We start from the raw sequence: 54,760 nt of genomic DNA on the forward strand, positions 1-54,760 counted from the left end.
TTCCCCACGTCCTCGAAGGTAGCCGTCCGGCCGAGCATGGTCGGCTCCACCAGCGACTTCACCAGGGCCTCCCGCCCCTCGAAGCTTTCCGGGATGGTCTCGGCCACCCCACCGGTCTTCAGGCCGACGACGCGAACGCCGTACGGTCCCAGCTCGGCGGCAAGTTGCCTGCGCAGTGTGTCGCAGGCGCCGAATGCTACCTGAAACCCGCCGATGAAGTAGTCGCGCAGGGGATCACCGACCCCGCCGAAGGTGAGGATGACGCCGGATCTCTGCCGGATCATGTGCCGGGCCGCCGCCTTCGACGTCAGGAACGTCGTCCGTACGGCGGTGTGGATCGGGCGCTCGAAGTCGTCCAGGGACATCCGCGCGAGCGGCGTGCCCTGGACGTCGCCGACCGAGATCAGGTTGATCGACACGTCGACACTCCCGGAGTTCGTGGCCACCGACTCCGCGTGCTCGGTGACTGCCGCCTCGTCCAGCGCGTCGACCGTCGCCGTGTCGACCGCCCCACCGATCGAGCGGATCGCCTCGGCGATGGCGTCCATGCGTTCGGCGGTGCGACTTGCCAGATGCACCGTCGCACCCTCGCGGGCGAACCCCAGGGCGACCGCTCGTCCGATCGGCCCAGCGCCGTAGACGATCGCGTTTCTCTTCTCCAGCAGCACTTTCGTCATCCTCACTGTTCGAAGGTCGATGACAGGTCGGCGAGCCAGGCCCGCCAGATCGCCTGCTCTCGTCGGGCGACGTCGCCCGGCGTTCGGTACAGCCGGCCCAGGAGGTTCGCCGAGAGCGGCGCACCGTCGGCCATCGGAAAACAGGAGATCGCGTACAACGCCGGACCCGGCTCGACAGCGCGCACCAGCACGTAGCCGGGGCTGCGGTGCTCGATCGTGCCGGCGAGGTCCGGTACGCCCGCCGGCGTACGGAAGGAGTCGCCGGGAGCCAGGCCGGTCAGCCCGAGAGCTTCGAACAGGACGGCGGATGCGCGATCCCGCTCGGCCGCCGGACGACCGAGAGACACGCTTGCGTCGAGGTGCGCCACGGGTTGCCCGCCGAAATGCGTGAGATACGCCCGCAGGACGACCAGCGACATTCGCCAGCCGTCGCCGGCCCCTTCGACGAGTTCCTCCCAGTCCTCGCCGTCGTGGCGGAATCCGCACACCACCCGGACGACGCAGTGGCCGCCGCCCCTTGCCTGCACGAGGAACTCGTTCGTCAGTGGCTTCGCGTCCGGCCCGATCGGCTCCTCGTACTCGAAGCGCTGCGGAGGTGTCCAGGCCGTGACGGTGGCGTCGGCGTCCTCGCCGTAGGGCCGGCGGTGGATCACCATCGCGCCACCCTCCTGCGGTTCGATGTCGGCCGGGAAGACCCAGGCCGCGTGTCCCGGGCCGGTGGCGATCGCCGCCCACACTTCCTCGGGGCTTCCTGGCACCTCGATCTCGTTACGCGTGAGCCGGGCGGAGGGATCAGGGGTGTCGTCGTCGCTCACGAGGCCTCCCCTCCTTCTGTGGCGGCCCCGCCTGCCACGCCGGGGTCCACGCCCTTGGGCACGGGATGGACGGTGACCGTCAGCCGCTGCCAGCGGCCGTCGGGGGTGCGCTCGTCGTGGTACTTCGAGACCAGCCGGTTCACCGCGGTGGTGAGCTCGTGCGCGAACGCCGCCCGGTCGGCCGGCGAGCCGAACCGGATGGCGGTGTCCAGTCCGTAGACCGGCAGCCGCGTGCGCCGGCGTACGGCGTTCCTGGCCATCGCGCCGACCTCCGCGACCACCCGAGCGGCGAGCCCGACAACGTATGCGGCCGACATCCGGTCGGCATCGGTGGCATCGGACCGGGGAGCGCTGGCGGCCGCGCCGAGCGCCTCGGGTGAGACGACATATCCCGCGGCGGTGGCGACCAGGTGGCGTTCCTTCAGCCCACCCCAGGCGCGCTCGCCCGCCGCCTCCACCAGGCCGTGCTGCTCCAGCAGGCGCAGGTGGTAGTTGATCCGCTGCCGGGGCAGGCCGAGCCGGCTGGCCAGGAGGGAAGCCGAGGCGGGCTCCCGCAGTTCGGCCAGCAGCCTGGACCGGAGCGGATCGAGAGCGGTCACCGCAGCAGCGGGGTCCTCGATCACGTCGACGTCGCGCATGGCGTCACCGAACCATTGACAGAAAAATTTGTCAAGAACTGACCCGGCCCCGGAATGGGTGGCGCCGCGGTCCGGGCGGGCCGCAAGCCGGCGTCGCGCGGGTCAACCTCCTGCGGCGAGCTGGGCCGGCAGCGGCCGGGCGTGCAGGACGGTGAGTGCGGACACGGCCCGGGTGAGCGCGACGTACAGCCGGTTCAGGCCGCGTGGCTCGGCGTCCACGATCGCCGCGGGCTCGACCACGACCACGCCGTCGAACTCCAGACCCTTGGCCAGCGAGGCGGGCACGCACACGAGCCGGAAGTGCTCCAGCGCGTTCTCGGTGTCACCGAGCATGGCCGGTGTCAACCCGACCTTGTCGAGGGTCGACCGGGTCGGCGCGGCGGTCAGGTGGTCGAAGACCCGCCTGATCTCGGCGTCGGCGGCGATGACGCCGATCGAGCCGGCGCGGCCGCCCTCCTCGTCGATCCGCAGGCAGGCTTGCAGAACGTCCTCGGCGGCCACCTCGGAAGCGCCGGCCGCGGTGATCTCGAGTCCGCCCGCGGCCCGCCGCAGACTGACGGGCTTGGCCAGGTCGGGCTGCAGGGACGGCAGCAACCTCGCGGCGTACTCGATGATCGCCGCGGGCACCCGGAAGCCGCGGGTGAGCTCGACGATCTCGGCAGACTCACCCGCCCCGAGCTCGGCCAGGACGCTCTGCCAGGAGGCGGAGGCGTACGGCGTGGTGGCCTGGGCCAGGTCGCCGAGCACCGTGGCCGTACGGCAACGCCGGCCGAGCGCGCGCAACTGCATCGCGGACAGGTCCTGCGCCTCGTCGACGACCAGGTGGCCGCGGCGGGGTTCGCGTTCGAGGAGATCGCCCAGCTCGTCGAGGAGGACGAGGTCCGCCTCGGACCAGCGGGCCGACTTCACCGAGCGGTACGGCTTGCGCCACTGCAGCGCCTTCTGCTCCTCTGCGGTGAGGTCGTCGCCGGCCGCCTCGGTCAGGAAGCCGGCATCGGAGAGCAGCCGGTGCAGCACCTGCTCAGGTGAACGCTGCGGCCAGACCTGGTTGAGGATTCGCCGGACCGGGGCCGACCTGGCCAGGGCGTTCTGGGTCCGGTCGTCGGGCGTTCCGCCTCGTTGTTCCATCCGCAGCAGCACCGCGTGGGCGAGCCGCTGCGCGAGCGTCGTGCGGCCGGGCGCGTAGCGGGTGGCGGTCTCGACCACCCCCGCGGCGATCTCGCGTACCTCGTAGTCGGGCACCCGGAAGCGGCTCGCGCCCTTGCTGTAGACGAGCGCCTCCACGTCGTCGCCGACCCCGACACCCGACCACAGGGCCCGCCGCAGCGCCGCCGCCATCCGGGCGTCGCCCTTCACCGTGACCGTGGCGGTCTCCTCCTCGCTCTCGGCCATCGGATGGTCGGGGTAGTAGCGGCGGATCAGGTCCGGGAACGTCAACTGCTGGACGAAAACCTCACCGAGCGCCGGCAGCACGTGCCGGATGTACTGCAGGAACGACCGGTTCGGGCCGATGATCGCGATTCCGCCGTCGCGGGCCAGGCGGGTGCGTTCGGCGTAGAGCAGGTAGGCGACCCGGTGCAGGCCGACCGCGGTCTTGCCGGTGCCCGGCGCTCCCTGCACGCAGATCGTGGTGTCCAGCGGCGCGCGGACCAGCACGTCCTGGTCGGGCTGGATGGTGGCGACGATGTCGCGCATCGGGCCCGACCGCGGCCGCTCGATCTCCGCGGTCACCAGGTCGGAGAAGCCCTGCGCCGCCGTGGTCTGCGCGCCGCTCACCGGCTCGTCCTCGTACGCCGTCACGTCGACGAAGCCGTCGGGCCCGGGCTCTGGGCGAAGCCATGGCGACGGCGTACCAGCACACGTTGGGGATCGGCGGGCCCGGCACGGTAGAACGGCATGGCGACCCGCGCCCGCCAGTCGATCACCAGGGGCGTGCCGTCGGGCTCGCGGATGTGGCGGCGGCCGATGTAGATCCGGTCGACGTCGCCGTCGGGGCCCGGCACGCGCCCGCCGCCGTCGGCGTGGTCGAACACCGCGCCCGGCTCACAGTCCAGGCGCCCGAAGAACAACGGGATCCTCGGCAGGTCCAGCAGTACCTCGGCGCGGTGCTCGCGCGCCCACTCGTAGAACTTGTTGTCCCAGTAGCTGTCGCTGCCGGAGTTGACGATGGCCGGCGTCTCGGTGTCGGTCACCTCGGCATGCATGACTTCCAGCGCGGCCCGGGCGGCTCGCAGGTGCGCGCGTTCGGCGGCCAGTTCCGGATCCACGACGGGCTCGGACGTGGCAGTGAGGTTCGAGGAGTCGGCAACGTTCGGCGAGGCGGAGGGGGTGGATGGGGCAGAGGGCATGAAGGAGCCTCCACGATGGTTGTCAGGCTCTCGTCAGCAGTGGGCGGCGCGGGCCCCCGCTCCAGGGCCGCCTTCGAAGTGGCGGCGCAACCGGCTCGGTTCGGTCCCTGCTCTCCGGCACTACTGTCCGTACGACAAGCCATCGCACGTTACCAGCGGGCACCGAGGAGCGGAACCCGTTTTCCCGGCGCTGCCCGACCGGCCGGGATTCCGGGTTGACCCCGTTCGCCGGTGCGCCCTAATCTGCCCAGTGGCAGCCCGGCACCTGCGAAGGTGCCCCCAGGGTGTGACCCCGCCCGGCGAGATTTGGTGGGCCAGCTCTGCGCCTCGCGCATTGACGCTGCCCGGTCCGAACCATCAGCGAATCTCGAAAGCGGTGCCCCACGTGACATCGGTTCACGGTCATCCCGACGCCCAGCCTCACTTCGACCGACCCGCGGTCATCGCCGCGGCCGGGCTCACCAAGACCTACACCTTCCACGACCAGGGCGCCGGGCTGGCCGGCGCGGTCCGGAGCCTGGTCCGCCGCAGGTACCAGACCCGCCTCGCCGTCGACAGCATCGACTTCACCATCGGCCGCGGCGAGGTCGTCGGCCTGCTCGGGCCGAACGGCGCCGGCAAGACCACGACGCTGAAGATGCTGTCCGGTCTGCTCTACCCCACCTCCGGTGACCTGGAGGTCCTCGGGCACACACCGTCTCGGCGCCGGCCGGACTACCTTCGCCGCATCGCACTGGTCATGGGCCAGAAGACGATGCTCTGGTGGGACGTCCCGGCGATGGAGAGCCTGCTGCTGCACAAGGAGATGTACGACCTGTCGGCCGCCGAGTTCCAGCGCAACGTCGACGAACTCGCCGAGTTGCTGGAAGTACGCGACCTGCTGAACGTCCAGGTACGCAAGGTCTCCCTCGGCGAGCGGATGAAGCTCGAGCTCATGGCAGCGCTCGTGCACGGTCCGGAGATCCTCTTCCTGGACGAGCCGACGATCGGCCTTGACGTGGTGGCCAAGGCCCGCGTCCGCGCGTTCCTCGCCGAGGTGACCCGACGCCACGGCACCACGATCCTCGTCACCAGCCACGACATGGACGACATCGAGGCGCTCTGCTCGCGGGTGATGGTCATCGACCACGGTCGGCTGCAGTACGACGGAAGCCTGAGCGGACTCGTCCACGCCGCGCGACCGCGCAAGCTCGTCCGGGCCACGTATGCGCGGGCCGTCGAGGAAAGCCGGCTGGCCGGCCTCGACGGCGTCGCCGTCGGGAGTGGCGGCTCGGACCAGACCGTCTCCCTCGAGGTCGAGCGGGAACGCACCGGCGAGGTCCTCGAACAGCTGACCAGACTCGGACCGCTGGTCGACCTCGACGTCGCCGACGCCGACGTCGAGGAGATCATGCGGGACCTCTTCCTCCGGCGCGGCGCTGTCGGCGCCGGCGGCGCCGTTGGCCCCGGCGGCGGTCCGGCCGACTCGGCCTCCTCCGCCGAGACGGAGGACGTGCGATGAACTCCGTACTGCGTAACCTCCGGATCCTCCGGCGGATGACGGCGGCCCACATCGCCATGTCGCTGACCTACCGCGGTGAGTGGGTGGTCTTCATGGCGGCCAACATCAGTGTGCCGATCATCTCCCTGCTCATCTGGCGTACGGCGCTCGCGAACGGTGCGCAACTGCCGGTTGACGAGCAGTACCTCACGACCTACTTCGTGCTGTTGAGCATGGTCACGATGGCCACCTCGTCGTGGATGACAGGTTTCCTGTCCCGCGACATCAGGCTCGGCAGACTGTCCAGCTGGATGGTGCGGCCGGCGTCGTTGCTGCTGGACTTCGTGGCCAACAACCTGTCGGAGAAGATCCTCAAGACGTTCGCGCTGGTGCCGATGGTCGGTGTGCTGTGGTGGATCTTCCGTGACTCCATGCGCGTCCCCTCCGGACCGGGTCACCTCGCGGTGTTCGCGGTCAGTGTCGTGCTCGCCGCCGTGCTGGTGTTCACGATCGACATCCTGGTCGCCGCGCTGACCTTCTGGATGGACGACGTGATGGCGCTGCACCAGGCGCGGTTGATCGTCGCGAACGTGCTGTCCGGCGCGATCGTCCCGCTGGCGTTGATGCCGGACTGGTCGCGGGGCTTCATCGACCTGCAGCCGTTCCGCTACACGGTGTCGTTCCCGGTCGAGATCGTCGCCGGCCACCTGTCGGACGCCGAGATCCTCACCGGCATGGGCATCCAGGTCGGGTACGTCGTCGGTTTCGGGGTCCTTGCCCGCCTGGTCTGGGCGGCCGGCATCCGTGGCTACTCGGCGGTGGGCGCATGACGACACCGACACCGACACCGGCACCGGCACCGGCACCGGCACCGGCACCCACTCCGACTCGTACGTACGCCGACCCGCGAGACCCGATCGACCGGACGTGGCTGCGGCGGCAGGTGCGGCACCTGCGCCTGTGGCGAAGGTTTCTGTCACAGGCGGTCGTGCGAGAGACCCACTACCGCGCGCACTTCGTGACGACGCTGGCCGTCGGTGTGGTGCAACTCGGGCTTGCGCTCGTTCCGATTCTCCTGCTGTACGGCTACACCGACGACCTGCGCGGCTGGTCACAGGCACAGGTGCTCACCCTCGTCGGCGTCTACCAGGTGGTGACGGGTGTGCTCGCGGCGTTCGTGGCGCCCAACCTGAACCGGATGACGACCTACATCACCGAGGGCGAACTCGACGTGGTCCTCGTACGCCCGGTGTCCAGCCAGTTCTACCTGACGCTGCGGTGGATCAACGTCGCCGAACTCGGCAACGTGGCCAGCGGCCTGGTGCTGCTGGTGTTCGGCCTGGTCCGCTCGGGTGCGGCTCCGAACCCGTTCGAGGTCGTGCAGGCGCTGGTCCTCGCCGCCTGCGGCACCGTGCTGCTGGCCAGTGTGTGGTGTGCGATGTCGTTCACGGCGTTCTGGATCCAGTCGGTGAACCCGATCGGCATGCTCTACACCAGCCTGGCCGAGTCGGGCCGCTATCCGCTGGTGTTCTTCCCGTTCGCCGTGCGTACGTTCCTCACGTTCGTGTTTCCGGTCGCGTTCGCGTCGACGCTCCCGGCGCAGGCGCTGCACGGCGGAGTCGGCTGGCTGCCGGTGATGGGAGGCGTCGCCCTCACCGTGGTCGTGGTGACGCTCGTGCGCGCGCAGTGGCGGCGCGGCCTGCGCTCCTACGCCAGCGCCAGCAGCTAGTCCGTGCGACGTGGCCGGGTGTCGTCGGAGAGGTCGTCCGGTGACAGTGCGGACAGTTTCTCCAGCGCACGTACGAAGGTGGTGCGTTCCGCCGGAGTCAGCCGGGCGAGCAGGTGTTCCTCCTTCGCCCGGATCTGCGCCCGCACCGCTCGGCGGACCCGGCGGCCCTCGTCGGTGATCGACAGCAGGCGGGCGCGCCGGTCGTTCGGATCGGGCGTACGAGAGATCAGCCCGGCGTCCTGGAGTTCGTCGAGCGTGCCGATGATCCGGGTCTTGTCCGCCCCGATCGCCTCCGCCAACGTGGCCTGGGTGCGGACCGGTCCGTCGTCCAGCGCCGTGAGCACGCTGTAGCTCCACATCGAGACGTCGTGCGCGGCGAGCACCGGGAGTTCGGCCGCCACGAGCAACCGCAGCACGGGATGCACCATCGCGGCGAGGTCGCGGCGGTCACGGTCGCGCCTCTCGCTGTCGCGGCGTCTGCCGGGCCGGTCGGTCACGTGCCCGAAGATAACAGTGGCGCAATGATGTGCGCGAGCATACGATACGCGCATGTCTACTAATCAGGAGAACTCGACCACGCAGACATCCGCCACGCAGACATCCGCCACGCAGCGGGCCGGTGGCACCGTGGAGCTCGTCGCACTCGACGCGCACGCGGTCCGCGCCAGCGTCGACCTCGTGGCCCGGGCGACGGAGGCGGACCTGAGCAGGCCGACGCCATGCGCGGAGTGGACGCTGGCGGATCTGCTGGCGCACATGACCGTCCAGCACAACGGATTCGCCGCGGCGGCGCGGGGCGAGGCGGACCCGAAGGTCTGGGAGCTCGGTTCCCTCGGCGGCGATCCGATCACCGCCTATCGCGACTCTGCCGAACGCGTGCTGGAGGCGTTCGCCGCGGACGGCGTACTGGAGCGGATGTTCCTCATTCCCGAGTTCGGCGATCAGCCGTTGCCGGGGCGGCAGGCGATCAGCGCCCACCTCGTCGACTATGTCGTGCACTCCTGGGACGTCGCGAAGGCCCTGGGTGTACCGGCGGAGCTGGAGCCGGCAGCCGTGGAGCTGGCGTATGACATCGCGCAGGTCGTGCCGACCGGTGACGCCCGGTTGGTGTCCGGTGCACCGTTCGGCCCGGAAGTGCCGTTCAGTGGCGGATCGCGCCTGGACCAGTTGGTCGCCCACCTCGGCCGCTCCCCTAACTGGTCCGCCTGACGCTCTGCTCACAGGTCGAGGTCGACCACGATCGGGGCGTGGTCGGAGGGGCCCTTCCCCTTGCGGGCGTCGCGGTCGACGTAGGCGTCGGTGACCGCCGAGGCCGCGGGCCGGCTCGCGTACACCAGATCGATGCGCATGCCCTGGTTCTTGTGGAACATCCCGGCGCGGTAGTCCCAGTAGGTGTAGGGCGTTCCGTGCTTGAGGGCGCGCGCCCGCACGTCCTCCAACCCGAGTGCTCGAAGCCCGGCCAGCTCCCGGCGTTCTTCCTCGGTGACGTGGGTCGAGCCGACGAAAACCGACGGATCCCAGACGTCATCGTCGGCGGGTGCGACGTTGAAGTCCCCGGCGATGACGAACGGGACGTCGGAGCGAACGTCGGGCTCCACGGCGGCGCGCAGGGCGGCCAGCCACCGCAGCTTGTACGGGAACTGCGGGCTGTCGAGCGTCCGGCCGTTCGGTACGTAGACCGACCACACCCGCAGCGGCCCGCAGGTCGCGGCCATCGCCCGCGCCTCGGGCAGGGGCCGGCCCGGCACCTCGATCAGTGCAGGGTCGCTGTCGGCGGGCGCGGGCGGGAGTGGCTCGCCGGTGAAGCCGCGGGTCACCTGTTCCAGCCCCACCCGGGACAGGATCGCGACGCCGTTCCAGCGTCCCTCGCCGTGAGCCGCCACCTGGTAACCGCGCTCGGTCGCGCCCTGGCTCGGGAAGGCGTCGCCGGCACACTTGGTTTCCTGCAGGCAGAGCACGTCGGGCTGGGCGAGATCGAGCCACTGCTCGAGCCGCGGCAGACGTGCGCCGACCGAGTTGACGTTCCAGGTCGCGAATCTCATAGGTACGCGTTATACCCCTTCCGGGTGGCCGATCCGTATCCGTCCCGAGCCTGGTCGCCAGACTGTTATTGACTAACTATTGTTAGCCGATAACACTTGTCCGGTGACCTCCGATGTGAACGTCCTGATCGTCGGTGCCGGCCCGACGGGACTGGCCGTCGCCTGCGGGTTGCTTGCCGGCGGTGTGTCCGTCCGCGTACTGGACAAGGCGCAGGGCCCCGCGACCACGTCCCGCGCCCTCGGCCTGCAGCCACGCGGCACGGAGGTGCTCGAACACCTCGGCGCCCTTGGCGACCTGGCGGAGCGCTCGGTGCCCATTGAGCGAATCGCCATCCACGTGGGCGGTTCCTCTGCAGCAACCCTCGAGGTCGGGCGGCGGACGCCGCTGGTGACCCGACCGGGGCTCCTGGTCTCCCAGGCCGAGGTGGAGGCCGCATTACGAGTACGCCTCGGTCAACTCGGCGGGACGGTGGAGTGGGGTAGGGAGGTGGCGGACATCACCCAGGACTCGGAGGGGGTGGCCGTCACGACAGCCTTGCCAGGTGCCGTCGGCGCGCCTCGGGAGAAGCTTCGGGCGTCCTGGGCGGTTGGTTGCGACGGGGCGCACAGCCGGGTTCGCAAGCTGGCAGGCATCGGGTTTCCCGGGGTCGCGCTGATCGAGCACTTTCTACTGGCAGACGTCCATGCAGACCTTCCGATCCCTCGAAACGAGGTGGCGGTGTGGCTCCGCGCCGATCGGATGCTGGGTGCGTTTCCGTTGCCGGGCGACGACCTGTGGCGGCTGATGGCACCGGCCGAACGGCTCCAGGGCGCCACGACGGGCGAGGAGGTGGTGTCGGCATTGCTCGCTGCGTGGTGTGAGCACACCGGCCTCGCCGCTCCTGCCGTGCGGCAGGTGGCGTGGACATCGACTTTCCGCGTCCACCGGCGACTCGCCGACAGCTACCGGCAGGGGCGGATCCTGCTCGCCGGAGACGCCGCGCACATTCACAGCCCACTCGGCGGGCAGGGGATGAACACCGGTCTCGGTGACGCGGAGAACCTCGCCTGGAAGCTCGCCCTGGTCGCCCGCGGGCGTGCCGACGTCGCGCTGTTGGACACCTACCAGGACGAACGCCGGCCGGTCGCCTCCGAGGTGCTCGGCTCGACCAGTGCTATGACCAGGGTCGTGCTCGGGGACAGCGCACCTGCTCGCCTGATCCGGGACGGGGTGTTCGTGCCACTGCTGAGACGCTCTCTCGTCCAGCGGCTGATCTGGGAGCAGGCCTCACAACTGAAGGTCGGCTACCGACGCGGCCTGCTTGCTCGCAGCACACACCGCCGGAGGTATGCGGTCGCTCGCCGCCTCCGGGCTGGTGACCGGGTGCCCGACCTCCCCTGTCGGCGCGACGACGGAACCCCCACCCGGCTCCACGCCGAGTTGGATGGGCGATGGGTTCTGCTGGGACGTCGTACGGTCACCGGGCCAGCGGCGGACGCAGCGGCGTCTCGGTTGGGTGCCGACCTGGTGACCGCTCTGGAACCACTCGACCCGCCGCCCGGCGCCATCCTTCTCGTCCGTCCCGACGGGCACCTCGCCCACCACGTCGACGGAGCCGACGCGGCCGACGCGAAAGAGAGGCTGACCACGTGGATCGGCCGCGCGCTGCAGGGAGGTCGCAAGTGAGTACGCCAGGCCGAAAGCGTTCCGCAAACCAGAGCGCGGGGGACGCCGGCAGCGGTCGGGCGCCGGGCCTGCGTGAGCAACGCAAGGCGCGCACCCGCCGCCTTGTCCAGGAGCAGGCACTACGACTGTTCGTCGCCCAGGGGTACGAGTCGACCACCGTCGCCGAGATCGCGGCAGCCGCGGGCGTTTCCCACATGACGTTCTTCCGGTACTTCCCCAGCAAGGAGGCAGTGGTCGAGAACGACGAGTACGACCTGATGCTGGCCGACCTCATTCAGCGAAGACCTGCCGACGAGGGGCCGCTCGTCGCGCTGCGCGAAGCCGTCCGGGAGGGGCTGGGACTCGTCTACACCACCGACCGGGAGGGCCTGCTTGTGCGCAGCCGGCTGGTGCTGAGGACCCCGGCCCTGCGGGCAAGAATGGCCGGCAACCTGGGCGCCACGGAGGAGCTGTTCGCCCGTGCGCTGGCCACTCGTGCACACGCAGACGTCACCCTGGAGACCAGGGTCGTCGCCGCCTCGGCGCTGGCCGCCCTCGCCACAGCGATCGATGCCTGGGTCGAAGGAGACGGGGCCGAGGAACTGCCGGATCTCATCGATCGGGCCTTCGGCGCGCTCCTGCAGGCGAACGTCAGTGCTCGATCGCGGCGGGGTCGATGACGAGGAGTACGACGACCAGGACCGCTACGGCGAGGACCAGGTAGGCGAACCAGCGGCGCAGCCGGCCGGCGTTGAGCCGGGTGGCGGTTCGTCCCGCGACGAGGGAACCGGCGACCGCACTCCCGGCGAACGCGGCGGTGAGGGCGTGGTCGAGGGTGACGTGACCGGCGTAGGCGACGAACCCGGCCGCGGCGTTGACGGCGACGATGACGAGCGAGGTCCCGACCGCGGCCGTCATCGGCAGACCGAGCAGGAGTACGAGCGCGGGGACGATGAGGAAGCCGCCGCCGACTCCGAACAGTCCGGTCAGGAATCCGACGACGGCTCCGGTGGCGACGGCCTTGGGCAGGCAGGTCTGCCAGTGGACACCGCCACCGGGCAGCGCGCACGCGCCGCCTTCCTCGGAGGGTTCACGCAGCATGCGCAGGCCGGCTCCGACCATCAGGACGGCGAAACCCGCGAGTACGAGCCAGGGTGGCAAGATCCGGTTGACAGCCGCGCCCCCGAAGGCGGCCGCCGCGCCGGACAGGCCGAACACCGCGGCGACCCGCCACTGGATCTGCCCCGTCCGCAGACGTGGTACGAGGCCGGTGAGTGCCGAGAAACCCACGACGACCAGGGAAGTCGGGATCGCGGTGCGCAGCGGCATGCCCACGCCGTAGACGAGGGCCGGGACGGCGAGGATGGAACCGCCGCCGCCCAGCAGGCCCAGCAGGACGCCGATGAGCAACCCGAGCAGGACGGCCGCGGTCATCGTGGCGGCACCTGCGGGGTACGCGAACCGGCCGTCATGCCGCCCGATCCGTCGGGAGCCGACCCAGGACCGTCTCGGCGCTGGGCTCGTCGCCCCGGTTGTACGGCAGGCGGGCCAGCAGCCGGCCCATCATGCAGTTGTCGGTGAGCCCGGCGAACGTCAGGCCGGCGCCGACGAACACGGCGAGGGCGAGCATCCACGGCACCACCAGACTGGTCAGCGTTCCGAGGAGGACGAGCAGGCCCGCAACAAGGCGCACCTGTCGCTCGAGCGCCCACCGCCTTCGCCCGTACACGACGTCTCCACCGGCCGCGGCGTAGGCGGGGACACCTCCGTCCAGGACGTGCAGCCCGTCCATGCCGACAGCAGCGAGGCGCTTCCTGGCCTCGTCGGCGCGGATGCCGGACTGGCACACGAGGACGACTCGGTGGCCGAGGCGGTCACGCAACTGGTCGGCGTGCTCGTCGAGCAGACGCAGTGGCACGTTGTAGGAGCCCCTGATGTGGGTGGACTCGAACTCCGCGGGCGTACGGACGTCGACGACGGTCACCACGTCGCCGTGGGCCGCGCCGGCGAGCCAGTCGGCGACGGTCGGTGCGTCGACCTGATGGGTTGCCTGGGTCATTGGGTTCCTCACGGCTTCGTCAGGGGTTCTTGGTGTCAAGCCCGGCTTTGCGGGCCGAATCGTAGCTGTCGTTGATGAGTACGACCTGCCGGCCTGGCCGGTCGAGGACGGAGGCGGCGATGGACGCGCGGTAACCGGAGCCGCAGTACACCCAGACCTCGCCGTCTGGCACCTCGTTCAGGCGGTCGCCCAGTTCGTGCAGCGGGATGTGCTGTGAACCGCCCACGCCGCCGGCCCGGCGCTCGTCGTTGCGGCGGGCGTCCAGCAGGTGGACGTCGCGCTCGGCGCGTACGCGGGCAAGTCCGGCGAAGTCGGAGACGGGGTAGGAGCGCAGTTCCTGTCCGTCGGCGAGGACGGCGATGTCGCCGACCGCCATGCCGGCCAGGGCGTCGACGCCGATGCGGACGAGTTCGCGCCGGGCGTCGGCGATCTGGTCCCGCGACTCCCCGACCAGAGTCAAGGGGGTACCCCAGTGGTAGAGCCAGCCGAGGTAGGTGACGAAGTTTCTGGACAACTCGAACCCGAGCGAGCCGGTCAGGTGTCCCGCGGCGAACGCCCTGCGGTCGCGAAGGTCCACCACCCACTCACCTGCCTCGATCCGGCGGCGGAGCTCCGCCCCGTCGACGCGCTCGGGCAGCGAGAGGTCGACCGGCGCCGGGCCCTGGCGGTTGATCGGTGCCATCCGCGCGTAGTAGGCGGGGAAGGCGTCCAGACCCCCGATCAGGTCGTCGACGAACTCCTGTTCGGCGAGTGTCAAGGCAGGGTTGACATTGCTCTCGTGCTCGATGGTCGACTCCTCGGCCTGGGACTGCGAGGCCGAGCAGAAGCTGCCGAACCCGTGTGTGGGGAAGACCTTCGTCTGCGGTGGGAGTAGCTCGGCCAGCCGCCGGGCGGAAGCGTACTGCGCGTGGGTGAGCTCGGTGGTGAATTCCGGGCCCACCAGGTCCGTGCGCCCGGTCGTGCCGTACAGGAGGGACCCTCCCGTGAACACCGCCTCCGGGCTGCCGTCGGCGTCCTCGAGTACGTAGCTCAGGTGGTGGTGGGTGTGGCCAGGAGTGTGCAGCACCCGCATGCGAAGGCTGCCGGTGGTGAGCACGTCACCGTCACCGACCGGCTGCCGCTCGTAGGCCACGTCGTCGTCTCCGGACAGCACGTAGATGGCGCCGAGCCGGCGGGCGAGCTCCAGTCCGCCGGTCACGTAGTCGTTGTGGACGTGGGTCTCCAGGACGTGGGTGACGTGTACGCCGTGGCGCTCGACCAGAGCGAGCACCCGGTCGATGTCGCGCTGCGGGTCGACCACCACCGCTACCTCACCGTCGGTGGCCAGATAGCTGCGGTCGCCAAGGCTGGATGTCTCGATCGTCTCGATCTGTGTCATGAGTACCACCTCCCGGTGGATCGGCTGAGTCGGTCGGTCGCGTCGGTCCTGCTGGGTGGGTGGCGGACCAGAAGGTCAGGCGAGGGAGAGGAAGAGCCGCTCCAGCTGGGCCTCGTCGACCTTCCGTTGGCCCTCCTCCTCCACCATGCACTGGCGCAGGCCGGTGGCGATGATCTTGAAGCCGGCACGGTCGAGCGCCCGGGCCGCGGCCGCGAGCTGGGTCACCACGTCGGCGCAGTCGCGCCCCTCCTCGATCATCCGGATGACCCCGCCCAACTGGCCCTGCACCCGCTTCAGGCGGTTCACGACGTCCTTGAGCTGGTTTGCCTCGATCTCCATGCCCGCTCCTTCGTCCTGGATACCCCGGGGGGTACAACTGCGACGGTAGCAGGTGCATTCCCCGGGGGGTATCCACGGGCAGAGTCGAAGCCGCCTGTCGGTGGCCGGAGCCGGAGGGCGCTGTTGCAGGTTCTCGCCGAGCACTCACCCGCTCGCACCGGCGACCTCGCGGCTCGCCAGCGGCTGGCGCCGAGCACCGTCAGCACGCTCGTCGGGCAACTGAGGGCGGCCGGGCTGATCACCCGGGAGGTCGACCCCAGGGATCGTCGCGCCTCAGTAGTGACTCCCACTGATGCCGGCAGAGCCGAACTCGCCTCCTGGACCCAGGCGCACGAACGCCGGCTGGACGCAGCCCTGGGTGCGCTGTCGGAGACGGACCGTACGAAGGTACGCGCGGCGCTCCCGGTGTTGTTCCGGCTGGTGGAGCACCTCGGCGAGGCCGCCGAGTAGGCAGCCGTACGGACTCCCGGTCGTTCTCGTTGCCGCCGCGACTCCACAGGGACAAGGATGCGTAGGCAACAAGGATGCAGGGTGAGCTCAAGGAGGAGACAACCGTGCCCCGACAGATCCTGGTCACCGGTGGCACCGGCCTGCTGGGCCGGCAGGTGGTAGGGCGCCTGGTCGACGCGGGCGCGCAGGTGCGGGTGATGAGCCGCCGAGCTCGGCCGGCCGGCGACAGCTCGCCGTACGCATGGGCGACCGCGGACCTGCGGTCAGGTGCGGGCGTGACGGAAGCCGTCGCCGGTGTGGACGCCGTCGTGCACTGTGCGACCGCGTTCGGCCGGCAGGCGGAGGTCCAGCTGGTACGCACGCTGGTCGACGCGGCCGGTCGTGGCGGATCACCGCACCTGCTGTACACCTCCATCGTCGGCGTCGACCGTGTTCCGTTGCCTTACTACAAAGGGAAGTTCGCGGCCGAACAGGTCGTCCAGCAGTCCGGTCTGCCGCACACCGTCCTGCGTGCCACGCAGTTCCACGACCTGTTGCGGGCAGTGTTCGCCGCGGCGGCGAGGGTGCCGGTGATGCCGGTTCCCGGCATTCGTTTCCAGCCCGTCGACGCCGGCGAGGTCGCCGACCGGCTCGCGTCGCTGGCGGTCGGCGAACCGGTTGGCCGTGCGCCCGACATCGGCGGACCGGAGGTACGGGACGCGCGTGAGCTCGCCGGTGCGTACCTTCGGGCGAGCGGCCGTCGGCGGCGCATCCTTCCGATCCGGCTTCCGGGGAAGACGTTCCGTGCCTACCACGCCGGTGCTCATCTGGCCCCGGACCACGCGGCCGGGAAGGTCACGTTCGAGGACTACCTCGCCGGATACTCCGACCTCCGGGGCGGTTCCTACCGTGCGCCGAGGTGACGGCGGCCCCGGTGGTCGGGCGGCGAGGAGCGTCTTTCCGGTCGCGTCGTGGCCATCGGAGCTCTCCTCGGGCTCGACGAAGTTCGAACTTGATCCGAAAATGGCCCCCGAACGAGTTCGCTGCGGCGGTCAGGTGCGACTCGCCGCCTCGCGGCCTGCACCGGTCTCGTGTGGACCGGCGACACATCAAGGAGTTCATGTATGCGTGCGATCCCGGTCGTCGCTCTGTCCGCCGCCCTCTCCGTCGTCGTGGCCGCCGCACCGGCGCTCGCCGTTACGCCACCGCTGATCGCCGCGATCGGCATCCCTGGTGAGGATCTGGGCACGCAGCAGGATGCCGGCGCAGTCGAGGTGCGGTATGCGGACGGCCGCCACCAGATCCTCCATCCCTCCGGCTACCACGCCGGTGACCGTTTCGGTACGGCCGTCGCCGTGCTCGACGTCGACGGGGATTCCGTCTCCGACGTCGTGGTGGGTGCACCGGGTCGCGACGTCGGTACCACCGCGGACGCCGGAGCCGTCTACCTCTACCGCGGTTCGTCGACCGGACTGCATCTGTGGAAGGTTCTGACCCAGGGCAGCGGCGGGGTGCCCGGCCCGGCCCAGGCGGGCGCGGCGTTCGGATCGGCACTGTCGTGGTCCGCCGGGTCGAGTTCGACTCCGCGCAGCCTGACCGTTGGTGCGCCCCGCTGGGACGCGGGCGGCGCCACCGACGCAGGGGCGGTCGCGATCCTCTCCCTCACTCGATCAGCCGACCCGGCCGTCACGGGCACACTGCTCACCGAGAACTCACCCCAGCTCGGCAGCTCCGCACAGCCGGGTGACCGGCTCGGCGCCGCGGTCCAGGGGCCCGGTGCGCTGGCCGCACCGGGCAGGACCGTCAACGGCGCGAAGGGTGCCGGAGCCGTCTACGTACGCGTCGATCCGCAGGTCGACGCGTACACCCGGATCAGCCAGGACACCCCGAACATGCCGGGTACGGCAGAGGCGGGCGACGGCTTCGGTAGCGCGCTCTCCTACGGAGCGCCCAGTGGGCTGTGGATCGGCGTACCCGGCGAGGACGTCGGCAGTCTGACCGACGCCGGGATGGTCAACACGTTCGGAGACACCAACGAGGACGGCATTCCTGCGGAGCCGGGACCGGCGTACACGCAGAACACCTCCGGACCTGGTGGACCGATCGCGGGCTCGGCGGAGGCGGGGGACCGGTTCGGAGCGGCGCTCGCGTCCTACACGGGCGAGCAGTCCGACTCCGACGTCGTTCTCGTCGGGGTGCCGGGGGAGGACCTCGGCTCGGTCCGCGACGCCGGCATGGTGAACGAGATCTGGGGTGGCGGCGCCTCCCTGACGCAGGCGAACACGGCCGGGATCGAGGAGGCCGGTGACCGGTTCGGTTCCAGCCTGGTCGCGGGCAACGGGTTCGGTGGGAACTGGAATCCGCGCATTCTGGTCGGGGCGCCGGGCGAGGACGCCGGTGCCGGAGCCGTCGTGGTCGTCAGCAACGGTGCCGCGATCTGGAAGCAGGTGACCGGTAGCCCCGAGGCCGGCGACGGGTACGGCAGTGCGGAGGCCTCTCGCCTCGGTTGAGCGGCCGCGGCACTCACGGGCGTGCCACACTGATGTGCGGGCTCCCCTCCGGCAGGGACATCGGGTAAGAAGGGTGTCCCGCTTCTCCCGTCGGACAAGGAAAACTGACATGGCGAGACTGATCTACTCCGCGCTGGCGTCGCTGGACGGTTACGTCGAGGACGCCGACGGCGGCTTCGAGTGGGCGGCGCCGGACGAGCAGGTGCACGCGTTCGTCAACGAACTCGAACGCCCGATCGGCACCTACCTCTACGGGCGCCGGATGTACGAGACGATGGTGTACTGGGAGACCGTGGACGTCGGCCGTCAACCTGCGGTTGCGCAGGACTTCACCAAGATCTGGCAGGCGGCCGACAAGATCGTCTACTCACGCACGCTGGAGTCCGTGTCGAGCGCCCGCACCCGGATCGAGCACGACTTCGACGTGTCGGCGATCGAACGGCTCAAGGAGTCCGCGGCTCGGGACATCTCGATCGGTGGTGCCGATCTGGCACGCCAGGCGATCGCGGCGGGCCTGGTGGACGAATGCCATCTCTTCCTCAACCCGGTGATCGTCGGTGGTGGCAAGCCGGCGTTGCCCGGCGGAGTACGCGTCCCGCTCCGGCTTCTGGACGAGCATCGCTTCGGTAGTGGAGTCGTACACCTCCACTACGCACTCGGCTGATCGCCCTGCCGGCCCCGATCCGGCTGGCCGGCTATCGTCTCTCGCGCTGGGACGGGACCGGCACGCCGGCGAACTCCAGCAGGTCGGCGTTCAGTTGGTCCTTGTGCGTGGCCGTGAGTCCGTGCGGGGCACTCGGATAGACCTTGAGCGTGGCGTCCGCGAGGATCTCGGCCGAGTGGCGGCCGGACGCGTCGATCGGAACGATCTGGTCGTCGTCGCCGTGCACGATCAGCGTGGGCACGTCCATGCGGCGCAGGTCGTCGGTGAAGTCCGTTTCGGAGAACGCCTTCACGCAGTCGTAGGCCGCCTTGAGCCCGACGGTCATCCCCATCAGCCAGAACGCGTCCCGTACTCCCTGCGACACCGTGGACCCGGGCCGGTTGGCGCCGTAGAAGGGCGCGCTGAGGTCCTTCCAGTACTGCGAACGGTTTGTGGCCACGCCGGCCCGGATCTCGTCGAACACCTCCATCGGCAGGCCCTTCGGGTTGCCCGGCGTCCTGAGCATCAACGGCGGCACCGCACTGACGAGCACGGCCTTGGCCACTCGGCTCGAGCCGTGACGCCCGATGTAGCGGGCCACCTCGCCGCCGCCGGTCGAGTGGCCGACCAGGACCGCGTCGTTGAGGTCGAGAGCTTCCATGAGCAGGCCGAGGTCGTCGGCGTAGGTGTCCATGTCGTTGCCGTTCCACGGCTGGGACGAACGGCCGTGGCCGCGCCGGTCGTGGGCGATCGCGCGGTAGCCGTGCGAGGCCGTGAACATCAACTGGTCGTCCCACGCGTCGGCGGTCAGCGGCCAGCCGTGACTGAACACCATGGGCGGCCCGGATCCCCAGTCCTTGTAATGGATCCGCGTGCCGTCGGTGGTGGTGATCGTGCCCATGGTTCCTCCCGAGACTGTGGCCGCTTCTGCTGACCACGTTCGCATCCGACGGGCCCGCGGACCGGGGCCGTTCGGCCCGAAGGCGCCAAGGACACCTGCGCCCACCGTTGCGTGACGCTGTGGCGGCACCGACTGGCGCGGCGGGCGGGTGGCGTAGCGCAAGATAGCTTAGGCTAACCTAAGTTGCCTTCATCTCACGCGGGACTGGATCACGACATGTCGAGACGTCGCCTCCTGGCCGGCATCGCCGCCGCGACCACACTGGCTCTGACCGGTTGTACGACCGGTTCCACGACGGACGGTGGGCAGACCCGCGCCGCGGACACTGCCAGCGGGGGCGGGAACACGGCGTTCCCGGTGACCATCAGGCACGCCTTCGGCGAGACCACCATCGCGAAGGAGCCGAAGCGGGTCGCCACCCTGGGGTGGAGCGACCAGGACAACGCCCTCGCGCTCGGGGTCGATCCGGTCGGCGCCACGAAGCTGACCTGGGGAGGCAACAAGGCCGGTTCGTCGGACTGGTTCGACGCCGAGCTGAGGAGCACCGGCATGAAGGCTCCGGTGAGGTACGACGACTCCGACGGCCCGCCCGCCGAGGAGATCGCCAAGCTGCGCCCGGACGTCGTCCTGGCCACGAACTCCGGCCTGACGAGGGCGCAGTACGACAAGCTGAGCAGGATCGCCCCCGTGGTCGCCTATCCCGAGGCCGCCTGGGTCACGCCCTGGCGTACGTCGCTGAAGCTTGTCGGCAAGGCCCTCGGACGCAGTGAGGCCGCCGAGCAGGTGACCGCCAGTACCGAGCAGCGCATCAAGGACGCGCGCGCGAAGTACCCGCAGCTGCGGGGCAAGTCGCTGATCTTCGCCTACCTCGCCACCACCGACCTGTCCCAGGTCGGGATCTACGCCCCGCAGGACCCGCGGGTGTCGTTCATGCACGACCTCGGCCTGGTGGACGCGCCGTCGGTGGCCAGGGCGATCAAGCCGGGCCAGTTCTACGGAACGGTGTCGGCGGAGCGGGCACCGGAGCTCTGGTCCGACGTCCTGCTCACCTGGTCGGAGAACCCCGGTGACCTCGGGACCTTCACCGAACACAAGCTGATCGGCAAGATCCCGGCGATCGCCGACGGGCGCGCCTACGCCGAACCCGACAAGCACGTCAGCCTGGCGGTGACCAACCCGACCCCGCTGTCGATCCCGTACGTCATCGAGCACTTCGTGCCGCACGTCGCGCACGCGGTCGATCGCTCGTGACCTTCGCACAGTCGACCGGCCGGGTCCGCCCGCGGGCGTCGCGCCGGCCCGCCGTGGTCACCGTGGTCGGGGTTCCGGTGGCGGGGGCCGCGGTGTTCGCCGCGTCCGTTCTGGTCGGGTCGAGCGGGCTCTCGTGGGCGGCACTGTTCGACTCCGCCAGTCCGCTGCACGCGGTCTACCAGGCGAGGCTGGAACGCACCCTGATGGCGTTCGCGGTGGGAGCCGCACTCGGGATGGCCGGGGCCTGCATGCAGGGGCTGACCCGCAACCCGCTGGCCGACCCGGGAATCCTCGGCGTCAACGCCGGGGCGAGCTTCGCCATGGTGCTCGCGATCTCCTACCTCGGGGTCTCGCAGGTGCACGAGTACCTCTGGTTCGCGTTCGGTGGTGCGGCAATCGCCGCCGTCGTGGTGCACGTGATCGCGTCCCTCGGCCGTGACGGTGCCGGCCCGCTGAAGCTCGCCGTCGCGGGTGCCGCGGTGACCGCCGCGGTGGGCTGCTGGACGTCCGGCGTACTGCTCGTCGACCGGAGGACGATGGAGTCCTTCCGGCTGTGGCAGGTGGGCACCGTGGGTGGGCGGGGGTTCGACGTCCTGGTCGCCGGTATGCCGTTCCTCGTGGCCGGCCTGGTGTTCGCGATCGCCGGCATCAGGATGCTGGACACGCTGGTACTCGGCAGCGACCTGGCCCGGGGACTCGGCCGGCGTGTCCGGCTGGACAAAGTCGTTCTCGGGCTGGCCATCGCGTTGCTCGCCGGCACCGCCACCGCACTGGCCGGGCCGATCGCCTTCGTGGGCCTGATCGTGCCGCACGCGGTCCGCGCGGTGACCGGGCCCCGGCACGCCCTGGTGGTTCCGCTCAGCGCTGTCGGTGGCGCCCTCCTGGTCGGTCTCGCGGACACCGTGGGCCGGGTCGTACTCCCGCCGACCGAGGTGCAGGTCGGGATCATGACGGCCGTGGTCGGTGTGCCCGTCTTCCTGGTCCTGCTGCGCCGGGGACGGACGGGAGGGCTGTGATGACGCAGATCGACGCGGCTGCCGCGACGGCGACCACCGCCGAGACCGTACGCCGAGCGCGGCGGATCCCGCGGCGCCGGCACCGCATGGTCGTCGGCGGACTGGCCACGGTACTGCTGCTCGCGTTCGCGGCCCGGGTCCTGCTGGGCGACTTCACCATCACGGTCCCGGACTTCTTCCGCATCCTCACCGGCACGGACCTCCCCGGTGCGACGTACATCCTGCTGGAGAGCAAGCTGCCGCGGGCGGTGCTCGCGGTGCTGGTGGGTACGGCGTTCGGGACCGGTGGCGCCATCTTCCAGACCGTCCTGCGTAACCCGCTCGCCAGTCCGGATGTCATCGGTGTCAGTGTCGGAGCCAGCGCGGCCGCCGTGGTCGCGATCGTGATCCTCGGACTCGGCGGCCCTGCCGTCTCGCTGGCCGCGGTCGCCGGTGCCGTCGGCGTCTCGGTCCTCGTCCGGCTGGTGGCAGGAAACGGCGGCGGCTACCGGCTGGTGGTGGTCGGCGTGTGCGTGGCCGCCGCCCTGCAGTCGCTGATCCAGTACGTCTTCACACGTGCCGACGAGTACGACGCACAGGTGGTGCTGCGCTGGCTGACCGGCAGCGTCAGCAGCGCCGCCTGGCCCACCGTCGGCCTGCTGGCGGCGCTGCTCGTGGTGTTGCTGCCGACGCTCGCCTGGCTCGGACGAGGAATGCGGACCCTGGAACTCGGCGAGGACGCCGCCGCTGGACTCGGCGTCCCCGGCAGCCGGGCCGACGCGCTGCTTCTGCTCGCGGTGGTGCTGACCGCGTGCGGGGTGGCGGCGGCCGGGCCGGTGGCGTTCGTCGCGTTCCTCGCCGGCCCCGTCGCACGGGCGCTCGACGCCGGGCGTACGACATTGGTCGGGGCGGCCCTCACCGGCGCGACCATCGTCGTGGCCGCCGACTACGTGGCCGACTATCTCCTCGCCGACATCAACTTCCCGGTCGGCGTCGTCACCGGTGCCCTCGGCGCACCGTTCCTGCTCTGGCTGCTGGCCCGCGGCCGTACCGGAAGGAGAACGCGATGAGCACCGCGGGTTTGCCCGCACGCCTGCGCGCCGAGGACGTGACGCTCGGATACGGCGACCGCATGGTCGTGGAGCGGTTGTCCGTACGGATCCCGGACCACCAGGTCACCGCCGTCGTCGGCCCCAACGCCTGCGGCAAGTCGACGTTGCTGCGCGGCATGGCTCGGCTGCTCAGGCCGACCGAAGGATCGGTGCTCCTCGACGGTGCGGCCATCCACCGCCTGCCGACCAGGGCGGTGGCCCGGACTCTCGGGCTGCTTCCGCAGACGCCGGTGAGCCCGGAGGGCGTGACCGTCGTGGATCTCGTCTCCCGCGGGCGGCACCCCCATCGGGGCATCGTCGGCCGGTGGAGCGCAGCCGACGAGCGCGCGGTCGTGGAGGCGATGACCCTCACCGGCACCGTCGGCCTCGCCGAGCGGGTGGTCGACGAGCTGTCCGGGGGCCAGCGCCAGCGCGCCTGGATCGCGATGGCGCTCGCGCAGAAAACCGATCTGCTGCTGCTGGACGAACCCACGACCTATCTCGACGTCGCCCACCAGGTGGAGATGCTCGACCTGCTCGCCGACCTCAACCACGGTCGGGGCACCACGATCGTGATGGTGCTGCACGACCTGAACCTCGCCTCGCGGTACGCCCACCACCTCGTCGCGCTCCGCGAGGGCCTGGTCGTCGCGGAGGGTGCGCCCGGCCAGGTGGTCACCGAGGACAACGTACGGAAGGTCTTCGGCCTGGACAGCCGGGTCGTCACCGACCCTGTCTCGCACACTCCGCTGGTCGTCCCGATCGGCCGCCACCATCAGGAGATGCGATGACGACAACCACCGGGCGCACCCTGCCGGTGATCCTCAGCGAAGTAGAGGCGGTCGGTGTCGAACGCCTCTCGCCGAGCTTCGTGCGGGTGGAGCTGGCCGGCCCGGAGCTGGCCGACTTCGGGGTACAGGGTGAGCTGTACGACCAGCGCATCAAGCTGATCTTCCCCGGCCCGAGCGGTGTGTTGCCCAGCCTGGCCGGCGAGGAGTCCTGGTACTCCGCCTGGCTGAGCCTCCCGGACGCCGAGCGCGGGCACATGCGCACCTACACCGTTCGGGACGTCCGTGGTGCCGGCCGCGACGCCCGGGTGGTGGTCGACTTCGTGTTGCACGGCGAGTCCGGACCGGGTTCGTGCTGGGCGGCGAAGGCGCGCGTGCATGACCGGTTGCTGTTGGTCGGGCCCAGGCGGGGGGTGCACTTCGGTGGCATCGAGTTCGACCCGTGCGGGTTGCGGGAGGTGCTGCTCGTGGCGGACGAGACCGCGGTGCCGGCGGCGTGCAGCATCCTGTCCGCGCTGGACGCACTGCACGCCGACGTCTGTGGTGCGGCCTTCCTCGAGGTCCCGGAGTCCGGCGACGTGCTGGACATCCCGGCGCCAGCCGGGATCGACGTGGTCTGGCTGCCCCGCGACGGCGCAGCGCACGGCCGGCGCCAGGTCGCCGCGGTACGCCGTCATCTCGGGCTTGCCCCGACACGCGAGCTGGTCGACGACCGTCAGGTGCTGCCCGACCTGTGGGAGACCCCGACGTACTCCTCCTCCGGCGAACCGATCGACGCGCCGACGGCCGACCGGACGGCCGACCCGACGACCGGCGCCGGCAAGTGGGGCGGGCTCTACGCGTGGATCGCAGGGGAGTCGAAGGTGGTCACCACGCTTCGGCGCTGCCTGGTCAAGGAGGCCGGACTCGACCGCCGGCAGGTGGCGTTCATGGGCTACTGGCGGCACGGCGTCGCGATGCGTGGGTGACCGCACATGGACCCGCTTTGGTCATGTGCCTTTTCCTCTACAGGCGTTCGGCTACGCCCGGCTGCGCCCGGCCGGTCGTGGCGGCCCCGCCTCAGATGCGCTCAGTCCTTCGGGCCGTAGAGCGCGGCGACCTCCTGGGAGCTGACCCACCGGCTGTAGGTGGGCGCCTGCGGCCAGCCGTCCGGGGAGTCCTGCCAGTCTTCCTGCCGGCCGTACGGCAGCAGGTCGATGAGCCCGAAGACGTGGCTGAGCTGCTCGGTGCCCCGGCCGTTGGTGTGCCAGGTGCGGTAGACCGTGTCTCCGTCGCGCAAGAACACGTTGACAGCGAACCCGCCGCCGGCCGGCGCGTCGACGTCCGCACCGAACGAGCTGTTCGCGGTGGAGTACCACGTCATCTGGTTGCCGACGCGTCGCTTGTAGGCGAGCGCCTCGTCGATCGGGCCCTGGGTGACGACGACGAACCGGGCGTCGTAGTGGTCCAGGAAGTCCAGCCGGGTGAACTGCGAGGTGAAGCCGGTGCAGCCGGGACACTGCCACTCCTCGCCCGGGAACCACATGTGGTTGTAGACGATCAGCTGCGACTTGCCGTCGAAGACGTCGGCGAGCCTGACCGGCCCCTCCTCGCCCTCGAGGGTGTAGTCGGGCATCCGGACCGCCGGCATGTGGCGGCGCTGCGCGGCGATCGCGTCGAGCTCTCGGGTCGCTGCCTTCTCCCGGGCGCGCAGCTCGTCGAGGTGACGCTGCCAGGTCTCGGCGTCGACGATCTTCGGTAGTGCGGTCGCTGTCATGGGCTCCCCAACGATCTCGTTCGTGTCCACGTCCTGTGGCTCGGGGTGTAGACCTGGTCCGTTTCCCGAACTCATCGGCGCCCGCGGAAATCTCCCGAACCCGGCCGCCGCGGCGGTGATGATCGTGCGGATCTTCTCGCGCCAAGCTGCACGAAACGTACCCAGCAAGTAAGTTTCGTGGCCCTTGGCCGCGCGGGTCGAGAGTCCGCGTCGTCCCTGTGAGTATCTGATTCGCTACTTTTTGTGCCACCTGGTCGTCGGCGTCTGGCTACCGCGTGGCATGATCAGCCGGCATGGTGGCGATCTCGGTGAGTGAACCGATGGTCAGCGCAGCGGCCGACCCCGGGTCGTTGCAGCGTGGCCGGGACTACTACCTGGCCGGCCGGGTTCGAGAGCTGAGGGTCGACGGGTCGGCCGTGTCCGCGATCGTCGACGGCGGGCGCGCCTACCGCGTACGGCTCGACCTGACGCCGCTCGGCCTGGAAGGCCGGTGCAACTGCCCGTACGGCGCCGAGGGCTTCTTCTGCAAACACTGCGTCGCGTCGGCGCTGGCCTGGCTGGACAGCGCAGACGCTCCACTCGAAGCCTCAACCGTGAGCAAGGGAAAGCGCGGTCGGAACAAGAGCGCCGGCAAGGCGGCCGGCAAGGGCGCGAGCGACGCGACGAGCAGGAGCGGACGCGACCGCCGGCTGCGAAACTTCCTGCTTCGCCAGGAGATCCCGTGGCTGGTCGCGGAGTTGCTGCGGGTCGCGGGCGACGACCCGTTGTTGCGTGCGCGGTTGGAGGTGGCCGCCGGCGTCGACGCAGGTGAGGCGTTCGACGACCGGCACCTTCGCAGCCGGCTGGAGCAGGCGTTCGACGTCGGCTACTTCGTCGACTACCGCGAGGCCGGGGCGTACTTCCGGGGCGTCGACGAGGCACTGACCGAGGTGGCCAAGCTGACCGGGGAGGGCTTCCCGGACGCCGCGAGGGAGCTGGCGGCGTACGCACTGGATCTTCTGGAGTCGGTCGCCGACCGGATCGACGACTCCGACGGCGGGCTACGGGGGGCCATCGAGCGGGCTGAGGAGATCCATCTCGACGCCTGCTCGGCGTCCGCGCCTGACCCGGTGCGACTCGCGGAGTTCCTCGCCGAACGCGCTCTTCGCAGCGAGTACGAAGTGTTCCTCACCGCCGTTCCCGACTACGTTTCGGTGCTCGGGCCCGCCGGGATGGCGCGATACCGCGAACTCGTCGAGCATGCGTGGAACGCCCTGCCGGCCAGGCGATCCGGCCACTACGACACCTGCAGATTCACCGCCACCTTTCTGATGGAACGCCTCGCCGAGTGCGAGGGCGGAACCGACGCGCTGGTGGAAGTGCTGTCACGGGACGTCGCCAGTGCGTACGACGTTCTCCGGATCGCCCAACGGCTGCGCGACGACAGCCGGTACGCGGAGGCCCTGGAGTGGCTCGAGCGCGGCCTGTCGGACTTCCAGCCGGATCCCCGGCTGCGCACCCTGGCCGCCGAATGCCACGTACGCACAGGTGATCGGGGCAAGGCGCAGGAACTGCTGTGGGACAACTTCGCGGAGAGTCCCAGCCTGGAGGCGTACATCGCCCTGCGCAAGGTGGCCGGGAAGAAGGCGTTCGCCCGCTGGCGTGACCGTGCGCTGGGCGTACTGCGTGACCAGCCGGCTGCCGGGCAACGCACCGACCTCCCGCCGTTCTCCATCGGCTACGGGCATTCGACGCTCGTGGAAGTGCTGCTGTGGGAGCGCGACGTCGACGGTGCATGGGCCGCGGCGGCTGCCGGCGGTTGCCGGGTCGAACTCTGGCTCCAGCTTGCCCGGGCCCGCGCCGACGCCCATCCCGACGACGCGATCGTGGTCCTGCGGGCTGCCGCGGACCTCGAGATCGAGAAGAAGGACCGGCGTTCGTACCACCAGGCGGCCGGTCTCCTGGCGGAGGCGCGAACTCTGGCGCAGCGCTGCGGTTGCCTGAAGGGGTTCGACGCCCACCTGCTCGACCTGAGAACGACCCACAAGCCCAAGCGCGCGCTTCGCGAGGAACTCGACCGCGCCGGGTTGCCCTGACTTACAAGCTACCTACTTCACTTCCTCTACAGGGTTCTGAGTCGACGTGGGGTGGGTGGCCGCCCAGCTGGCGAGCAGCCTGAGCCGGTCATCGGAGGTGGATCCGGGCTCGGCGGTGTAGATCGTCATGTCGAGCACCTCGTTCTCCGATGCCGACACGGCCATGGAGTGGTAGGTGATCTCGACCAGGCCGACGTCGGAGTGGGCGAACTGCTTGACGCCGCTGTAGTGGATGCGCACGTTGTGGGCCGCCCACCGGGCGCGGAACTCCGCACTGACGGTGGAGAATTCGCCGACGAGCCCGCGCAGTGCCTTGTCGTACGGATGACGGCCGGCTTCGGAGCGCAGCAGGGCGACGGTGATGTTGGCCGCGCGTTCCCAGTCCGGATAGAAGTCGTGGGCCCTCGGGTCCAGGAACTGGAACCGCGCGATGTTGACCTGGCCGCGCTCGTCGGTGGTGTCGCTGTCGAACATCGGTGCGTGCAGCGCCCGGCCGAGCGGGTTGATGGCGAGGATGGCCATCCGTCCGTTGCGGACGAATGCCGCCGAACCCGTCATCGAGTCGAGCATCCACTGGACCGCCGGGCGGACCCGGGCCCTGGTCCGTCGCGGTGGCGTACGGGAGGGCTTCGCGGCCCGGGCCAGGTCGAAGAGGTAGACGCGTTCGGCCTCGTCGAGTTGAAGCGCCCGGGCGACCGCGTCCAGGACGTCCTCGGAGACGCCGCTGATGTGGCCCTTCTCCAGCCGGGTGTACCACTCCGTACTCACTCCCGCGAGGACCGCGACCTCCTCGCGCCGCAGGCCGGGCACCCGGCGGCGTCCGGTTCCGGAGGGCAGCCCGACTCGCTCCGGGCTGAGCCGGGCACGCCGGGTGGCGAGGAAGTCACGGATGTCGGAGCGGTTGTCCACGCCCCCACGGTACGACCGCCACCCTCGGGTTCGCTGTCGCCAAAGGGGTCGAGCTTCTACCCCCGCAAACGCGACCTCCCGCCCGCGCGCCTGCCGCGCTTTCATGGGAGACGGTCGGCCGGGTGAGGAGCCGGGCCGCCGACAGCACCGCATCACCGGTGCCATCGCCCCAACCCCGTGAGGAAGTCCGATATGCGAGGAGCAGTTCTGAACGCCCCTGGCGACGTGAGCGTCGTGGACCGGGACCAGCCCACGATCGTCGAGCCCACCGACGCGATCATTCGGCTGTCCACCGCCTGTGTGTGCGGCTCGGACCTGTGGCCCTACCGCGGGATCGAGACCGTCGACGGCCCAGTCCCGATGGGACACGAGTACGTCGGCGTCGTGCAGGAGGTGGGTGAGCAGGTCACCACGGTCCGGCCGGGGCAGTTCGTCGTCGGCTCGTTCTTCGCCAGCGACAACACGTGCGAGAACTGCCGGGCCGGCTACCAGACCTCCTGCGTCAACCGGGTGCCGATGGGTGCGCTCGGTACGCAGGCGGAGTACCTCCGCGTCCCCCTCGCTGACGGCACCCTGGTCACGACCCCCGATCAGCCCGCCGCCGACCTGATTCCGAGCCTGCTGGCCGCCTCCGACGTGCTCGGCACCGGATGGTTCGGCGCAGTCGCCGCGCAGGCGGGCCCCGGCCGGACGGTCGCGGTCGTGGGTGACGGCGCGGTCGGCCTGCTCGGCGTACTCGCCGCCCGGCAGCTCGGCGCGGAACGGATCATCGCGATGAGCCGCCACAAGTCCCGCCAGAACCTCGCGCGTGAGTTCGGCGCCACCGACATCGTGGCCGAGCGCGGTGACGAGGGTGTCGCCCGGATCAAGGAGTTGACCGGCGGTCTCGGCGCGCATTCGGTGATCGAGGCGGTCGGTACGCAGGAGTCGATGATGCAGGCGATCCGGGCCACCCGTCCGGGCGGGCACGTCGGTTACGTCGGCGTCTCCCACGACGTCGCGTTGCCGGGCGCGGAGCTGTTCTTCTCCCACGTGCACCTGCACGGCGGGCCGGCACCGGTTCGGCAGTACCTTCCCGAGCTGATCGACCTGATCTGGAAGCGGAAGCTCAACCCAGGCAGGGTTTTCGACCTGGAGCTGCCGCTGGAGAAGGCCGCCGAGGCGTATCAGGCGATGGACGAGCGGCGCGCGATCAAGGTGCTGCTCCGCCCATGATGGTCGCCGTTCTGTGCCTGCTCACGGTCTTCGGGCCGATCTCGATGGACCTCTACCTGCCGGTGCTGCCCGCGCTCACCGACGATCTCGCAGCGAGTACGTCGGCCGCGCAGCTCACCGTCACGGCGTGCCTGCTCGGGCTCGCCGCCGGTCAGGTCGTCGCCGGTCCGCTCTCCGACCGGTTCGGGCGGCGACGGCCGCTGCTGGTGGGTCTGCTCGCGTACATCGTCGCCTCGGTCGGGTGCGCGGTGAGCCCGACCATCGAGGCGCTCGTGGCCGCGCGCCTGGTGCAGGGACTGGCCGGGGCGGTCGGCATCGTCATCGCCCAGGCGGCCGGCCGCGACCTGTACTCCGGCGCCCGGCTGCTCAGGTACTACAGCCGGCTCACGGTGCTCGCCGGACTGGCGGCCATCGTCGGTCCGGTCATCGGCGGGCAACTCGCCAAGCTGACCGACTGGCGCGGCGCCTTCGGGTTCCTCGCCGTGGTCGGTGGAGCCATCCTGGTCGCCAGCGCCGGCGTGGTGCGGGAGACGCTCCTGCCGGCCCGGCGACACTCGGGCGGCCTGGCCGAAAGCGGCCGGGTGTTCCGTCGGCTGCTGACGGACCGCGTCTTCCTGGGCGCCGTACTCCTCACCGGGTTCGTCAACGCCGCCCTCTTCGCCTACCTCAGCGGTGCGACGTTCGTGCTTCAGGGCATCTACGGGCTCTCACCGCAGGCTCGCGTTCGGCCTCAATTCGCTGGGGTTCGTCACCTTCGGCTTCCTCGCCGGACGGATCTCGGCGCGATGGTCGGTTCGCGGCACCCTCGTCGTCGGCCAGGGGATGGTCGTGGCCGGGGCGAGCGGCGTGCTGGTCACGGCGGTCGCTCACCTGCCGCTGGCGGCGATCGTCCTCTCTCTGCTCACCATGGTCAGCGGGGTGGCCGTCACGACGCCGCCCGCCACGTCGCTGGCGCTGGAGAACTATCCCGACGTCGCCGGTTCGGCCTCCTCGCTGCTGGGCCTGGCACGGTTCGCCCTGGGTGGCCTCACCGCACCACTCGTCGGCCTCGCCGGCGCCGGAACCGCCGTGCCGCTCGGGATCGTCGCGGTGGCCGCGGCCCTGCTGAGCTTCGTCGGCTACGCCCTGCTACACCGATCGGTCCCTGCGGCCAGGCAGCAGGAGCCGGAACGTCGGTCGGCGTGCCCGGTCTCCGCATGATCCGGCGACGACGACGCACCGACCCTCGGCGTACGGGCGTGTCGTTGGGCTGCGGCGGATGGCAGACCATCGGCTGCGGGCAATGACCGTGGAACCTCCGGTGGCGGTTCGGAGCTCGATGGCGTGACCGGCAGCCCGGGATTCTCACCACCATCGAGCGCTTCACGCCCGACGTCGTGGCTGTGCAGGAGGTGTGGAGCGCCGACGGTACGACCCAGGCGCACGAACTCGCCGAGCAGCTCGGCCTCCACGCGACCTTCGCCGCGCCCTCGTATCCAGCGGCGCCCGACCCGCCGACCCGGCCCGACCATGCCGGGGTGGAGCTGGGAGTCGCGCTGCTCAGCCGTTGGCCCATCGTGCAGCAGGAGGTGATCGCGATGCCCGCACGGCACCGTGCGTGGGATCCGGTCGTCCTCAGGGCCACGGTCGCGCATCCGGCGGGTCCGTTGCCGGTGCTGGTGGCCTGCGCCGCCGATGCCGTCACGTTGCCCTCGACGCACCCGTCGGCGCCGCTGGGGGCCGGGCCGGAGCTGGTCGACCAGCGAATCGACCACATCTTCTTCCGTCCCGGCCACGAGGACCAGCTCGTCGACGTCGAGTCCGCGGTCATCGCGGGCGACGCTGTCGACGGGGTGTTCCCTTCCGACCACAAAGCGGTGGGCTGCGACTTCCGCTGGCGCGACCGCTGAGTGGAAGCAAGGACGCCACCCACGGGAGCGATGGCCGCCGGCCCGCTCGTAGCCACATATGGTCGTGATCGCGTTCCACCGCAGCGTTCGCCGCAGTGACTGTGGGACGCTGAGGGTTGTTGGTGACCGAACAACTGGAGGGGTCGTCATGACCGCGACCGTCGGGCAGGGCCAGGTGCTCACAGACGCCGATGCGGAGTTCTTCTGGGAGCGGGGTTACCTGCGGGTCCCTCAGGTGTTCAGCCCTGAGGAGACCGCCGAGCTGAAGCGGGAGCTGGACCGGCTGATCGTCGAGTGGGCCAACCGCGACTCGGAGTGGACCGGGCCGTGGCGGCAGGCGTACATGGACGAGGAGACCGAACGGGCGGGCAAGTTCGCCGGCATGCACGATCTGCAGTACTACTCGGCCCCCTGGCTGCGGGCGATCTCCAACCCGAGGCTGGTGGCGGTACTGTCGAAGCTGCTGGGGCCCGACGTGGAGTTCCACCACACGACGATGCACGTGAAGGTGCCCGAGACGGGGATGCCGTTCCCGATGCACCAGGACCACCCGTTCTACAAGCACGACGACGGCAGGTTCATCGACGTACTTCTGCACCTGGACGACACCAACAGCGAGAACGGCGAGATCCGTTTCCTGGAGGGCTCGCATCAGGGCGGGGCGCTGGAGCACATCACCGAGACCGAGGAAGGTCCGTGCTCGCCGCACCTGCCGATGGACAAGTACCGCCTGGCCGACACGGTGCCGGTGCCGGCGAACGCCGGTGACGTCGTACTCATGACGATCAACACCGTGCACGGGTCCGACATCAACCGCTCGTCGAAGCCTCGACGCCTGGTGCGCATGGGCTACCGCCACCCGCACAACCGCCAGACCGCGGGGCAGTCCCTCGGACGCCCGGGTCTCATGGTCGCGGGGAACAGGGAGCGGCGCGAGGGGGACCAGGCGTTCCCGACCGAGTGAGCCGGGCGCCTCGGGCCTGCGGGGCGTGCGTCACATCGGCGAATCCCTCACCCGGCGACGTGAGCCGGTGTGCTGGACAGATCTCGGCGATCGGTGGTAGCTGAAGTACGCATGAGCTACTTCCTCTACAGGTTCGTGCCCCGGCCGGACTTCCCTTCCACCATGACCGAGGCCGAGGTGGCGGTCATGCGCGAACACGTCGCCTACTGGCAGGCCCTCGCGGACAAGGGCACCGCGGTGGCGTTCGGACCGGTCGCGGACCCGGCCGGCTTCTGGGGGGTCGCCGTCGTCGAGGCGGAGACCCCCGAACAGGTACAGGCCATCCGTTCGGCCGACCCGGCCGTCGTGGCCGGCCTGGGCCCGGTCGACGTCTACCCGATGCCGGACGCGATCACGCGTCGCTCGTGACCCCTCGTGCGATCACCCCCAGCGGAGACGTGGCCTGACCGATGAGCTCAGCCGAGCCGCTGGACCTTCACGACGAGTCCGCGTTCGCCGCGCTCTTCGAACGCCATCGCGGTGAGCTGCAGGTGCACTGCTACCGCATGCTCGGCTCGCTCGAGGACGCCGAGGACCTGGTACAGGAGACCTTCCTGCGCGCCTGGCGAAGCCGGGAGACCTTCGGTGCCGACGGGCGCTTCTCGTTTCGGGCGTGGCTCTACCGGATCGCGACGAACGCGTGTCTGGACGAGCTCCGCTCTCGTTCCCGGCGGGTGCTGCCACCTGACGTCGCGCCTGCCGCGGATCCGACGGTCCCGCTGTCCCCACCGGCGGACCTGCCGTGGATCCAGCCGTACCCCGACCGGCTGCTCGACCAGGTGACGGCGCCTGAGGAGGAACCGGGCGCGGTCGTGGTCGCCCGGGAGACCATCGAGCTCGCCTTCATCACCGCGATCCAGCACCTGCCGCCCCGCCAACGGGCAGCGCTCATCCTCCGCGACGTCCTCGGCTGGTCCGCCAAGGAGACCGCGTCGCTCCTCGAGACCACCGTCGCGTCGGCGAACAGCGCCGTGCAGCGTGCTCGGGGCACAGTTCGGCAGCACCTCGGAGAGCGGACGACCTGGCGTAGGAGGTCGGAGCCGACGCCTGAGGAGCGTGAGCTGCTACGCCGCTACGTCGAGGCGCACGAGAGCGCGGACGCCGACGCACTCGCGGCGCTGCTGCGCGAGGACGCACGTCTGACGATGCCGCCGCATCCGACGTGGTACGAGGGGCGCGCCGCGATCATGGTCGCGGCTGCTCCGGCGTTCGACCCGGCGTTCGGCACCCTGCGGAGTGTGCCCGTCCGGGCGAACCGCCAGCCGGGCGCCGCCCACTACCTACGGGCATCGGGGGAGACGGAGTTCAGGCCGCTGGCGATCGACGTGCTGCGGGTGGAGGACGGACGGGTTGCCGAGATCACTTCCTTCGACGGTTCGGCGTACTTCGTGATGTTCGGGCTCCCGCTGACACTGGACCGATGAGTTTCTCGCGGGCGCTCGTTGTAGAGGGAGAAGACCCCCTACGCGAAGGAGCAACCGATGAGAACTCTCGCCGTCCCGTCGTTCGTCTCACTGGACGGAGTCGTGCAGGCAGCCGGCGGACCGCACGAGGACCCGACCGGCGGCTTCACCATGGGCGGCTGGGCCGTGACCTACTTCGACGAGGAGATGCTGAACCGGCCCTCGGAGACTTCTTACGAGCTGCTGCTGGGCCGCGGCACGTACGAGATCTTCGCCGCGCACTGGCCCTACGACGAGGGGCCCGTCGCCGACCATCTCAACAGCACCCGCAAGTACGTTGCCTCCACGACGCTTGATCGGGTCGAGTGGAACAACTCGACGCTGATCCCCGGGGATGTCGCGGAGTACGTCAGGAAGCTGAAGTGCGAGGACGGGCCCGAGCTCCAGGTGCACGGCAGCCCCGGGCTGGTCCAGACGCTGCTGCGGCACGACCTGATCGACGAGTTCCGAACGTGGATCTTTCCCGTCGTACTCGGCTCCGGCAAGCGGCTCTTCGACGGCGGCACGCTCCCGCGGGCGCTGAAGCTGGTCGACAGCTGGGTCTCGAAGACCGGGGTGATGCTGAACACCTACGTCCGCGACGGTGAGATCCCGATCGGGGAGATGGACTTCGAGGTGCCGACGGAGGCCGAACTCGCACGGCGCGAACGCCTCGCGGCGGGCTAGCCACTTCGACCTCAAAGGTCGGCGCAGGTTGGTCCGGGTGTTGAGGGCTGTTGGTCGTAACGAAGGCCTCGACCCCTTCGCCCTGGAAGGGATCGAGGCCATCGTGCTTCGTGCGCTAGGCGGTGAGAGCCGTTCCTCGTGCAGGCCTCGAGAAGGCCGACATCACCACCGCAGCGACGTGTCTAGCGGCCCGCCGACATCGCCCCAAACTGCGGTTGACTGCCCGCGAGCTGGGCTCCGGCCTTCGGTAGCTCGTCCGGTCCGGTCGGCACCGGTACGCCCTGACATCCGGTTGCGCCGGGGTCGCCGGTGTCGAGGTAAGCGACGACGTGGGTGGCGCAGCCGGGTTCCATCAACGCTGAGCCGTGCATGTCGTCCTCGACGGTGAAGACCTCCCCGCCGACCGCATCCTGCATGTCACCGGTCCATTCGTACGCCGAAACGGACTCGTAGCGGTGCCCCGACAGCTGCAACGAGCCTCCGGTGTGCAGGAGCCGGATGTGTTCGACGGGCAGTGGCCAGCCGGCGCACGACGGAACGGGGAAACTCAACACGCCCGTGACGGGGTAACGCGTCAGGCCGTCCTGGTAGGCCGCCCACGCAGAGTCGAAGTCGCGTGCACCGCCGTCTCCGTTGCAGAAGATCGCCTGGTTCGCCGTGCTGTTGTCCATCTCGGGCACTCCGGCCGGCGGTGGGGTGCGCTCGCCGCCACCGAGCACCTCCTTGACTGTGGGCGGGGCGGTCGGACCGGTCGCATCTCGCAACTCCGCGAGAACCTTGGCTGCGAGCGGCCAGGCCACGGACGGCTGGGCGGCCGAGATCGCGATCACGAACCCGTCGACAGGCCTCTCGAGGTCGGTGAACGTCCTGGGATGGGCGTCGAAGTCCCGCCGAAGTTCAGCCAAGGCGGCCTCGACCTGCTCAGGTGTCGTGCCGAAGCCGTACGTGTCGTCGAACCTCGCCATCCACGCCGCCATCCGGGAGAAGTCCATCGCGGTGGCCTTCGCCCGTCCGGCTTCGAACGCGTCCATCCGCGGGTCCGGCGGCGCGACGCTGTCGACCCACATCCGGGCGACCTTGCCCGGGAACAGGCTGCGGTACACCGGGCCCAGCCAGCTTCCCCAGGACACCCCGAGGTAGCTCAGCTTTTTCTCGCCCAGCCCGATCCGGATCCGGTCCAGGTCGCGAGCCACGTTGCCGGTGGTCAGTTGTCCGATGAACGCCGGATCAGCCTGGGCGCAGTCCTTGTTCGCCTGCACCTGCTTGTCGTACATCTGCCTGGCGTCGTCCTCGGTGATCTGGCTGGGCGACACACCCTGCGCCTGAACACCCTGCGCCTGCAAGCCCTGCAGACCCGCCCAGCCTTGCAGGCCGGCCAAGCCCTGTGCCTGTACGCCCGCAGGGCCGCCGGCCTCGCAGTCGACCTTCGTGCTGTAGCCGACACCGCGCGGATCGAAGCCGATCAGGTCGTACCGTTCGTTCAGCTTCGCGGTCGGCGCCCCTGGCTGGCTCAGCTCGATCGGCATCAGGTAACCGCTGCCGCCCGGACCGCCCGGGTTGACGGCGAGACTGCCTAACCGGTGCGCGTGGTCGGTTGCCGGAAGTCTGGTCACCGCAACGCTGATCGACCGGCCGGAGGGATCGGCGTAGTTCAGCGGAACCTCGACAGTTCCGCAGTCCATCCGGGCCATCGTCGCCCGGAACCACGCCTTGTCGCGGACCCCCATCCAGTCCAGAACCTGGTCGGAGTACTCGGGACAGGCTTTCCACTTCACGGTCGACAGCGGGCCTGGCTGCGCGCTGGCCTGCGCCGGCAGGCTTCCTGCCACGGTGGTCGTGCCGAGAACGGCCAACGGGGCCGTCACAGCGGCGAGAAATCTTCGTAGATTCATGCGCACAAGCCTGCGAACCCACCGGCCCGCCGTGCATCTGTCGCCAGACATGAGGCGTCGCCTGTCTTCCGACACGCTGGGGCCTGGGTGCCATCCGGATCCGCAACGGTCACCTGCCAGGTGCAGCTGAGGCGGCACCTGTCTGCGGTCATGGTCCAGACGCTGTCCTCAGGCAGAGTTCCCCCTCGCCGATAGCACGTAGGCTCGCGCTGGCATGTACGAGCGCGCAGCGGCCCTCTGGGCCTGGTTACGCAGGCCGGCGGTCCAGGACGCCGGCGTGGCTGTCGTGCTCTTCGTCAGTTCGGTCGCGATGAAGGATGCCCGCCTGGGAATCGTCAAGATCTACGGGGCGATTGACGAACCTCGGCCGATCCAGCTCTGGATCTGGTGGGTGGCGACCGGGAGCTGCGTGGTGGCCGTAGCGGTTCGCCGCCGGTGGCCGGTTCCAGCGCTGGCCGCCGCCACGGTCGCCGCGATAACCCACATGGCCCTGATCGCCGGACCGGTACCCGCCGACCTGGCCGCTCCGCTCATCGTCTACACCATTGCCACCCGATGCCGTCGCAGGACGTCACTCGCTCTCCTGGGCCTCACGCTGCTCGCGGCGGTGGGCTGGTCCGTCCACGTCGGACTCGACGAGCGAAGCGATGGCTGGACCTACCAGAATCCCATCGAGGACGACAGGCCGCTGCAGCCCGTCGAGCTGGCCAAACCGAGCATGCCTGGAGACGTTCCCCTGGGTGACGAACCTCCGCCGAGTCCCCTCTTTCGCCCACCCGTCCCGGGGAAAGTGACGGATGGGAAGGTGATGGAAGCGTCGTTGGGACCCACCGGCTGGGGAGGCATCCCCATCCTCGGCCCGATTCTCGTGGCCGGCTGGGCAATCGGGTCAAGCGTCCAGAGCCGCCGGGCGTACCTCGACGAGCTCACCGCGAGGGCGCGTGACCTCGAACGCGAACGGGACCAACAGGCCGCCCTCGCCGCGGCCGCCGAGCGCAGCCGGATCACCCGCGAGCTCCACGACGTGGTGGCACACGGCCTCTCCGTGATCGTCATGCAGGCACAGGGCGGTGCAGCGGTATTCGAGAAGCGGCCCGCGGACACCCTCGCCGCACTTGCCACCATCGTCGAGACCGGGCGGGCCTCGCTTGCGGACATGCGCCAGGTGCTCGCCGCCGTCGGGCCGGTGAACGGCTCTCCCCATCCCGTACCAGGGCTCGACCGGCTGCCCCACCTCATCGACCAGGTACGCCAGGCCGGCACCCATGTGCAGCTGCACATCGACGGAGCACCAGGAGTTCTCCCCACGACCGTCGACCTGTCGGCGTACCGGATCACCCAGGAGGCACTGACCAATACCATGAAGCATGCCGGTCCGGGCGCCTGTGCCCAGGTGAGTCTCACGTATGGAAAGTACGAACTCCGAGTGGAGATCAGCGACAACGGTGCCGCGGTGCCTGCCCCCGATGGCGTCGGCAACGGGCTTCGCGGCATGCGCGAGCGGGCGGAACTGCTGGGTGGAGAGCTGTTCGCCGGTCCAGGGCTGCACGGTGGTTTCGTCGTACGAGCCCGACTCCCCTTCGCAGAAACGTCGATCGCATGATCCGCGTACTCCTGGTCGACGATCAGGCGCTGCTCCGTGCCGGTGTCCGAATGATCCTCGAGAACGCCGACGACATCGACGTCGTTGGCGAGGCCGAGGACGGTGCTCGGGCCGCGGCGATGGCGGCCGAGACCGCGCCCGACGTCGTGTTGATGGACATCCGGATGCCCGACGTCGATGGCGTCGAGGCCACCCGCCGCATCCGCGCCGAGATCCCCGACGGGCCCAGGATACTGATCCTCACCACGTTCGACCTCGACGAATACGTCTACACGGCCCTGCGCGCCGGCGCCAGCGGATTCATCCTCAAAGACACCCTCGCCCCTGACCTGCTGTCCGCGATCCGCGCCGTCGCCCGCGGCGACGCCATCGTCGCCCCGACCGTGACCAGACGGTTGATCGAACGCCACATCGGGACCAACACCGATCCACTGCCCCTTTCCGAGGTCGAGCTTCGCGCCCTCACCGAACGAGAGCGCGAAGTACTCGAGCTCATCGCCCGCGGACTGTCCAACGCCGAGATCGCTGCCCGCCTCTGCCTCACCGGGGGGACCGTGAAGGGCCATGTCAGCCGGATCCTGAGCAAACTCGGCCTGCGCGACCGCGTCCAAGCCGTCGTTCTCGCCTACGAATGCGGCCTGGTCCGCGCCGGCAGCAACTAGTGGCGGGGGACATCAGGGTAGGTCGTGGCTGTCCCCGGGCCCGGTGGCCAGGACGTCGGCGGTGAGGATCGCGACGAACAGCAAGAACGTCACGACGTGGACGGCGGTGCAGTACAGGCAGACCGCGCCGACGACGAGGAGTTCGACGTAGATCAGGTAGCAGACCATCGCGACACCTGCGACCCCGCCGGCGAGGCGCGTCCACCGCACCAGCGCCGATCCTGACCGCCAGGCAGCCGGCAGGCAGAGGACCGTCATGCCGACGAAGTACGCCAGGCCGGCGACGGCGACCGGGACGACACCGAACAGCATCGACTGCGGGCTGGTGGTGACCCTGATGCAGTTGATCGTTCCGCTGTCGGGGCAGGCCAGTGCACTCGCGCTGGTGAAGTGGGCGTACGTCAGATAGGCGGACAGGCCGAGCCCCACCAGGCAGAACACCAGCGACGCCGGGGCGGCCCAGGCAGGCGCGATCCGCGATGCCTGGGGCGTGCCGGGCGCACCAGGCTTACCAGGCATGCCGGCTTCCTCGCGTGCGGCGCTGGTCGTCGGACTGGTGCCGGGGCGAGGCCGTCTAGCTTGAGGCATCGAGGTGCCTCTGCAGCTGCTTGACGGTGCTCGTCCCGCATACGTTGTCGGGCTGGTTGCCGGTGAGCTTGCACAGTGTCGCGATGATCGTGTTGGCCGAACCGACGACGGCCTTGGCGACCGGATCGTTCGGGTCCTTCAGCGCGGACGCGATCTGCTCCATCGTCTTGCCCTGCAGGACCGAGGGGTCGTACTGCGAGCCCGACACCAGATAGCGCCCGCCGAAGTCCACGGTGGGGAACGACAGCTGGCCACCACCTGTGACCTGTTTGATCTGTGCCTCCTCGGCCGCCGTCAGCTTGTCCAGCGGCGTGTAGGCGTTCCCGCTGCGCTTGTTGGTGGTCAGCTCCTTGCCGACGAAGCTGAGGTAACGGCTGGAGTAGCTGGCGCCGTGGAAGCTGAACGTCGCGGTGTTGGGGTAGACGTCCTCCGAGGCGGAGTGTGTCGTACCGAGGTTCTTGAAGGTGCCGAACCTGCTCAACGCCACCACCATCGACCACCGCTCGGCCGCGCAGTAGGGGCAGTACTCCGCCCCGACGTAGAGCACCTTCGGCTTGCCGCCCGCCGTGATCGGCTTCGCCTTCACCGCCTGGGGCCACTGCTGGACGCTGCCCTTGCCGACCGAGGCCAGGGTTTGGGCCGGAACGGTCGTCACCGCCTTCTCCACCGACGGCTGGACTCCGCTCCCGCCGGCCTGCTGGGTGCTGTTGCCGCCTCTGGTCAGGTAGATCCCGACGATCGCGGCGATCACCACCAGCACCACCGCCACCGCAGCTGCCACGACGGCCAGCCGGCGGCGCTGCGCCTGACGTGCCTGTTCGGCCCGGAGCTCCGCCACCTTCGTGCGGGTCGATCGTGGTCCGTCCCCGTGCTGCTGCCCCTTCGGCCTCGCCATTGCACGCTCACTTCCGGTCATGGCGTCCTGCGTACCCGATGCGTCTTCCGCGTCTTCAGTGTCCGGCACCGGGCGACTGGGGTGCCACCGAGCACTATCCCACTCCGACCCGGAGCGGAACGCGTCCCGCCTGCCGGCGCCGGTTGCCGAGTCGTTCGGTGCGTACTTCATGCATGGCTACGTCCGCCTTGCGTCTGACGGGAAATAGCCTGGAATGTAATGCAGAAGCCCACTACGTGGATGACGTCTACGTATCCCATCGCTGAGGCCCGCGGTCGGATCGGCGAGCTTGCCCGACGCGCTGCCCAGCACGAGCACATCACGCTCACCGACCGGGGCGTACCGACCGCTGTCCTCATCTCGGCCGCCGAACTCGAAGAGCGCCTTGGACAAGTCTTTGCACTCCACGCCTGTAGTCGTCAACGAGGCGTGAGTGAGGGTCGGATGTCTGGGTAGGACATCGATCTTGTCCGCCCACGAGCGATCCGACCCGAAACACGAGTCAGATTCGGAGCCAGCCAGATGCGCGCACTGACCGTCCAGCCGGGCACTGCCTGCAACGGCACCTCGATCCCGGTGTCGGTGGAGGAGCTTCCCGATCCCTCACCCGAGGACGGCGAGTTGCTCGTACGCGGTCTGGCGATAGGGATCTGCGGAACGGACCGGGAGATCATCGGTGGCCACTACGGCTGGGCTCCTCCCGGTGCGTCCCGGCTGGTGCTGGGACACGAGTCGCTGGGCCGGGTCGTCAGTGCGCCCGGCGGCAGCGGGTTCGTCGGCGGCGACCTGGTGGTGGGGGTGGTCCGCCGGCCGGATCCGGTGCCGTGCGGGGCCTGCGCCAGGGGCGAGTTCGACATGTGCCGCAACGGCCGCTACACCGAGCGCGGGATCAAGGAGCTCGACGGGTACGCCAGCGAGCTGTGGACGGTGAAGAAGGACTACGCGATCCGGGTGGACCCGCGGCTGGAGTCGGTCGGAAACCTGGTGGAGCCGACCAGCGTGGTCGCCAAGGCGTGGGAACAGGTCGACCGGGTAGGCGCGCGGTCGTGGTTCGAGCCGCAGCGAGTCCTGGTCACCGGGGCAGGCCCCATCGGACTGCTCGCGGCGCTCATCGGCCGACAGCGCGGCCTCGACGTACACGTCGTCGATCTGGTGAAGGATGGCCAGAAACCCAACGCGGTAAGGGATCTGGGGGCGGAGTACCACTCCGATCCGGTCAGGGACGTGGTGGCCAGGCTGGAGCCGGACGTCGTGATCGAGGCGACCGGGGTGGGCGAGGTGGTCTTCGACGCCATCGCCGCCACCGCGCCGTACGGCATCGTCTGCCTCACGGGGGTGTCGGCCGGTGGGCACCGGCTGAATATCGACGCCGGCGCCACGAACCGGAGCATCGTGCTGGAGAACGACGTGGTGATCGGTTCGGTGAACGCGAACCAGCGCCACTATGCCGCCGCCGCGACAGCGCTGGCCGACGCGGACCTAGACTGGTTGAACCGCCTGATCAGCCGGCGAGTCCCGCTCGAGCGGTTCAGCGAGGCGGTCACCGCCGAGCCCGACGACATCAAGGTCGTTCTCACACTCTGACGTCCTAAGCTCGGCGCTCCGTTGTCACCCCGTCGAAAGGATCGGCTCGTGCCCGCCTCGATCGAGAGCTACGCCATGATCGGCGACCTGCAGACGGCTGCCCTGGTCGGTCTCGACGGCTCCATCGACTGGGCATGTATGCCGCGGTTCGACTCGTCCGCCTGTTTCGCGGCGCTCCTCCACGACGAGCAGGCGGGTCACTGGCGGATCGCGCCGGCCGGGCGTGACGGCAGCGATCCGGGGCAGGCCACCTCGCGGCGCTACCGTGACGACACGCTGGTCCTGGAGACGCGGTGGGACACCCCGACCGGTTCGGTCCGCGTCATCGACTTCATGCCGCCCCGAGGCCGCGCGGCCGACATCGTCCGGATCGTCGAGGGCGTGTCCGGGTCGGTGCCGATGGCCATGCAGCTGCGGATCCGCTTCGACTACGGGCACATCGTCCCCTGGGTGCGGCGGGACTCGACGGATCTGTGCGCCGTCGCCGGGCCGGACTCGCTCTGGCTGCGTACGGACGCTCCGTTGCACGGACGTGATCTGACCACCCACAGCGAGTTCACCGTCAGGGCCGGGCAGCGGGTTCCGTTCGTACTGACGTACCAGCCATCCCACCACTCGCCGCCGAGTCCGGTCGATCCCGACCGGGCGCTGGGGGAGACCGAGGCGTTCTGGACCGGCTGGATCGAGCAGTGCCGTTACACCGGGGCCTGGTCGAACGAGGTCCGCCGGGCGCTGATCGTCCTGAAGGCTCTGACGTACGCACCGACTGGGGGCATCCTCGCCGCGGCCACGACCTCGCTGCCGGAGCAACTCGGCGGAGAGCGCAATTGGGACTACAGGTACTGCTGGCTCCGGGACGCCACCTTCACCCTGCAGGCCCTGCTCGGCGCCGGGTTCGTGAACGAGGCCAAGGCCTGGCGTGACTGGCTGCTTCGTGCGGCGGCCGGCGATCCGGCAGACCTCCGGATCATGTACGGACTGGATGGCACCCGCCGCCTGCCCGAGTACACCCTGGACTGGCTGAAGGGGTTCGGCGGCTCGTCGCCCGTCAGGGTCGGAAACGCCGCCGCCGACCAGTTCCAGCTGGACGTGTGGGGCGAGGTCCTCGACGGCCTGCACCTGACTCGGGAGACTCGCATCGGCGCCACCGACCAGGCGTGGGATCTCCAGCGCGCACTGCTCGACTTCCTCGAAGGCAACTGGCGCGAGCCGGACAACAGCCTGTGGGAGGTGCGGGGGCCGCGCCAGCATTTCGTCCACTCCAAGGTGATGGCGTGGACAGGGTTCGACCGGGCGATCAAGGCGGTCGAACGCCACCATCTGGACGGGCCGGTCGACAAGTGGCGCGCGCTCAGGGACGAAGTGCGCGCCGAGGTGTGCCGGCACGGTTTCGACGCCGAACGAAACACCTTCACGCAGTACTACGGCTCCAGCGGGCTCGACGCGGCCCTGCTCCTCATCCCTCGTACCGGCTTCCTGCCCTGGACCGACCCGCGGGTCGCCGGCACGGTCGACGCCATCGTGCGTGAGCTCAGCGTCGACGGTTTCGTATTGCGCTACGACCCGGGCCACGAGAACGTCGACGGGCTTGCGGGGAGCGAGGGAGTGTTCCTCGCGTGCAGCTTCTGGCTCGTCGACGCCCTGCACGCTCTGGGGCGCCAGGACCAGGCACGGCAGCTTTTCGAACGCCTTCTTTCGCTGCGAAACGACGTCGGACTGCTCAGCGAGGAGTACGACCCCCGCACGGGCCGGCAGCTCGGCAACACGCCTCAGGCGTTCAGCATGGTCGGCCTGGTCAACAGCGCCAGGCATCTCGGTGACTCGACCGGCGCCCTCGCGGCGGCCACCGAGCCGCACCACACCCTGAATCTCGGCTGACGGAATCGCTCAGGGAGCCTGGGGTGCTCCTGCGGTCAGCCCGGCACCAGCATGAACGCCGGGGTATGACGCGAGCCTGCTCCCTTACCTACCCAGCGCGTGCCGGATACTGGCGCGATGGGCGTGGACGAGCTGAAGCAGGACGAGGTAGAGGCATTCCTGGCCGGACGGCCTGGTGGCGTGCAGGATCTCGAGCCGCTGTCGGGCGGAGCTTGGTCGTCGGCGTGGGCCTACCGCGCGGGCGGCGAGGAGCTCGTGGTCCGCTTCGGTCCGGACGCGAACTGGTACGAAGCCGACCGGATGGCGATGGCGTTCGCCGGTCCGGACCTGCCCGTGCCGGAGGTCAGGGAGGTGGGCACCACCGCGTCCGGACGGGCGTACGCCATCTCGGTACGTCACCACGGGCGGTTCCTGGAGGACACCCCGGTCGAGCAGGCCGACGCGATCGGCCCGACCCTCACCCGCCTGCTCGCCGCGCTCTACCGAGCGCCGGCGGCTCCGGACTCCCCGGTGGTCTGGCACCAGCCGCCGTCAACGCTCAGTTGGCGGGAGTTCCTCCTTTCCGGCTTGGCCGACGACCCGGACAAGGTGGTGCACGGATGGGCCGAGGCGCTTGCCGAGGATCGAGAGCTGGCCGCGCTGTCCGCGGAGGTGACCAAACAGGTTCGGTCCCTGGTGGACGCCTGCCCGGAGCGTCGCGACCTCGTACACGGTGACCTGCTGCACGGCAACGTACTGGTGAGCCCGGACGCTCGGCGGATCGAGGCGGTGCTGTCGTGGAAGTGTTCGGTGCGCGGAGACTTCCTCTTCGATGCCGCCTGGTGCACCTTCTGGGCGCCGTGGCATCCGGGGATCGCCGCTGCCGACCCGCTGACCGGCCTGCTGCGGGACCCCAGTGTGCGGGCCGAGCCCGGTGCGCTCGTCGATGCCGCCACCCGTCACCACTGCTACGAGCTGCACATCGGTTTCACCCACCTGGGCTGGAACGTGTGGACGAAGAACCAGGAGGCGCTCACCGCCACTGCCCGTCGGCTCGCCGAGGTCCTCGAACGCGGTCCCCTGCCCCTGTCCTAGCTCAGTCCAGAGCGGTGCTGATCGAGCAGGAAGAACCCGACGTCGACGTCCTCGTGTTCCCGAGCGCGGCCGGTGAACGCCTCGATCGACCAGCCACCGAAGATCCACCAGGGAACGGAGATGCCGTTCATCAGGGCGGCGACCTCGGGTGGGGTCAGGCTCACCCACGGGCCGTACCACCGGTAGAACTCGTCGTCGTCCATCGTCCGCCCTCGTTGCCTGGTTGGGCCGCAGTCACCCAGGAGACCGGCCCGGCGCCTTCTTCGCGGTCTTCGACGCGACCTTCTTCGCGGCCGCCTTCTTGGCGACCTCCTTGGTGGCCTTCTTCGCGGCCGCCTTCTTGACGGTCTTCTTCGCCGCTTCGGTCACCGCCGGCTTCTCCTCGGCGGGCCGACGCCCCTTCAGCCGCAGCCACAGCCGGCCGCGACCGCCGGTTCCGACGACTGTCTTGGTCTCGAGGAACGGCTGCGCCTTGACCAGTTCGCTCAGCTTGCCGAACCCGTAGTTGCGTGCGTCGAACGCCGGGTCGGTGCGGTTCAGGTGGTTGCCGAGCGCGCTGAGCGAAGCCCAGTCGTCGTCATCGGTGTCGACCCTGTTCAGCGCCTTGGTCAGCACGCTCTGGATGGGACGCGGCTGTTCTGCCTTCGTCGGTTCGGTCGTGTCGGTCGTGTCAGTCGTGGTCTGGTCGCGGGCGAGGACTTCGAGGAACACGAACTTCTCGCACGCCTCCACGAACGCCTTCGGTGTCTTGCGTCCCCCGACGCCGATGACCCGCTTGCCCGACTCCCGTAGCCGGGTGGCCAGTGGGGTGAAGTCGCTGTCACTGGACACGATGGCGAAGCCCTCGACGTTGCCGGAGTACAGCAGGTCCATGGCGTCGATGATCAACGCCGAGTCGGTGGCGTTCTTGCCGTAGGTGTAGGCGAACTGCTGCTGCGGCGAGATGGCGTTGCCGAGGAGTACGTCCCGCCAGCCGGTCAGGTGCGGGTTGGTCCAGTCGCCGTAGGCCCGTTTGACGGTGATGGTTCCGTAGCCGGCGAGTTCCTCGAACATCTCCTTGATCAGCTTCGAGGAGGTGTTGTCGGCGTCGATCAGAACGGCGAGGCGGGTGCTGTCGTCAGTCATGAGCGGTGGATCTCCTCGTCCGGGGCTGTCAGTCTCCCGCGCGGTGCTCGCGCGCCGCAGTTCGAACCACGGCTCGACGGTGACGTAATGCGCCTTCGGTGAGATTTGGAAGGTTTGGTGGCTCCCGCGCGCTGACTCAGCGGCGGCGTGTTCCTCCTGCGACCAGTGCCACCCCCACAGCAGCGAATCCAATCTGGATCGCGAGCTGGATCCAGTTGATGCCAGGGGTGTGCGCGACGTTGAGAGCTCGGGCGACGGCGGTGCCGAGGAGTGCTGCGAGGATCCCGATGCCGACGGTGAGCAGGCAGCCGATCTTCTGCTTCCCGGGAATCACGAGACGTCCCAGGGCGCCGAGGATGGCGCCGACGACAACAGCGGTGATGATTCCGTCGATGAGCACAACTGCCTCCTGCGTCGCCGCGCAGCCACCCGGTTCGGCCGCGGGGGAAGCGACGTTACCAGGGGAATGTAGGTCGAGGGCGTCCACGGACAGGGAACCGATCTTGACGACGTTCACCGGCTACCGAGGCTCGTCGTACTTTCGCTACGGCAAGAACGCGGGCGCCTGGAACCGCCGGCCCTCGAGGAAGTCGACGTAGACGCACACGACCTCCCTGCCCGCGTCGGATGCCCAGGGCTGTGGGAGCTCGCTGAGCACATGCTCGACCTGGTACGGGTCGGTGATGTGGCCGGCCGGGCCGCTGGCCACGACGCTCCAACCGTGCCCGTTGATCGGGTCGATGTGGTCGATCTCCACGCTCACGTCCCGGTGTTGGGACCCGGCCTCCACCTTGGCCCCGTTCTCCGTCCGGAACAGGATCCGGGCGTCGTCCTCACAGATGTACCGCACCGGGTGGACGGCGAAATGAGTCCGGTCCCAGAACACGAACCGGCCGATCCTGGTCTCGCGAAGCAGGTGACGGCACTCCGCCTGGCTCAGGCTCTCAAGTGTGCCGGAGTCGTACATCCCGGACCTTCTTTCGGTACGACAGGAATGCCAACCACCCCATCTTCCACCTGGCTCCGGAGGACCTCAGCCACAGCGACGAGCCGGCCGCGCGCAGCTCGGGACGAACCGGGAGAAGGCAGTGCGTTGTTACAGTGCCGACGTGCATCGCAGCCGCTTCTCCACACTCCTCATCGACGTACCCCGTGACGAGGTGCCTGCCGCGGCGGGCTTCTGGTCGGCGGCGCTGGGAGTTCCGGCACGGCCGGTCCCCGGGGAGGAGCAGTTCACCGGTCTGCCCGAGGCGTTCCCGGGATTGGTGATGGCGATCCAGGCGGTCGACGACCAGGCTCGCTACCACCTGGACATCGAGACCGACGACGTGGACGCCGAGACCGCGCGGCTGGTCGGTCTCGGGGCTGTGGAGGTCAACCGGTGGCTCGACTGCCGGATTCTGCGTGCTCCCGGCGGTCACCTCCTGTGTGTGATCCCGTTGCACAGTGATCGGGAGATCTTCGAGAAGCACGCCCAGGTCTGGGACTGACGGGCGGCGCGGACCGACGCGACCATCACCTGGGAGCGAACACGACCCAGGTCTGTCCCGGCGCGAAGGTCATCGGACGGCCAGAACCTGTGGTGAAACTCGTACCCGCGGCAGCACGCGGTCTGGACCAGCGGGCGTCGTACGCACGGCCGTTCCGTAGCACCAGCGCTCGGCCGGAGCCGACGCTTTCGGTGTACGGCGAGAAGTTGCCCGCCGAGTCCTTCAGCGCCGTACGCCGGATGTCGGTGTACTGCACCACGACCGTCGCCGGACCAGGCGGCGCGCCGTCGGTGGCCCGCATCGGCGTGCCGTCCATGGCCACCCGCCAGCGGTGCTGCTTCGCCGCCCAGTGGAAGTCGGCACGGAACGACGGGTAGCTGACTCGGTGCGATGTCGCGGCCCGGCCGCCCGCCGGCTGGGTCCCGAACCGGAAGCCGATGTCGCGCGCGGCGCTCGCCTTCGGTGCCCGGGCCAGCAGTTGACCCGGCTTGGCGTACAGGTTGTGCGGAATCGGTCGCGAACGGCCACGGAAGTACGCCGCACCGGCGTGCGCTGGTGAGACGTCGTACAGCGGGGCCTTGGCAAGCCGCGAGAACACCGTGGAGTTCGCGCCGGAGTAGGCGAACGCCGGCTGCCCGAACTGGCGTAGCAACTCGATGTCCGACTCCCGCGCACTCCGAACGGGTCCGAGCGTGGCCGGCATCCGGGAGGAGAAGACGGCGAGGATCCGGGCCAGTCCTCCTTCGACCGGTTCGACGTAGACGATGTCCGCTCGGGACAGGCCCGTGGCAGGCCGGGCTGCCGGTACGTTGTCGATCTTCACCGCGAGGACGCGCTTCGGAGCCCTTCCGCCCATCGGCAGGCCCGTGAACGGCGACCGCGACCCTGCCCGAGCGCTCGACGGCTTCGGCGTGGCTGTCGGCGACCTTGCAGGCGACGTCGTGGGCTCGGGGGTGCGCGTCGCCGATCGCGACGGCGTGGCGGTCGGAGTGCGGTCCGCAGTCCAGAAGTGGCCACGATCTGCGCCCAGCGCCACCACGACGCCACCGGTCACGACGAGGATGCCGGTGGTGGCGGCGAGAACGATGCGGAGGGTCCGGTTCATCCAGCAATCCGAGGTGAGTGGACGGGCCCCCGGCCCGTCGCCCTGTCGTACAAGAAGGGATCCCCCGGAGTCCGCGGCCGACGTTGCCCGCTACGGTCGCCTCGGTCAAGTCGGCAGTCGAGCGGTGCCAACGGGTTTCGTCATCGCGAACATGATCACCGAAGATGGGTGGGGTGATGGCTGGGACGTTCGCAGACCTGGGTGCGCTGGTGACCGGACGGAAGGTGCTCGGCGTGTTCGCCCACCCCGACGACGAGACATTCTTCGGCGGTGCGACGTTCGCCGCGTGCGCCGCGGCCGGAGGTGACGTTCGGCTCGCGACCCTCACGGCCGGCGAGGCCGGTGCGATCGGGGCGGGACCGGCACGTGGCGCGCTGGACCGGTCCGATCACGACGCCCTCGAGGCGGCGGCCGTCGCGGGACTCTCGCGGTACGCCTCCGCGTGCGGCGCGCTCGGCGTACGCCGGTTCGGTGTCGTCGTCCCTGGACGCTGGCGCGACGTCGGTGACGCGGGGCCGGGTTCGCTGGCCGCCGGGGACCTGGCCGAGATCGCGGACGCTGTCAGGCGCCTGGTGACGGACGACCGGCCGGACGTCCTCGTCACGGTCGGCGTCGACGGGGTGACCGGTCACCCCGACCACGTGCGCGTACATGAAGCCGTCCAGCGGGCACTCGACCTCCTGGGACGCACCGACACCCCGGCCCTGACGCTGGGCGGCTGCGTCCGCTCCGACGACGTCGCCACCGCCCGCGAGCGCCTCGCCGGGCTCGTGCCGGGCGGTGAGCTTGGTACCACCGGGATCGTCGGGACGTCGGCCGACGACGTCGTGGCGGCCGGATGGCCCCCAGAGGCAGGAGCCGCCAAACTGGCCGCGTTGGACGCCTACGCCCCCGGCCTTGGCACCGCGCCGCTCACCGACCTGGTGCCCGACCGGCCGCCGGTGGGTGACGGGATCCTGCTCCGGGCCATCGCCGAGGTGGCCGGGCCGCCGTGCGAGTACTTCCGTCCGCTCCGCCCCTGACGACCGCCCACGTTCGGGTGCACGATATGCGCACCACATGCGGCAACCACGCACCTGACAGAGGAGCCCGGATGCGCACCAGAATCCTGCTCGTCGCCGTGGCGGCGGTCCTCGCCGTGATCGTGGGCACCGTACCGGCCCAGGCGATCACCCACGGTACGCCCGACGGCCAGCGGCACCCGTTCGTCGGGGAGTTGTTGTTCTACGTGCCCGACGAGGCCGACAGCCGCTTCGACGATCCGGGCTCGTGGTTCACCTGCTCGGGCACGCTGCTGAACGGCCACATCGCCCTGACCGCCGGCCACTGCACGTACGCCGTCGGGTTGAACGGCGCGTCCACCACCGCCAACGGCGGATCCGGGTCGGGCGGCGACGACGTGTGGATCAACTTCGACGAGAAGCCCAACTTCGACATCCTCAAGCCCAGCTCGTCGTACGGCCGGGACCAGAACGCCCAGCGTTACCGCGACTGGTCCACCGCCCTGAACTCCTCGCCCAGCTGGCACCGCGCGACGTCCCACCCGCACCCGCAGTTCGACCCAGACGCGTTCTATCTCCACGACGCCGGGGTGCTCGACCTGCAGGACTCCGTGTCGATGCCGACGTACGGCAAACTGCCGACGCAGGGCTTCCTGGACCAGTTCCGGACCGGTCCGCGGCACGACGCCCTCTTCACCGTCGTCGGGTACGGCCTCAACAAGGTCCTGCCGGGCCGTGACGTCGGTGGCGACACCCGGGAGCAGGCGACCACCCAGCTCGTCACCCTGGAGGGCCTGATGGGTCTGCCGTACGGCACGGCCGCGCGGTTCAGCAACAACAACGGCAAGGTCCACCAGGGCGGCACCTGCTTCGGCGACTCCGGCGGCCCGACGTTCCACGGCGCGAACACCGTCGTCGCGGTCACGTCGTTCGGTGTCAGCCCCAACTGCACCGGCACCGACGACGAGTACCGCATCGACCAGCCCGACGACCTGGCGTTCCTCGCGGGCTTCGGCGTCACGCCCTGAGCCGCGGCCGGGAAGCCGGTACCCGGCGCGGTCGGTCGCTCACCAGGGGCGACACATCGCGCCGGGTACCTCTGCGTGACCTGAGGAACGCCCGGCGGCGGGTCGTCCAGGCTTCGGCGACCTCGTCGAGTCCGACTCCGGACTTCTGCTGCCATCTGTGCCCAGTGACCGAGAGGGTGGCGGGGCGGACCTGGGAACATTGACACGATTCGCAGCAGCGACGAAGCGCGCCGGTGTGGAGCCGGCAGGGCGGTCCTCGCCCCGAACATGATCAAGACCAGCAGCAAGGATGATCTACATGAAGATCGGCGTCATCGGTACGGGGCAGTTCGCCCGCAGTTTCATCTCGTTGTGGCAGAAGCATCCCGACGTCGAGGCGGTGTACGCCTGCGACGTCGTTCCGGAGCGTGCAAAGGAGCACCAGGAGAAGTACGACCTGGCCGGCATCTTCAACGATGCCGAGGAGATGCTGGCATCCGACGAGGTGGACTCGGTCGCTGTCATGACGCAGCGCTGGACCCACGGCCCGTTGGTGCTGCAGGCGCTGGAGGCGGGCAAGAACGTCTACTCCGCGGTGCCGATGGCCATCTCGGTCGACGAGATCAAGGCGATCATCGACAAGGTCACCGAGACCGGCCTGATCTACATGATGGGCGAGACCAGCTACTACAACCCCGCCGTCGTCTGGGCCCGCGGCAAGGTCGCCGAAGGTGCGTTCGGGCGGGTGTTCTACTCCGAGGGCGACTACATCCACGACATGGACAACGGCTTCTACGCCGCCTACCAGTACAGCGGCGGCGATGACTGGAAGAGGACCGCCAGCTACCCGCCCATGCTCTACCCGACGCACGCGATCGGCGGTGTCCTCGGCGCGCTGCCGACGTACGCCACCAGCGTCAGCTGCATCGGCATCAAGGACGACCGCGGGGATGGCGTCTTCGACAAGAACGTCTCGCTGTGGGGCAACGACTTCTCGAACATGAGCGCGTTGTTCCACCTCGCCGACGGCGGCGCGATGCGCACCAACGAGTTCCGCCGGGTCGGTTACTGGCAGGGACACGAGTCCCGGTTCCGCTTCTACGGCACCGAGTCGGTGATGGAGCAGACCGGTCACGGCGCCACCTGGAGCATCAAGACCGAGGGCGAGGACTACCGCAAGGGCGACACCCTCGACATCAGTGACCTCTTCTACACCCGCGGCACCCAGGTGCCCGAGGGCTTCGGGGACGTCGACCCGGCGCTGATGCAGAGCTTCGCCTCCGGAAACGCCAAGGTGCAGGACCGCAGCCGGCTGCCCAAGGAGTTCGAGGGTGCGCACAACGGGCACGAGGGCTCGCACCACTTCCTGGCCGACGACTTCGTCCGGGCGGTGACGACCAAGACGCAGCCGCCGGTGAATGCCTGGAAGGCGGCCAGGTTCACGCTGCCGGGCGTGATCGCGCTCGAGTCGGCGCGCCAGGACGGCGCCCGGCTGCCGATTCCGGACTTCGGAGACGGCCCCGAGAACCCCGCCTGGTAAGTCCAGTAGTTCCTGTCGTACGGGAGCCGGGTCGGGTCGTCGCGAAGTGCGCGACGACCCGACCCGGCTCGCCCGTAATGACATCGGCGCAGTCGAGGAGGGCCCAGTGTGCCGCGCCGTCCGGTGGCCGTCACCGGGATCTCATTCGATCACCGGGTCGTACATGAACATCCGAACATCCTGCGGGCAGCGGCGGGCGATCGCGATCTTCGCGGCCCACTCCAGCGCGGCTTCGTGGGTGGGTGCCTTGACCACGGTGAAGCCGCCGAGAGGCTTCCTGGTCTTCGGGCGCGGGCCGTCGGCGACCGTTCCGTCGCTGGTGACCGCGCCGACCCAGGCCGGCGTACTGTCGTCCGGCGGCTCGTAGTCCAGTCCTCCGGCGAAGACGTACACGCCGGCGTCCATGGCGTCCTGGACCGCCGCGTGGGAGGTCTCGCCTACCTCCACCCACTCCTCCCCGGTGGAGAAGTCCATGTCGCCGTTGTCGAACGAGATCAGGTACTGCTCCGGTTCGTCGCGGCCTCGCTTCAACGCACGGACCTTCTGCGGTGTGCGGCAGCCGGCCGCGATCCTCCCGCCCCACTCCACGCCCGCCTCCCGGCCTGGCACCTCGACGATGGTGACGCCGCCGAGGAGCTCCTTGCTCTCGGGGTACGGGCCGTCGGTGACCATCCCGTCGATCGCGACCACGACGGGCTTCACGTCGTGGTCCAGCTCGCCGGCGAAGACGAACACGCCCGCGTCCCGGGCCTCCTGGCGTACTGCCTCGGCGGCCTTGGCCACGTCGGGCAGGTCCTCCTCGGGGATGTCCGTCGCGCCGCTTTCGTACGAGATCAGGTACCGCGCCATCACATGACTCCTTGTCCCGGCGACCTCCTCCGGCCGCGTCTCGTTCCTCCTACGAACGCGCCGCACCGGATCCGACAGATGCCCGGCAGAATCTCATGGGACGCTCGTCCACCGCAGGTCAGGAGGCGAGCCGGCGCGCGATCGCGGGGACCACGATCGTCGCCGCGACCAGGTGGGTGAGCATCAACAGTGCCTTGGTGGCCGGGGCGGCGTCCGCGAGCGCGTCCGGGACGAGTGAGAGGGCGGTCAGCACCACGGTCGTACGGAGGAACGCACGCCGCGGGTGCCGGGCTCGGCGGGCCAGCGCCACGGCGATGACCAGGCCGAGCAACGAGAAGCCGGCCGTCAGAACGCCGAAGCCGGCGATCGGGATCGGGGCACCGCCCATGTCGAGGCTGATCCCCGCCGCGTTGCCGGTGGCGGCGACAGTCATCGTGGCGGCGCTCGCGACCGCTGCGGCGGCCACTCCGGTCAGGGTCAGAGTGGCGTAGCGCGAGCCGGCGACCTGGGTGGTGTCGAGGGTGGTGGTCATTTCTGCCTCCGGTGAGTTTGCCGGACGGGCAGGATGCCCGTCTCTCACTGTGACATCGAACGGGGCGGAAACTCATCGACAGTTCGCCCGCCCAGATTTCTGGGTTCTCTACCGCGCTTGGCCCACCGCCCGGCCTCGATGGCGAGTTTCCCGCCGACGGCTGTGGTGCCCGAACTCCTACCAGCCCTCGTTCTGCGGCCCTCGCGGCTCAGTGCCCTTCGTCGTCCCTGGGTGGGGCGTCGCCGTTGTGGGAGAAGCCGACGGCCCACAGCGACGGGGCGTTCGCACCGGCTCCAACGGTCAGCTGCACCCTGTACTGCAGGTACCGCGACGCGCCGCTGATCCGTCCGTTGGCCGGCACCTTGGTCCAGTCCGTCCACGTCGTGTCCGGTTTGGCGGTACTGCCGGTCCGCACCTGCAGCGACGCCGTGGCGCCCTTCGGGATGGTGCAGTCCCAGATCGCCCGATCCCAGACGACCATTGCCTGGGTGTCCAGCAAACCGGAGACGAAGGTGCCGGACCTCGCCGTGCGCGAGTCACCGGACAGAGTGACCCGGCCGAGCGGATCCTGGTCGTCGACGGACACGTCTCCGTTCAGCGAGCCCCGCCTGAACGTCGGCGTACTCTGCTCGCTGACGCCCCAGGCCGGTGTGACGAACTTCAGGGTGCCGGACTGGCCCGCGTTTCCTGCGGCGTCGGTCGACACGCCGTTGATCAGGTACGTCCTGCCCGGGTCCAGCCCGGTCAGCACCAGCGCGTGGTCGGTGGACAGCTCGTCTGCCCGGGCAACCGGTTCCAGGTCCGACTTGCCGGTGCCCGCCTGGACCACCGCGGTCGACGGTTCGTCGGTGGCCCATCGGACGGTCGCGGTCCCGCCGGGCAGGGCCGTCACTCGTGCGGCCGTGACCTTGGGAGCCCTGGTGTCCCTCGTCGGCGTGGTGAAGGTGGCCGGCGCCTTGTCCGCCGCCGGGTAGGTGCCCGACCGACCATTCAGGTCGGTCGAGGTGACCCGGTAGTAGTACTTGGTACCGGGCTTCAGCCGCCGGGCCTCGATCCGGTGATTCCGCGTGGCGTCACCGAGCTTGATCTTGGTTTTCAGCGAGGTCGGGGACGTGCCGATCGCGACCTCGCTGGTCGCCACCCGGGATGTCGTCCAGGTTGCCGTGGCGCTCGGCTCGGCGGTCGCCGCGCCGTTGTCGAC

57 protein-coding genes and 2 pseudogenes (2 of these 59 cut by a window edge) are annotated in these 54,760 nt (G+C 69.8%); 34 read left to right on the forward strand and 25 right to left on the reverse strand.

Going from position 1 to position 54,760, the window contains the following annotated elements; all coding sequences use genetic code 11:
- The 5 genes from BLU27_RS07250 to BLU27_RS30270 form a co-directional block, all read right to left on the reverse strand.
- Window positions 1–677 carry the 5' portion of an SDR family NAD(P)-dependent oxidoreductase gene (locus BLU27_RS07250; protein WP_241827999.1) on the reverse strand. 85 nt of this gene lie to the left of the window's left edge, so only the first 677 of its 762 coding nucleotides appear in the window; it begins with the start codon at window positions 675–677; its stop codon lies beyond the left edge, outside the window.
- 2 nt (window positions 678–679) lie between these two features.
- Window positions 680–1,492, reverse strand: coding sequence for an SRPBCC family protein (locus BLU27_RS07255; RefSeq protein ID WP_092651779.1), 813 nt, complete (start codon window positions 1,490–1,492; stop codon window positions 680–682).
- On the reverse strand, window positions 1,489–2,130 hold the full coding sequence (locus BLU27_RS07260; protein WP_092651781.1) for an ArsR/SmtB family transcription factor: 642 nt from the start codon (window positions 2,128–2,130) through the stop codon (window positions 1,489–1,491). Before BLU27_RS07260 ends, BLU27_RS07255 begins: the two co-directional genes overlap by 4 nt.
- 102 nt (window positions 2,131–2,232) lie before the next feature.
- Window positions 2,233–3,930, reverse strand: coding sequence for a HelD family protein (locus BLU27_RS07265; protein ID WP_241827831.1), 1,698 nt, complete (start codon window positions 3,928–3,930; stop codon window positions 2,233–2,235).
- A complete protein-coding gene (locus tag BLU27_RS30270) occupies window positions 3,927–4,478 on the reverse strand; it encodes a hypothetical protein (RefSeq protein WP_241827832.1) in 552 nt (183 codons plus the stop codon). The genes BLU27_RS07265 and BLU27_RS30270 overlap by 4 nt, the downstream gene beginning before the upstream one ends.
- 385 nt (window positions 4,479–4,863) lie before the next feature.
- Between BLU27_RS30270 and BLU27_RS07270 the strand changes: the two genes are divergently transcribed.
- From BLU27_RS07270 to BLU27_RS07280, 3 genes are read left to right on the forward strand one after another with little or no spacing between them, the layout of a single operon-like run.
- Window positions 4,864–5,979, forward strand: a complete 1,116-nt coding sequence (locus BLU27_RS07270; RefSeq protein WP_092651783.1) for an ABC transporter ATP-binding protein — start codon at window positions 4,864–4,866, stop codon at window positions 5,977–5,979.
- Window positions 5,976–6,788, forward strand: coding sequence for an ABC transporter permease (locus BLU27_RS07275; RefSeq protein ID WP_092651785.1), 813 nt, complete (start codon window positions 5,976–5,978; stop codon window positions 6,786–6,788). Before BLU27_RS07270 ends, BLU27_RS07275 begins: the two co-directional genes overlap by 4 nt.
- Window positions 6,785–7,687 (forward strand): ABC transporter permease, encoded by a 903-nt coding sequence (locus BLU27_RS07280; RefSeq protein ID WP_092651787.1) that lies wholly within the window; start codon window positions 6,785–6,787, stop codon window positions 7,685–7,687. The genes BLU27_RS07275 and BLU27_RS07280 overlap by 4 nt, the downstream gene beginning before the upstream one ends.
- On the opposite strand, the gene BLU27_RS07285 is transcribed toward BLU27_RS07280, so the two are convergent.
- Complete coding sequence (locus BLU27_RS07285; RefSeq protein ID WP_241827833.1) at window positions 7,684–8,184, reverse strand: MarR family winged helix-turn-helix transcriptional regulator; 501 nt, start codon at window positions 8,182–8,184, stop codon at window positions 7,684–7,686. The two genes, BLU27_RS07280 and BLU27_RS07285, sit on opposite strands and share 4 nt — an antisense overlap.
- Before the next feature lie 52 nt (window positions 8,185–8,236).
- Between BLU27_RS07285 and BLU27_RS07290 the strand changes: the two genes are divergently transcribed.
- A complete protein-coding gene (locus tag BLU27_RS07290; protein ID WP_092651791.1) occupies window positions 8,237–8,896 on the forward strand; it encodes a TIGR03086 family metal-binding protein in 660 nt (219 codons plus the stop codon).
- An 8-nt stretch (window positions 8,897–8,904) separates the two neighbouring features.
- Here BLU27_RS07290 and BLU27_RS07295 read toward each other — a convergent pair whose 3' ends face one another.
- Window positions 8,905–9,729 carry an exodeoxyribonuclease III gene (locus BLU27_RS07295; RefSeq protein ID WP_092651792.1) on the reverse strand — a complete coding sequence of 275 codons (825 nt, stop codon included), beginning with the start codon at window positions 9,727–9,729 and terminating at the stop codon, window positions 8,905–8,907.
- Window positions 9,730–9,832: 103 nt separating this feature from the next.
- Between BLU27_RS07295 and BLU27_RS07300 the strand changes: the two genes are divergently transcribed.
- Together BLU27_RS07300 and BLU27_RS07305 are read left to right on the forward strand one after the other, a co-directional pair.
- On the forward strand, window positions 9,833–11,395 hold the full coding sequence (locus tag BLU27_RS07300; RefSeq protein WP_092651794.1) for an FAD-dependent monooxygenase: 1,563 nt from the start codon (window positions 9,833–9,835) through the stop codon (window positions 11,393–11,395).
- The gene (locus BLU27_RS07305; RefSeq protein ID WP_197681725.1) at window positions 11,392–12,054 is read left to right on the forward strand and encodes an acyl-CoA-like ligand-binding transcription factor; all 663 of its coding nucleotides are present in this window, start codon (window positions 11,392–11,394) and stop codon (window positions 12,052–12,054) included. The genes BLU27_RS07300 and BLU27_RS07305 overlap by 4 nt, the downstream gene beginning before the upstream one ends.
- Here the strand turns inward: BLU27_RS07305 and BLU27_RS07310 are convergent.
- The 4 genes from BLU27_RS07310 to BLU27_RS07325 all read right to left on the reverse strand — a co-directional run bounded on the left by BLU27_RS07310 (window position 12,026) and on the right by BLU27_RS07325 (window position 15,150).
- A complete protein-coding gene (locus tag BLU27_RS07310) occupies window positions 12,026–12,808 on the reverse strand; it encodes a sulfite exporter TauE/SafE family protein (RefSeq protein ID WP_092651796.1) in 783 nt (260 codons plus the stop codon). The genes BLU27_RS07305 and BLU27_RS07310 overlap by 29 nt on opposite strands.
- 34 nt (window positions 12,809–12,842) lie before the next feature.
- Window positions 12,843–13,433, reverse strand: a complete 591-nt coding sequence (locus tag BLU27_RS07315) for a rhodanese-like domain-containing protein (RefSeq protein WP_092651798.1) — start codon at window positions 13,431–13,433, stop codon at window positions 12,843–12,845.
- Between the two features lie 19 nt (window positions 13,434–13,452).
- Window positions 13,453–14,811: an MBL fold metallo-hydrolase gene (locus BLU27_RS07320; RefSeq protein WP_092651800.1), complete on the reverse strand. Its 1,359-nt coding sequence runs from the start codon at window positions 14,809–14,811 to the stop codon at window positions 13,453–13,455.
- Window positions 14,812–14,886: 75 nt separating this feature from the next.
- Window positions 14,887–15,150, reverse strand: a complete 264-nt coding sequence (locus tag BLU27_RS07325; RefSeq protein WP_092651802.1) for a metal-sensitive transcriptional regulator — start codon at window positions 15,148–15,150, stop codon at window positions 14,887–14,889.
- Window positions 15,151–15,165: 15 nt separating this feature from the next.
- On the opposite strand from BLU27_RS07325, the gene BLU27_RS07330 reads away from it, so the two are divergent.
- From BLU27_RS07330 to BLU27_RS07345, 4 genes are all read left to right on the forward strand, one after another.
- On the forward strand, window positions 15,166–15,600 hold the full coding sequence (locus BLU27_RS07330) for a MarR family winged helix-turn-helix transcriptional regulator (RefSeq protein WP_092657330.1): 435 nt from the start codon (window positions 15,166–15,168) through the stop codon (window positions 15,598–15,600).
- A 104-nt stretch (window positions 15,601–15,704) separates the two neighbouring features.
- On the forward strand, window positions 15,705–16,502 hold the full coding sequence (locus BLU27_RS07335) for an SDR family oxidoreductase (protein ID WP_172804901.1): 798 nt from the start codon (window positions 15,705–15,707) through the stop codon (window positions 16,500–16,502).
- A gap of 201 nt (window positions 16,503–16,703) precedes the next feature.
- Complete coding sequence (locus BLU27_RS07340) at window positions 16,704–18,089, forward strand: integrin alpha (RefSeq protein WP_092651806.1); 1,386 nt, start codon at window positions 16,704–16,706, stop codon at window positions 18,087–18,089.
- A gap of 109 nt (window positions 18,090–18,198) precedes the next feature.
- The gene (locus tag BLU27_RS07345; RefSeq protein ID WP_092651808.1) at window positions 18,199–18,753 is read left to right on the forward strand and encodes a dihydrofolate reductase family protein; all 555 of its coding nucleotides are present in this window, start codon (window positions 18,199–18,201) and stop codon (window positions 18,751–18,753) included.
- 31 nt (window positions 18,754–18,784) lie between these two features.
- Here the strand turns inward: BLU27_RS07345 and BLU27_RS07350 are convergent, their stop codons facing one another.
- Complete coding sequence (locus BLU27_RS07350; protein WP_092651810.1) at window positions 18,785–19,633, reverse strand: alpha/beta fold hydrolase; 849 nt, start codon at window positions 19,631–19,633, stop codon at window positions 18,785–18,787.
- A gap of 216 nt (window positions 19,634–19,849) precedes the next feature.
- Here BLU27_RS07350 and BLU27_RS07355 point away from each other — a divergent pair, with 216 nt between their 5' ends.
- From BLU27_RS07355 to BLU27_RS07375, 5 genes are read left to right on the forward strand one after another with little or no spacing between them, the layout of a single operon-like run.
- Window positions 19,850–20,884, forward strand: a complete 1,035-nt coding sequence (locus BLU27_RS07355; protein WP_092651812.1) for an iron-siderophore ABC transporter substrate-binding protein — start codon at window positions 19,850–19,852, stop codon at window positions 20,882–20,884.
- Window positions 20,881–21,900, forward strand: coding sequence for a FecCD family ABC transporter permease (locus BLU27_RS07360; protein WP_241827834.1), 1,020 nt, complete (start codon window positions 20,881–20,883; stop codon window positions 21,898–21,900). The genes BLU27_RS07355 and BLU27_RS07360 overlap by 4 nt, the downstream gene beginning before the upstream one ends.
- Window positions 21,900–22,949 carry a FecCD family ABC transporter permease gene (locus BLU27_RS07365; protein ID WP_092651814.1) on the forward strand — a complete coding sequence of 350 codons (1,050 nt, stop codon included), beginning with the start codon at window positions 21,900–21,902 and terminating at the stop codon, window positions 22,947–22,949. Before BLU27_RS07360 ends, BLU27_RS07365 begins: the two co-directional genes overlap by 1 nt.
- Window positions 22,946–23,761, forward strand: coding sequence for an ABC transporter ATP-binding protein (locus BLU27_RS07370; protein ID WP_092651816.1), 816 nt, complete (start codon window positions 22,946–22,948; stop codon window positions 23,759–23,761). The genes BLU27_RS07365 and BLU27_RS07370 overlap by 4 nt, the downstream gene beginning before the upstream one ends.
- The gene (locus BLU27_RS07375) at window positions 23,758–24,726 is read left to right on the forward strand and encodes a siderophore-interacting protein (protein WP_092651818.1); all 969 of its coding nucleotides are present in this window, start codon (window positions 23,758–23,760) and stop codon (window positions 24,724–24,726) included. The genes BLU27_RS07370 and BLU27_RS07375 overlap by 4 nt, the downstream gene beginning before the upstream one ends.
- 101 nt (window positions 24,727–24,827) lie before the next feature.
- On the opposite strand, the gene BLU27_RS07380 is transcribed toward BLU27_RS07375, so the two are convergent.
- A complete protein-coding gene (locus BLU27_RS07380) occupies window positions 24,828–25,514 on the reverse strand; it encodes a DUF899 domain-containing protein (protein ID WP_092657334.1) in 687 nt (228 codons plus the stop codon).
- Window positions 25,515–25,822: 308 nt separating this feature from the next.
- On the opposite strand from BLU27_RS07380, the gene BLU27_RS07385 reads away from it, so the two are divergent.
- Window positions 25,823–27,589, forward strand: a complete 1,767-nt coding sequence (locus BLU27_RS07385; RefSeq protein ID WP_157728289.1) for an SWIM zinc finger family protein — start codon at window positions 25,823–25,825, stop codon at window positions 27,587–27,589.
- Between the two features lie 12 nt (window positions 27,590–27,601).
- Here the strand turns inward: BLU27_RS07385 and BLU27_RS07390 are convergent, their stop codons facing one another.
- Window positions 27,602–28,498: a helix-turn-helix transcriptional regulator gene (locus tag BLU27_RS07390; RefSeq protein WP_197681727.1), complete on the reverse strand. Its 897-nt coding sequence runs from the start codon at window positions 28,496–28,498 to the stop codon at window positions 27,602–27,604.
- A 192-nt stretch (window positions 28,499–28,690) separates the two neighbouring features.
- Here BLU27_RS07390 and BLU27_RS07395 point away from each other — a divergent pair, with 192 nt between their 5' ends.
- From BLU27_RS07395 to BLU27_RS07425, 8 genes and pseudogenes are all read left to right on the forward strand, one after another.
- A complete protein-coding gene (locus tag BLU27_RS07395; RefSeq protein ID WP_092651824.1) occupies window positions 28,691–29,713 on the forward strand; it encodes a zinc-dependent alcohol dehydrogenase family protein in 1,023 nt (340 codons plus the stop codon).
- A gap of 44 nt (window positions 29,714–29,757) precedes the next feature.
- Window positions 29,758–30,369 (forward strand): annotated as a pseudogene (locus BLU27_RS30800) (MFS transporter); the annotation flags it as partial.
- A gap of 16 nt (window positions 30,370–30,385) precedes the next feature.
- Window positions 30,386–30,913, forward strand: coding sequence for an MFS transporter (locus BLU27_RS30805; RefSeq protein WP_277869286.1), 528 nt, complete (start codon window positions 30,386–30,388; stop codon window positions 30,911–30,913).
- Window positions 30,914–31,014: 101 nt separating this feature from the next.
- A pseudogene (locus BLU27_RS07405) lies at window positions 31,015–31,602 on the forward strand (endonuclease/exonuclease/phosphatase family protein); the annotation flags it as partial.
- A gap of 148 nt (window positions 31,603–31,750) precedes the next feature.
- Window positions 31,751–32,566 (forward strand): phytanoyl-CoA dioxygenase family protein, encoded by an 816-nt coding sequence (locus BLU27_RS07410; RefSeq protein ID WP_092651828.1) that lies wholly within the window; start codon window positions 31,751–31,753, stop codon window positions 32,564–32,566.
- Between the two features lie 111 nt (window positions 32,567–32,677).
- Window positions 32,678–32,974: a YciI family protein gene (locus BLU27_RS07415; protein ID WP_092651830.1), complete on the forward strand. Its 297-nt coding sequence runs from the start codon at window positions 32,678–32,680 to the stop codon at window positions 32,972–32,974.
- Window positions 32,975–33,015: 41 nt separating this feature from the next.
- Window positions 33,016–34,029 carry an RNA polymerase subunit sigma-70 gene (locus BLU27_RS07420; RefSeq protein ID WP_092651832.1) on the forward strand — a complete coding sequence of 338 codons (1,014 nt, stop codon included), beginning with the start codon at window positions 33,016–33,018 and terminating at the stop codon, window positions 34,027–34,029.
- A 57-nt stretch (window positions 34,030–34,086) separates the two neighbouring features.
- Window positions 34,087–34,734 (forward strand): dihydrofolate reductase family protein, encoded by a 648-nt coding sequence (locus BLU27_RS07425; RefSeq protein WP_092651834.1) that lies wholly within the window; start codon window positions 34,087–34,089, stop codon window positions 34,732–34,734.
- Window positions 34,735–34,916: 182 nt separating this feature from the next.
- Here BLU27_RS07425 and BLU27_RS07430 read toward each other — a convergent pair whose 3' ends face one another.
- Window positions 34,917–36,677, reverse strand: coding sequence for an alpha/beta fold hydrolase (locus BLU27_RS07430; RefSeq protein ID WP_241827835.1), 1,761 nt, complete (start codon window positions 36,675–36,677; stop codon window positions 34,917–34,919).
- 163 nt (window positions 36,678–36,840) lie between these two features.
- On the opposite strand from BLU27_RS07430, the gene BLU27_RS07435 reads away from it, so the two are divergent.
- Together BLU27_RS07435 and BLU27_RS07440 are read left to right on the forward strand one after the other, a co-directional pair.
- Window positions 36,841–38,229 carry a sensor histidine kinase gene (locus BLU27_RS07435; RefSeq protein ID WP_092651838.1) on the forward strand — a complete coding sequence of 463 codons (1,389 nt, stop codon included), beginning with the start codon at window positions 36,841–36,843 and terminating at the stop codon, window positions 38,227–38,229.
- Entirely contained in the window at window positions 38,226–38,891 is a 666-nt protein-coding gene (locus BLU27_RS07440) for a response regulator (RefSeq protein ID WP_092651840.1), read from the forward strand. The genes BLU27_RS07435 and BLU27_RS07440 overlap by 4 nt, the downstream gene beginning before the upstream one ends.
- Window positions 38,892–38,903: 12 nt before the next feature.
- Here the strand turns inward: BLU27_RS07440 and BLU27_RS07445 are convergent, their stop codons facing one another.
- Window positions 38,904–39,410: a vitamin K epoxide reductase family protein gene (locus BLU27_RS07445; RefSeq protein WP_092651842.1), complete on the reverse strand. Its 507-nt coding sequence runs from the start codon at window positions 39,408–39,410 to the stop codon at window positions 38,904–38,906.
- 55 nt (window positions 39,411–39,465) lie between these two features.
- Window positions 39,466–40,395, reverse strand: coding sequence for a DUF929 family protein (locus BLU27_RS07450; RefSeq protein WP_157728290.1), 930 nt, complete (start codon window positions 40,393–40,395; stop codon window positions 39,466–39,468).
- A gap of 219 nt (window positions 40,396–40,614) precedes the next feature.
- Between BLU27_RS07450 and BLU27_RS31145 the strand changes: the two genes are divergently transcribed.
- The 4 genes from BLU27_RS31145 to BLU27_RS07470 all read left to right on the forward strand — a co-directional run bounded on the left by BLU27_RS31145 (window position 40,615) and on the right by BLU27_RS07470 (window position 44,910).
- Window positions 40,615–40,830 carry a type II toxin-antitoxin system prevent-host-death family antitoxin gene (locus BLU27_RS31145; protein ID WP_422386097.1) on the forward strand — a complete coding sequence of 72 codons (216 nt, stop codon included), beginning with the start codon at window positions 40,615–40,617 and terminating at the stop codon, window positions 40,828–40,830.
- Window positions 40,831–40,896: 66 nt separating this feature from the next.
- A complete protein-coding gene (locus BLU27_RS07460) occupies window positions 40,897–41,958 on the forward strand; it encodes a glucose 1-dehydrogenase (protein WP_092651848.1) in 1,062 nt (353 codons plus the stop codon).
- 48 nt (window positions 41,959–42,006) lie between these two features.
- Window positions 42,007–43,836 carry a glycoside hydrolase family 15 protein gene (locus BLU27_RS07465; protein WP_172804902.1) on the forward strand — a complete coding sequence of 610 codons (1,830 nt, stop codon included), beginning with the start codon at window positions 42,007–42,009 and terminating at the stop codon, window positions 43,834–43,836.
- A gap of 117 nt (window positions 43,837–43,953) precedes the next feature.
- Window positions 43,954–44,910, forward strand: coding sequence for a phosphotransferase family protein (locus tag BLU27_RS07470; RefSeq protein ID WP_092651850.1), 957 nt, complete (start codon window positions 43,954–43,956; stop codon window positions 44,908–44,910).
- Here the strand turns inward: BLU27_RS07470 and BLU27_RS07475 are convergent.
- The 4 genes from BLU27_RS07475 to BLU27_RS07490 form a co-directional block, all read right to left on the reverse strand.
- A complete protein-coding gene (locus tag BLU27_RS07475) occupies window positions 44,907–45,113 on the reverse strand; it encodes a nucleotidyltransferase domain-containing protein (RefSeq protein WP_092651852.1) in 207 nt (68 codons plus the stop codon). The two genes, BLU27_RS07470 and BLU27_RS07475, sit on opposite strands and share 4 nt — an antisense overlap.
- 31 nt (window positions 45,114–45,144) lie before the next feature.
- Entirely contained in the window at window positions 45,145–46,035 is an 891-nt protein-coding gene (locus tag BLU27_RS07480; protein WP_092651854.1) for an NYN domain-containing protein, read from the reverse strand.
- Window positions 46,036–46,171: 136 nt separating this feature from the next.
- Window positions 46,172–46,552: a GlsB/YeaQ/YmgE family stress response membrane protein gene (locus BLU27_RS07485; RefSeq protein WP_241827837.1), complete on the reverse strand. Its 381-nt coding sequence runs from the start codon at window positions 46,550–46,552 to the stop codon at window positions 46,172–46,174.
- 27 nt (window positions 46,553–46,579) lie between these two features.
- Complete coding sequence (locus BLU27_RS07490) at window positions 46,580–47,002, reverse strand: pyridoxamine 5'-phosphate oxidase family protein (protein WP_092651856.1); 423 nt, start codon at window positions 47,000–47,002, stop codon at window positions 46,580–46,582.
- Between the two features lie 142 nt (window positions 47,003–47,144).
- On the opposite strand from BLU27_RS07490, the gene BLU27_RS07495 reads away from it, so the two are divergent.
- Entirely contained in the window at window positions 47,145–47,525 is a 381-nt protein-coding gene (locus BLU27_RS07495) for a VOC family protein (protein ID WP_092651858.1), read from the forward strand.
- A 25-nt stretch (window positions 47,526–47,550) separates the two neighbouring features.
- Here BLU27_RS07495 and BLU27_RS07500 read toward each other — a convergent pair whose 3' ends face one another.
- On the reverse strand, window positions 47,551–48,630 hold the full coding sequence (locus tag BLU27_RS07500; RefSeq protein ID WP_092651860.1) for a DUF3048 domain-containing protein: 1,080 nt from the start codon (window positions 48,628–48,630) through the stop codon (window positions 47,551–47,553).
- Window positions 48,631–48,806: 176 nt separating this feature from the next.
- On the opposite strand from BLU27_RS07500, the gene BLU27_RS07505 reads away from it, so the two are divergent.
- The 3 genes from BLU27_RS07505 to BLU27_RS07515 all read left to right on the forward strand — a co-directional run bounded on the left by BLU27_RS07505 (window position 48,807) and on the right by BLU27_RS07515 (window position 52,178).
- Window positions 48,807–49,652 (forward strand): PIG-L family deacetylase, encoded by an 846-nt coding sequence (locus BLU27_RS07505; protein WP_172804903.1) that lies wholly within the window; start codon window positions 48,807–48,809, stop codon window positions 49,650–49,652.
- Between the two features lie 71 nt (window positions 49,653–49,723).
- A complete protein-coding gene (locus tag BLU27_RS07510; RefSeq protein WP_157728291.1) occupies window positions 49,724–50,659 on the forward strand; it encodes a trypsin-like serine protease in 936 nt (311 codons plus the stop codon).
- Between the two features lie 298 nt (window positions 50,660–50,957).
- Window positions 50,958–52,178, forward strand: coding sequence for a Gfo/Idh/MocA family protein (locus BLU27_RS07515; protein WP_172804904.1), 1,221 nt, complete (start codon window positions 50,958–50,960; stop codon window positions 52,176–52,178).
- A gap of 141 nt (window positions 52,179–52,319) precedes the next feature.
- On the opposite strand, the gene BLU27_RS30275 is transcribed toward BLU27_RS07515, so the two are convergent.
- The 3 genes from BLU27_RS30275 to BLU27_RS07535 all read right to left on the reverse strand — a co-directional run.
- Entirely contained in the window at window positions 52,320–53,027 is a 708-nt protein-coding gene (locus BLU27_RS30275; RefSeq protein ID WP_241827838.1) for a YciI family protein, read from the reverse strand.
- Window positions 53,028–53,145: 118 nt separating this feature from the next.
- Window positions 53,146–53,559, reverse strand: a complete 414-nt coding sequence (locus BLU27_RS07530; protein ID WP_092651866.1) for a DUF6069 family protein — start codon at window positions 53,557–53,559, stop codon at window positions 53,146–53,148.
- 208 nt (window positions 53,560–53,767) lie between these two features.
- Window positions 53,768–54,760 carry the 3' end of a DUF4082 domain-containing protein gene (locus BLU27_RS07535; protein ID WP_092651868.1) on the reverse strand. It continues 3,528 nt past the right edge of the window, so the window shows 993 of its 4,521 coding nt (coding positions 3,529–4,521); the start codon falls outside the window, past its right edge; it ends in the stop codon at window positions 53,768–53,770.

The sequence above is a fragment of the Actinopolymorpha singaporensis genome (assembly GCF_900104745.1).
Lineage (GTDB): Bacteria > Actinomycetota > Actinomycetes > Propionibacteriales > Actinopolymorphaceae > Actinopolymorpha > Actinopolymorpha singaporensis.

What these genes read in the sequence shown, in the direction of transcription:
- BLU27_RS07420 (WP_092651832.1), top strand. Translation starts at nt 33,016, where the DNA reads ATGAGCTCAGCCGAGCCGCTGGACCTTCACGACGAGTCCGCGTTCGCC.
- BLU27_RS07345 (WP_092651808.1), top strand. Translation starts at nt 18,199, where the DNA reads ATGGCGAGACTGATCTACTCCGCGCTGGCGTCGCTGGACGGTTACGTC.
- BLU27_RS07280 (WP_092651787.1), top strand. Translation starts at nt 6,785, where the DNA reads ATGACGACACCGACACCGACACCGGCACCGGCACCGGCACCGGCACCG.
- BLU27_RS07260 (WP_092651781.1), bottom strand. Translation starts at nt 2,130, where the DNA reads ATGCGCGACGTCGACGTGATCGAGGACCCCGCTGCTGCGGTGACCGCT.
- BLU27_RS07310 (WP_092651796.1), bottom strand. Translation starts at nt 12,808, where the DNA reads ATGACCGCGGCCGTCCTGCTCGGGTTGCTCATCGGCGTCCTGCTGGGC.
- BLU27_RS07475 (WP_092651852.1), bottom strand. Translation starts at nt 45,113, where the DNA reads ATGGACGACGACGAGTTCTACCGGTGGTACGGCCCGTGGGTGAGCCTG.
- BLU27_RS07530 (WP_092651866.1), bottom strand. Translation starts at nt 53,559, where the DNA reads ATGACCACCACCCTCGACACCACCCAGGTCGCCGGCTCGCGCTACGCC.
- BLU27_RS07425 (WP_092651834.1), top strand. Translation starts at nt 34,087, where the DNA reads ATGAGAACTCTCGCCGTCCCGTCGTTCGTCTCACTGGACGGAGTCGTG.
- BLU27_RS07430 (WP_241827835.1), bottom strand. Translation starts at nt 36,677, where the DNA reads ATGTCTGGCGACAGATGCACGGCGGGCCGGTGGGTTCGCAGGCTTGTG.
- BLU27_RS30275 (WP_241827838.1), bottom strand. Translation starts at nt 53,027, where the DNA reads ATGGCGCGGTACCTGATCTCGTACGAAAGCGGCGCGACGGACATCCCC.
- BLU27_RS07445 (WP_092651842.1), bottom strand. Translation starts at nt 39,410, where the DNA reads ATGCCTGGTAAGCCTGGTGCGCCCGGCACGCCCCAGGCATCGCGGATC.
- BLU27_RS07415 (WP_092651830.1), top strand. Translation starts at nt 32,678, where the DNA reads ATGAGCTACTTCCTCTACAGGTTCGTGCCCCGGCCGGACTTCCCTTCC.
- BLU27_RS07355 (WP_092651812.1), top strand. Translation starts at nt 19,850, where the DNA reads ATGTCGAGACGTCGCCTCCTGGCCGGCATCGCCGCCGCGACCACACTG.
- BLU27_RS07290 (WP_092651791.1), top strand. Translation starts at nt 8,237, where the DNA reads ATGTCTACTAATCAGGAGAACTCGACCACGCAGACATCCGCCACGCAG.
- BLU27_RS07350 (WP_092651810.1), bottom strand. Translation starts at nt 19,633, where the DNA reads ATGGGCACGATCACCACCACCGACGGCACGCGGATCCATTACAAGGAC.
- BLU27_RS07295 (WP_092651792.1), bottom strand. Translation starts at nt 9,729, where the DNA reads ATGAGATTCGCGACCTGGAACGTCAACTCGGTCGGCGCACGTCTGCCG.
- BLU27_RS07490 (WP_092651856.1), bottom strand. Translation starts at nt 47,002, where the DNA reads ATGTACGACTCCGGCACACTTGAGAGCCTGAGCCAGGCGGAGTGCCGT.
- BLU27_RS30270 (WP_241827832.1), bottom strand. Translation starts at nt 4,478, where the DNA reads ATGCCCTCTGCCCCATCCACCCCCTCCGCCTCGCCGAACGTTGCCGAC.
- BLU27_RS07505 (WP_172804903.1), top strand. Translation starts at nt 48,807, where the DNA reads ATGGCTGGGACGTTCGCAGACCTGGGTGCGCTGGTGACCGGACGGAAG.
- BLU27_RS07460 (WP_092651848.1), top strand. Translation starts at nt 40,897, where the DNA reads ATGCGCGCACTGACCGTCCAGCCGGGCACTGCCTGCAACGGCACCTCG.
- BLU27_RS07435 (WP_092651838.1), top strand. Translation starts at nt 36,841, where the DNA reads ATGTACGAGCGCGCAGCGGCCCTCTGGGCCTGGTTACGCAGGCCGGCG.
- BLU27_RS07365 (WP_092651814.1), top strand. Translation starts at nt 21,900, where the DNA reads ATGACGCAGATCGACGCGGCTGCCGCGACGGCGACCACCGCCGAGACC.
- BLU27_RS07375 (WP_092651818.1), top strand. Translation starts at nt 23,758, where the DNA reads ATGACGACAACCACCGGGCGCACCCTGCCGGTGATCCTCAGCGAAGTA.
- BLU27_RS07315 (WP_092651798.1), bottom strand. Translation starts at nt 13,433, where the DNA reads ATGACCCAGGCAACCCATCAGGTCGACGCACCGACCGTCGCCGACTGG.
- BLU27_RS07440 (WP_092651840.1), top strand. Translation starts at nt 38,226, where the DNA reads ATGATCCGCGTACTCCTGGTCGACGATCAGGCGCTGCTCCGTGCCGGT.
- BLU27_RS07410 (WP_092651828.1), top strand. Translation starts at nt 31,751, where the DNA reads ATGACCGCGACCGTCGGGCAGGGCCAGGTGCTCACAGACGCCGATGCG.
- BLU27_RS07325 (WP_092651802.1), bottom strand. Translation starts at nt 15,150, where the DNA reads ATGGAGATCGAGGCAAACCAGCTCAAGGACGTCGTGAACCGCCTGAAG.
- BLU27_RS07470 (WP_092651850.1), top strand. Translation starts at nt 43,954, where the DNA reads ATGGGCGTGGACGAGCTGAAGCAGGACGAGGTAGAGGCATTCCTGGCC.
- BLU27_RS07510 (WP_157728291.1), top strand. Translation starts at nt 49,724, where the DNA reads ATGCGCACCAGAATCCTGCTCGTCGCCGTGGCGGCGGTCCTCGCCGTG.
- BLU27_RS07320 (WP_092651800.1), bottom strand. Translation starts at nt 14,811, where the DNA reads ATGACACAGATCGAGACGATCGAGACATCCAGCCTTGGCGACCGCAGC.
- BLU27_RS07395 (WP_092651824.1), top strand. Translation starts at nt 28,691, where the DNA reads ATGCGAGGAGCAGTTCTGAACGCCCCTGGCGACGTGAGCGTCGTGGAC.
- BLU27_RS07500 (WP_092651860.1), bottom strand. Translation starts at nt 48,630, where the DNA reads ATGAACCGGACCCTCCGCATCGTTCTCGCCGCCACCACCGGCATCCTC.
- BLU27_RS07380 (WP_092657334.1), bottom strand. Translation starts at nt 25,514, where the DNA reads ATGACAGCGACCGCACTACCGAAGATCGTCGACGCCGAGACCTGGCAG.
- BLU27_RS07515 (WP_172804904.1), top strand. Translation starts at nt 50,958, where the DNA reads ATGAAGATCGGCGTCATCGGTACGGGGCAGTTCGCCCGCAGTTTCATC.
- BLU27_RS07480 (WP_092651854.1), bottom strand. Translation starts at nt 46,035, where the DNA reads ATGACTGACGACAGCACCCGCCTCGCCGTTCTGATCGACGCCGACAAC.
- BLU27_RS07450 (WP_157728290.1), bottom strand. Translation starts at nt 40,395, where the DNA reads ATGACCGGAAGTGAGCGTGCAATGGCGAGGCCGAAGGGGCAGCAGCAC.
- BLU27_RS31145 (WP_422386097.1), top strand. Translation starts at nt 40,615, where the DNA reads ATGACGTCTACGTATCCCATCGCTGAGGCCCGCGGTCGGATCGGCGAG.
- BLU27_RS07370 (WP_092651816.1), top strand. Translation starts at nt 22,946, where the DNA reads ATGAGCACCGCGGGTTTGCCCGCACGCCTGCGCGCCGAGGACGTGACG.
- BLU27_RS07275 (WP_092651785.1), top strand. Translation starts at nt 5,976, where the DNA reads ATGAACTCCGTACTGCGTAACCTCCGGATCCTCCGGCGGATGACGGCG.
- BLU27_RS07340 (WP_092651806.1), top strand. Translation starts at nt 16,704, where the DNA reads ATGCGTGCGATCCCGGTCGTCGCTCTGTCCGCCGCCCTCTCCGTCGTC.